This is a genomic window from Niallia sp. (genome assembly GCF_031978665.1).
GTDB lineage: Bacteria > Bacillota > Bacilli > Bacillales > Cytobacillaceae > Niallia.
The window spans coordinates 75,375-132,649 of record NZ_DALZDK010000006.1 but is presented as its reverse complement, the minus strand read 5'-3'; the positions used below and the strand labels follow the sequence as shown (position 1 = coordinate 132,649).

Genomic DNA, 57,275 nt, shown 5'->3' with positions numbered 1-57,275 from the left:
TGTGTTATACCATTTAATATGAATGTATTTCGATTTTATCGATTTTCTTAGTTCTGCTACAACCGGAATATTTGGTAACCCACTTTTTTTATTGCCAAAGGAATTTTGATTGGGGTCTAATATTAAATAAACATGTACCTTTCTTCTTGTAGCTGCTTTGATTTCATCGATTACATTTCGATCTGCTAAGTAGAGGATTCCAATCCAAATTGCATCCTCTCTACCTGTATTTCTGATTTCCTCTAACACATGCCTGCCTATTTTTCCTTCTGTCAACAATTGAATTTTTAGATCCGTTTTCGATTCAGCTTGTTTTTTTACCCTAGGGAACGTAATCTGTTCATTTAATTTAGCTGCACTTTCTTCACTCTCAAGCAGGTCGTTAAGTATATTCCCATGAACCTTAAAAGCTACGTTAGAATGAAAACCACTGGCATTATGAATATTTCCACTAGATATAATAGCTGTCTTTTCTGTAATTAATAGTTTCCGATGATTTGCTTTTACGTTTAATAATTCTAAATAAGATAAAGTAGTAACTTTATCCCCGCTCTTTGCAAGGAGATTAGGTAGATGACCATTTCCACTCGTTTTTACCCACTGTCCAAACATGCGCCAAAAAGCAGAATAGAGTGGATTGGAATCTCGTAAATCTTTGGTATTTGTTTCGATAACTTTCACACCATATTGCTTTAATTTATTTAATTCTTCTGATGAATAGGAATGATAAACTGTATTTATTTTATCTGTTAGAAAAATAATCATAATAGAAGGGTTTTCTTCTTTTTTCTTTAATAATGCTTTAGTAAACTTTTCTACTATAGGTGGATACAATTGGTCTTGATTCGTGTCTTTATTAAATAAAAACATATCGACTACAATAAATTCCTCTGCGTCTTGAATTTCCGATAGCATCGATGCGACTATTTTATGTTGAACCATCTGATTGTTTTGCTTCGTTTTAAAGGTTATATCTGTTAGTAGCTCCACTTCCTCAACCTGATGAACAGGTCCTTCCACTGATATCCCTTTTGGTAGCGGTTTTGTTACATGATAATAAATAGTGCTACTATAAATAATGATAAAAACAATAAATAATGCGATTAGTATCCGTTTCATCAATATGCCCCGCATTTCCCTTATGTCTTAGAATTCTGCTTTCTATTTACTACATCTATTTAGTCTTAGCAATAGAAGTAAGGATAACCCCAAGATTGATAGAATATTTTTTGAAAAAATGATGAGTTTTAGCAAATACATGGTACAATATAAAAGCAAAAAGTATTACATAGGTGAAGGAGATTACGAAAATTGATTATTGGACTTTTAATTATACTCGCTTATTTAATTGGATCTATTCCTTCTGGGCTAATAATAGGCAAAACCTTTTACAATATAGATATACGAGAGCATGGTAGCGGCAATTTAGGCGGAACGAATTCATTCCGAGTCCTTGGCAAGAAAGCAGGTTTTGCTGTAACCATTTCCGATATCCTTAAAGGGACTATCGCAACCTTATTGCCTCTAGTCGTTGCACTTATATGGAACGTGGATGTAGAGATAAATCCTCTGATTTTTGGAATATTTGCAGTAGTTGGTCATATGTATCCGCTTTTCGCTGGCTTTAAGGGCGGGAAAGCAGTTGCTACATCAGCGGGAATTCTTCTCGGTCATGAGCCGCTTTTATTCATTATCATTTTAGCTGTCTTTTTTCTTACACTCTATATCTCAAAATATGTCTCTCTATCTTCCATGGTTGCGGGGCTTGCTGGACTAGTTTATTCTCTCATCCTATGGGATGATAAATTATTAATTTTCATCCTTTTAGTACTGACAATCTTTGTTGTTTATAGACATCGAGCGAATATTAAACGAATTATCAATAAAACCGAGCCAAAAGTAAGCTGGTTATAACAAGCAAAAAAAGACCGATTTCGGTCTTTTTTTATTTTTGCAAGCTTAATCGAATGATATATGACATAAAATGATTTTTTTCGTCATACCTTTAACTATAATTGTTAAAGGGAGCGTATGATAATGACCACTCAAACGGTAAATAATAGGTCTGCTGAAGCAGCAGCAGAATACTTTGCAAATAAATTGAAATTAGTAGAGACGAAACTTCAAGAGCAATCAGCAAATATGGAACAATTGATGGACTGTTTACGATCATTGTCTCTTTCTACGACCTATAGTGAAAACATAGCAAAAATGGCTAGCAGCATTACGCATGAGGTACGTAATCCCCTTACGTCTGTAAGCGGGTTTTTACAGCTAATTAAACAAACAAATAATCTCGACACGATTCATCAGTACACAGATTTAGCTTTTGGTGAATTAACAAGGGCAAATGAACTAATTACTGATTTTTTAAACCTTTCCAAAGCACAATCGAATGAAATAACTCCATTATCCATTAATGAAATCCTTATGAATTTATATCCTGTATTTAAGAGTGAGGCAAATTTAAAAGACATAGACCTAAATATAAACTTATCAAAAGCTGAACCATTTTGCATTGCCAACAAGCAACATCTAACGCAAGTAATCGTTAATGTTGTTAAAAATGCGTTTGAAGCAATAGAAGAAGATAACAAACTCACTTTTAAAAAAGTAATAATTACAACAGAAGTTTCCATGAACCAACTATTGGTTATAGTAAAAGATAGTGGATGTGGCATATCGGAAGACCAATTTAATCATATATTTAGCCCACTAAAAACGACGAAAAAAAAAGGAACAGGCATGGGGCTCTATGTATGCAAGCAGCTAATCGAAAAGTATGGTGGGGAAATAAATATAGAAAGCACTGCAGCAAACGGCACCACTATATTCATTTCCCTACCAAGCTACATTTCATCCAGTAAATAAATAATTTTATTAACTTCAATTGTATAAAAAAGATTCCAATAACAATTTTCATGTAAAATTCCCCTTGGATACACACAAACTAACAGTTATTTGTTATGCTATATATTGTAAAGCGATTCAAAAAAACTGATTTATCCTATTTAAAGAGGCTACCTATGAAGAAAACATTAGTAAAATATTTTGGGCTCTTGCTTATTTTTGCTGGAATAGCAGGTTCCATACTCGTATATCTAATTAATCTAGACTTCTCCTCTTCTCTTGTTCGACCGATTTCTGGAAGGGAAATCCGTGATTTATCAAAAGAAGTAAATACAAAAATCACAATAGCTGCGATTGGTGACATTTTAATTCATGATCGTGTTTATAATGATGCCCGCCAAGGAGATTATTATAATTTTGATAATATGCTAAACAGTATATCTACTGAATTAAAGAAGCCCGATCTTTTGCTAGCAAATCAAGAAACGATTGTCGCTGGAGAATCGTTTGGGTTATCCGGCTATCCTACTTTTAATAGCCCACACGAAATTGCAGATAGTGTAAAAAAGGCAGGAGTCGACATTGTCACTACTGCAAATAATCACGCCTTAGATCGTGGCTTACAAGCACAAAAGCTTTCTATTAATTATTTAAATCAAATAGATCTCCCTCATGTTGGTACGTATTTAACAAAAGAAGATCAGAATCAGTTAGCTATAATAGAAAAAAAGGGTATCAAAGTTGCTTATTTAGCCTATACATATGGGTTAAATGGGATCTCTATCCCAACAGGAAGCGAGTATATCGTAAATGTAATCGATAAAAATAGGATAAGCAAGGAAATTCAACGCGCAAAAAAAGAAGCAGATGTTATTGTAATGGCGATCCATTGGGGGAATGAATATGAGCGTTTTCCATCTAATGAACAGAAAGAATTGGCACAGTTTTTGATCGACGAAGGTGTCCATATTATTTTCGGAAGTCACCCACATGTTCTTCAGCCAATCGAATGGCTACAAGGAAAAAATGGTCAACAAGGTTTAGTTGTTTATTCTTTAGGGAACTTTCTATCTGGGCAGGATGAAGAATATCGTGATATCGGTGGAATGGTAACTGTTACAGTTATTAAAGAACAAAGAGGAAAAAATTCTACTATTACGATGGAAAATCCTTCTTTCTATCCTACCTTCGTTTCAAGTAATGAGGAAAGTGATTATAAGATGCATCCATTATTGGATTCCCAAGAAGCAGTCAATAAATATGGACCTTCTATATATACAGAAATAATGGATCATATGCTAAAAGATGGACAAGCAGAATGAATGCTAAATTCAAATGTTCGATAATTGTAAAACAATCCATTATAATGGAAATATATTAATAGAAATAGAGTGCTTCCTTCCAGTAAAAGAAGCAAAATTCATAAGAGGTGTGAAAAAATGAAAATTGTGATTAGCGATCAAGCTGCCGAATGGTATAAGGATGAAATGTTGTTAAAAGATGGAGACTATATACGTTTCTTCGCAAGATACGGCGGATGCAGTACAGTTCAGCAAGGATTTTCATTAGGAATTTCGAATGAACAGCCTGTAAATATTGGCATAGAGACAGTAAAAGACGGAATTCACTACTATATCGAAGAGAAGGATTTATGGTATTTCGACGATAAAGATCTATTTGCAGATTTTAATGAAGTTGCAAATGAACCAGAATACCGCCACGCACAATAATTTATTGGAGTTTATATAAAATTTCTCTTCTAAACAAAAAAACAGCGAGACCGGAGCAACATTATCTTCCGGTCCGCTGTTTTTTAGTATTTTGGTAAAGCTAATTCCATCATAACATAAAAGGAAAGCTTTATTGTAATGGCTGGGTAATCCCCTCTGCTTTTAAAATCTTCATTTGTGTGTCACCCAATAAGTCAAAATGGGAATAGCCATCCTCCCGATAATGAATCCATTCTTCTTTTAACCCATACTTCTTCCCCCAGCTTTTCAACTTTTCCAGATCCGAACATCCTACTTTTGTGACAGTCTTACAGTCTGGGAAGCGATCATCCAACCAGTAATGAGTTAAAAAGGCAATCTCTCCATCATCAATTTGTCTTTTCCATTCCGCCAATTCTTTTTTCTTTAATCCAAATGCCATGAAAGCATTCTCCTTTTGTCACTTTACTTGTCCGTCTGTTGCTTTTTAATTTCCTCATATTTATTAAACCATTCAGGAAAAATTTTCTTAAAAGGCTTAGGTCTAAACGTTTCTTTCGATACAATGATATGAGTGGTCGTCCCTTCCACACAGATTTCTTCCTGTTGGTTAATAATCTGGTATCCGTAAACCGTTTTTATTCCATCATTTGTTTCCACCCAGGTTTTGACCTTCGCTTGATCTCCATAACGCAAAGGCTTTTTATATACAGCATAGACATCATAGACAGGCGCAAAATACCCTTCATTTTCCATCTCTAAATAACTATAGCCAAGGTCCTCTATTAGTCCGGTTCTTCCTCGTTCAAAGAATTTAAGATAATTCGCATGATACACAACACCCATCATATCCGTATCTGCATAGTATAATTCAATGTCTCTTGTTGAAATATAGAAATTATCCATCTGTTTCGTACACCGTCCTATTCTTCGATTTTTCGTTTGTATCGTTGTAAAACATTTTCCAGATCCTCTGCTGATAATGTAGAAACATCGACTTCTCTTCCCTGTTCTAACTGTTCGGACAGTCGTAATGCCTGTAATTGAACAGCTTCATCGATAATATTTGTCGCAAATCTACCATTTCCATCTGTTGAAACAGTAGGAAGTTGATCTTGGAGCATTGTAATGGCTTGTTCCGATAACGAATAATCGTATTTAGAAGCATACATTTTCATTATTTCAATCAATTCCACAGCCTCATAATCATCAAAATGGATGAATTTTTTAAATCTAGAAGTTAAACCTGGATTACTTTGTAAAAGAGCAGTCGTTTCCTTTGGATAGCCTGCAAGGATAACAACTAGGTTTTCATTATGTTTTGTCATTTCCATTACTAAAGTATCAATTACTTCTTTGCCAAAATCTTGGCCGCCAGAACCTAATAAGGAATAGGCTTCATCAATGAATAACACTCCACCTAATGCTTCTCTTATTTTTTTTCTTGTTTTGATTGCGGATTGTCCTACATATCCAGCTACAAAATCGGCTCTACTAGTTACAACCAAGTGACCTCTTTTCAAGATACCGCAATCTTTTAGAAATTGTGCATATAATTTGGCAACGGTTGTTTTACCTGTTCCTGGATTACCAGTAAATACAGCATGCAACTGGATTGGCAAATTCTTTTTTGCTTTTGTTTGTCTTAGTTGCTGAACTTTTACGAAAGCAATAATTTTCTTTATTTCCTCTTTCACTTTCGATAATCCAATTAATTCATTCAATTCTTTAGCAGGATCGATTGTTTTCTCTTCCTCTACACAAACAAAATCAGCTTCTTGCAGCAACGTATACTTTAATATTTCTTGTTCATTTGCTTTACGGGATCCCTTGTTAAATACCGCATCTAGAACAATATTACGGACAGCTCGGGCATTCCCAAAGCTTTCATCCACTTGTTCCCTCTCGAGACGATTTAACAACGCCCTATTCCCGTCTTCTGTAATAACATAGTCGTTGGCAGTTGCAATTCTTTTGCCAATTTCTAATAATTCATTAGGGGAATAATCAGGTAAATGAATCAAATTAGATGCAGGAAAGCGACTTCTTAACCCATGATTCCCATCTAAAAACTGGCGCATTTCTTCTGGATAACCTGCTAAAATAACAGCGAATTTCCCGCCAAATTCTGAACCAGTCATTAAGGAAACAAGCGTATCGATTGCTGTTTGCCCATAATCATTGCCAGATTGGCCCTCTCGCTTTAAACTATATGCTTCATCAATAAATAACACGCCGCCAACAGCTTGTTTTACTACAGAACGGACATTTTCTTCTGTTTGCCCCATGTAGCCGCCTATTAATTGGGACCGATCGGTTTCGACCACTTCAGCACTTGGCAATACGCCAAGCTCATGATAAATCTTTGCCATTAATCGTGCTAAAGTTGTCTTACCAGTACCGGGATTTCCTGTAAAGATCATATTTAAGCTTAATTCATCTTGAATCATATAGCCTAATTTCTTTCTAGCCTTTTGATAGCTTAAAAATTGATATAAATCCTGCACTCTTTTTTTGACCGTTTCTAAGCCGATCATTTGCTCCAATTCCTCTAATGAGGAAAGAGTCGCCGTTTCTTCTTGTTTTTCTTCGATAAAAAGGGTTGTCCAGTCCTTTTTTAGTTCTTGTAGCTCTTCAATTAACTTTTTTACACTTTCATAATAGATGGAAGTATGAAACACACCACTAATGGATTCTGCATATTCTTCTGAAGACTTCAGTAACTCAGATGCTTTTTCGATAACTTTCTTTAGCGTTTGTTCAATTGCTTCATATTTGGCAACTGCCTCTTTATTCTCATACAAGGCAGCATTTTTTTTCTGATTTTGTATATGAGCTACTTCCTCTTCCATTTGTTCTAAAAAAACTCGACAATTATTTATATATTGTTCCGCAATTTTACGTTTGGCTGTTCGGTTATCCGTTTCGCGGATGTTTGGAAAAACTAGCTGCTCTAACAAATTGCTGAAATTTTTCCAGTCATACTGTGAAAGATATTTAAGTGCCATTGTGTTGTCTGAATTTAATTCAATTGCTTTATTTAACCAAGCAACAGCGATAGTATCCTTTTGATCCTTGTGCATTCTAGAAAGGGCGGCAATCGTTAATAGCTGGGAAATTTCTTCACTATCCTGCACTTCGTTGAGCTTTTGAATTGTATCTAATATTCTCTTTTCATCCTCAACAAATCCATTTTCTTCAAATTCTTTTTCTAGCAGTAAGATTTCTTGATGTTTTATATTTGGTTTTATTTGTTCATTATTCATATGTTCACTTCTCTTAATAAATTTAGGACATTCCTTTTTAATACTATCATATTCCTTTATTTTCGTTAATGATTATGTACCTTTCTAATAGGAATAATCTTAATAAAGGCACCATAACACACTAGAAAACAGCCAAAGGACAAAAAATAGACAGAAACAGCTTACCTTCTAAAGATAAGCTATTACTGTCTATTGTTATTTAAAACTATTATTCGCCTTTTGTTTGAATTACTTGGGCATGCTGTCCTGATTTATCTTGCATCTGCTTTCCTTTGTTGCCACCAAAACTTCTGGATTTTGTCCCGATATGACTAGGTACAAAGTGTTTGCTGTCTTTTTTAGGATTACTCATCTAATCAACTCCTTCTTTTATAGTTTGTACAAAAGAACAAGCAGAATAGATGGTAATTTCTAGATTTCACTATTAACGAGCTTTTTTCAAATGCTTTCTTTCTATCCGTTCTTCAATTTTTTCAATTGCTTCTCTATCCTTTAATAATTGCATTTTATTTTCTAAAACTAATTCTTGAAATGAACGTTTGCGAGGTTTTCTCATGGCACATTCTCCTTTAAAAAAAATTTGTACTATCATATTTCCCAAAAAGTTAGATAATTATTACAATTAAAAGAAATAATCTTTTAATCTATTTGAAAAGTTTTTGTTTTCTGATAATTTAAGAAAGGTGTGCACTCCTTATCACTACATTTGTAATTATAGTATATTCGGAGTTTGTTGTAAAGCGCTTACATAAGAATTTTTGCTATTTTTTATTTTTTTGCCAATTCTTTCATTTCTTCAAGTGTTAACATTGTAAAAGCTTTATTAATGATGACACCCTCTTTATTAAGAAAATAAGTTGTTGGTATACTAAGGATGTGATATTGATTTGCAACCATATCTTTTTCGTCCATTAAGACGGGAAAAGTCAATTTTCTCTCCTGGACAAATTGTCTAACCCCTAGCTCATTTCCACCATCAACATTCACGGCAAGAACAACCCAATGCTCTTTTTGTTCCTTTGAAAATGTTTCTATATCAAGCATTTCTTTTTTACAAGGCGGGCACCAAGTTGTCCAAAAATTAATCATAACCGATTTGCCTTTAAAATCAGATAGCTGGACTTTGTTTCCATTAAGATCCTTTAACGTAAAATTCGGAGCTTTATCTCCTATGTTTAAACCATTGTTCGCTAGTATGACATCATTTTGTATAGTGAAAACTAGCATTACTATGAGAAAAAATACGAAAAACACTTTTTTGGGTAACATGGCAGCCTCCTTTTTTCTTATGCATGGGAAATATTAGTTTATCGATTACTTTATTTATTCCAACAATGCTTTTTTATAGATTATCCAATTTATTTTTTTTTATCATTTTGGTTGCGTAAAATTATTTAAAGCAACAAAAACAGCCCATATTTTAAATGGACTGTTTCATTCACCCACGATTAAAGTGCATTAAATGCTTCTGTTAAAACTGGAACGATTTGTTTTTTACGTGATACTACGCCTTTTAATAAGGCTGTATTATTTTCTAATGTTACATTGAAAGCTTTTTCAACAGCTTCTGCTTTATTACCTAAAGCAACACCAACAGAATCGTTATTCAAAATATCTGTTACAACAAGAAGGAATAAATCTAAACCTTTTTTTTCGATAATTGCTTGAATAGACGTTTCTAATTCTGCTTGCTTAGAGATGACATCATTTGTATCAACTGCATTTACTTGTGCAATTTCAACTTTGTATGTACCCATTGAAAATTCTTTCGCATCGATGCTTAGTAATTGTTCAACTGTTTTATCACTTAGATCTGCACCAGCTTTAAGCATTTCTAAACCGTACTCTTCTGCATTCACACCAGCAATTTCAGCTAATTCTTTCGCAGCTTGTACATCTTGTTCTGTGCAAGTAGGTGATTTAAATAATAAAGAATCAGAAATGATTGCAGAAAGCATTAATCCAGCAATATCTTTCTTAATTTCCACATTATTTTCTTTATACATTTTATTTAAAATAGTAGCTGTACAACCTACTGGTTCTGCGCGATAGTACAATGGATCACTTGTTTCGAAATTTGCAATACGATGGTGATCGATTACTTCTAAGATTGTTACTTCTTTAATGTCTTCCACACTTTGTTGGAACTCATTATGGTCAACTAAAATAACTGACTTGGATTCAGTACCTGCTTTTTCAATGAACCGAGGTGCATCTGTTTTGAAATAATCTAAAGCAAATTTCGTTTCTCCACTAACATCACCTAGACGAACAGGTTCTGCTTCCACTCCAAGTGCTTTTTTTAATTCTGCATACGCAATAGCAGAACAAATAGTATCCGTATCCGGATTTTTATGACCAAATATCAATACTTTTTCCATTTAGCAATTCTCCTTATAACGATAATCTGATGATGTATGGTTAAATTGATACATCTTCTTTTATTTTATCATAACTTACCAGAATTTAAAGAAAAGAACAGAAAAAAGAGTGTTTTACTACGATTTAAGTAAATATTCTCCATTATACTAGTATAAGTAATAGTCATGAAATCAATGCAAATGTCTTTTTAATAAAGCTAACACCTTACTTACATAACAAAAAACCGCAAACAAACTCCCGTTTCAGGTGTTTATTTGCAGTTTCATTGGAGTTTAAAAGAACTCCCATTCTATCTATCTAGTACATTAGAATTTAAATTGATAGTTTTCGATTTCCCAAGCATGAATTGTAGTACGATAGTTATCCCACTCTTCTTTTTTAGCAGCTACATATTCAGTAAATACATGCTCTCCAAGTGTTTTAAGACCAATTTCACCAGCTTCAAGCTCTGCAATTGCAGCATCTAATCCACCAGGTAAACTATCAATGCCTAGTTCTTCACGACGATCTTCTGTCATATGGAAGATATCTTCGTTAATTGGTGCTGGAGCTTTCAAGCCTTTTTCTACTCCATCTAATCCTGCTGAAGCAATAACAGCAAATGTTAGATATGGATTTGAAGATGGATCTGGACAACGAAGTTCAACACGAGTAGCCATTCCGCGTTTTGCAGGAATACGGATTAATGCTGAACGGTTAGATGCAGACCAAGCTAGGTAACAAGGTGCTTCATAACCAGGAACTAAACGCTTATAAGAGTTTACTAGTGGATTCGTTACAGCTACGAAACTCTTAACATTTTCTAATACCCCAGCAATGAATGAATATGCTGCTTCCGATAATTCTAAATCGTCGTTTGCATCGTAGAAACAGTTTTCTCCATCTTTAAAGAATGACATATTAACATGCATTCCAGAACCGTTAATTCCGAACACTGGTTTTGGCATAAATGTTGCAAATAAGCCATATTGAGCAGCGATTGTTTTAACAACCCATTTATATGTTGTAGCTAAGTCAGCAGCTGTTAAAGCATCAGCATACTTGAAATTAATTTCATGTTGCCCTTCTGCTACTTCATGATGAAGTGCTTCAATTGTGAAGCCCATTGCTCTTAGTGTTTTGAAAATTTCAATACGTACTTTTTCCCCTAAATCTTTTGGTGATGGTTCAAAGTAACCACCTCTATCACTCAATTCAGTTGTTGGATAGCCTTTCTCATCTGTAGCAAACAAGAAAAATTCTAACTCAGGTCCAACTGAAATGCTATATCCTTTTTCAGCTGCACGTTCAACTGTTTTCTTTAGAACGTTACGAGTATCACCTTCGAACAAAGAGCCATCTGGGTTTGTTACAGAGCAAAGGAAACGAGCTTCTGAATAACCTTCTGTTTCTGTCCAAGGTAATACTGCAAATGTGTTTAAATCTGGTAATAAATATGAATCTGATTTGTTAATTGGAGAAAATCCTTTAATGGATGAACCATCAATCATGATTTTTCCTTCTACAGCATCATCTAATTGTTGTGCAGTAATAGTAATATTTTTTAAAATCCCCTCAATGTCCACAAATTGTAGATGTAATAATTCTACACTTTTTTCCTTAACAATACTTTCAATTTTCTCTAATGTAATTTCAGCCATGTTAACTTACCTCACAATTCATGTTCTATTATCTAACTTGATTTCATTATAAGGAATAATTTCTCGTAAAACAATGTTTTTTTATAATTTTTTAAAAATTTTATTAGGTAGCGTTTTCATTTTTTTCTCCCATATTAATCCTTTTATTGACATTATTCGCTAGGTAAATGAAGAGGGAATTTGTCGAAATTATAGATTTGTAAGATTCAAGGTAAGACAAAACTTTGAATGTATTAATCTTTTAGCACCTTAATTATTTTATAAATTAATAAAATTCCGAATTTTCACGATTTAAAGCTGTTTTTACCTTTTAATCTCCTGTTTTCTTTTATTTTTAAAGGATTTTAATATTTCCCATTACGAAATAAATAGCTTATATTAATTTAAATAACATTTTAATAAAAGGAGTGGCATCCATCTTTAATCAGTAAATCAGCTTATTACGACAGCATTTCTTTCCTATCAATAAAAAATAATACACGGACGGTGGTAAACATGTATATATTAAAGCCATTTTCATTTAGTAAAAGATTCCCTGAGACAGAAGTTATCGGATCCGCTTTTGCAGGAAATCAAGATCAGGTTATTCCTTTATCCTTTGGTTTTCCTGCACCAGAATCGCTTCCTGCTGATAAAATGACAGCAGCAACAGAAGCAGCGATGCTTTCGCAAGGAAGACAAGCTTTAGCTTATAGTGGTGGTACTGGACCAAAACACATCATCAACTGGATAAAAGAAAGATCTAGGCTTCGTGAAATTGAAGCAACTGAAAATGAAATCATCGTTACTTCAGGTAGTTCCCAAGCAATTGACTTAATCACAAGAACACTTACAGATCCTGGTGATGAAATATGGGTAGAAGCTCCAACATTTTTTGGAGCACTTAAAACATTTCGCTTAGCAGAAACAACTTTATTTTCTTTTCCAATAGATGAAAATGGCTTGAGAGTTGATTTAGTCGAACAGGAATTAAACGAAAGAGTCAAAAATAACCTTCCCTTACCTAAGTTGATGTATGTCATTCCAAATTATCAAAATCCAGGCGGAGTTAATTTATCTGTAGATAGAAGAAAACGACTTGCGGAATTAGCATATAAATATAATTTCTTTATTATTGAGGATGATGCCTATGTTGAACTTTCCTTTGACGAAACATATTTGCCTGCAATTTATTCATTCGGACCAGAAAGAGTTGTATACTTAAGTACTTTTTCAAAAATAATCGCACCAGGATTGCGGCTCGGATGGGCTATTGGTTTATCTGCAATCATCGAAAAAATGCGTATTTTAAAAATTGATGGTTTAACGAGTGTATACGTTCAAGAAGTAACGAAAAATTTGCTGGAGCAAATGGATATGGATGAACAAATCAGCTATTTGAACACGATTTATCTTTCTCGTAAAAATGCCATGGTTTCTGCTATAAAGCAATATTTTGGTGACGAAGTTTCCTTTCATGAACCAAATGGAGGTTTCTTTCTTTGGCTAACTTTCCCTCCTCAAATTGATACGAGTGAATTTCTGGATACTGCAATGTTAGCTGGTGTTTCTTATATTGCTGGAAAACATTTCTTTTTACAAAACGAAGGTTACAATCACATGCGTTTAAGCTTTACTTTCTGTAAAGAGGATATTATTCATGAGGCAATTAAGCGCCTTGCGAATACCTATTACGAGTATGTAAATAGTAAACAAATGATTGAGGAAGTAAATTAATGACTAAAGTAACAACTATTCCTAAAATATATATCCGAAGAACTATACCAGAAAAGTATTTAGATAAAATGATCGCATTGGGAGCAGAACTTATTATCGATCCTTGGCAATACGGGGATCCTGAGCCTCCAATAAGTGAGGATATAAGCAACTGTAATATTGTGTTAACTTTAGGGTTAACCGATTCCTTATCCATATTGCAAGATGCTCCAAATATACAATGGGTGCAATCTTTAAGTGTTGGGTTGGATGCCCTCTTACATGAGGAAGTGAAAAACAGTGAAATCATCATCACTAATACAAAGGGTTGCACATCTGTTCCAATCGCCGAACATACGATTGCAATGATAGCTGGCTTGGCTAGAGGAATACCTTTTATGATTCGAAATCAGCTTCATAATAGATGGGCACCAACCCCTATTACGGACCTGGCAGGCTCAACCCTAGGTATTATTGGTTATGGGGAAATCGGGAAACAAATCGCCAAACGGGCAAAATCCTTGGATATGTTTGTAATTGGTTGTAAGAAAAGACCATCCTTTCTATCTGATAATGCCCCTGCCGATTTGATTGTCGGTCTGGATCAAATAGATGATGTAATTACAAAATCTGATTTTCTGATTCTTGCATTACCTTCAACGCCTGATACATATCAGCTGATTAACCAAGAAAAATTGGCAAAGATGAAAGAAAATAGTTTTCTTATTAATATCGGCAGAGGAAATACAATAGTGGAAGAAGAACTTATCCATCTATTAAAGGAGAAAAAAATCGCTGGTGCTGCTTTGGATGTATTTGAGGTAGAGCCTTTACCGAAAGAACATCCCTTATGGGAATTAGAAAATATCATTATTTCCCCACATAATGCTTTTTTTTCGCCAAATACTATAGATCGTTACATGGAAGTATTTCTAGAAAATATTCAGCGTTTTAAAGACGGGAAAGAACTGATTAATGTAGTGGATAAGCAATTAGGCTATTAACGAAGAAAAGAAAAAAACTGCCGAGATTAATCACTTCGGCAGTTTTTATGAGCTTGTCTACTTAAACCGTTTCAAAGCCCTCTTTTTTCCACGCAGTAGTTCCACCTTCAATAAATGATACATCTGCAAAGCCCATTTGTTTTAATAAGTATGCACCAAGGGATGCTTGTCCGCCAAGACCACATGTAACAAGAACAGGGCGATTTCGATCTGCTAATTCAGGATCTCTTAGCTCTTCCGGTAATTCTAAATCAGCCCGAATTGGAAGCATTCCTAATGAGATATTAACAGAGCTTGGAATTAAGCCACATGCACCAGCATCAGTTGCATCTTGTACATCAATTATGTAAGTATTTGGATTTTCCTCGATTTTCTTTTTTGCTTCCACAGATGAAATTCCCGGTACATTCTGTCTTGCTTCTTCTACTAATTGACCAAAAGTTAATGCCATTTTCATCACTCCTTTATTTATCTAACATAATCATAGTAACAAAGTTCGGCCTGATTTACTAATAAATCGCTTCCCTTTTTTTACTCGAGTAAAAATCGAGACATTATAATTGTAGAATAGTATTCTCCATCATCGAGTCGTTTATCTTTTTTTAATATACCTTCTATTTCAAATCCAAATCGTTTATATAATTTAATCGCTTTTTCATTTGTTTTGATTACAGATAACGTCATTTTTGTAAGTTTATTTCCAGTTGCCCAGTTAATAGATGCTTCTAATAGATGTGGGCCAATTTTATAGCCCCAATATTCTTTTGTCACACCAACACCAAATTCTACTTTATGCTTAAGCCGATTCAGGTTCGAGCCTTCACATCGTGAAAAAGCAATGATTTGGCCTGCTTCTGTTTCAGCTAGTAAAAACAGCCGATTCTCCACTTCTAAGTCTGTACGAATCAATTTTTTAAAATCGAATGGAGAGAGCAGCCCCTCTCCAGGTTGCCGGTCTAAGAAATGCGTTTCTCCATCTATTTGCTGCCTTAGTCTTGACAGTTGCTCAGCATCTTTTTCTTCTGCACATCTTACCGTATAGCTTTGACCGTTTACATGATAATGATTGGGGATTACTTTCATAAAATAGTATTCTCCTTTGATATAAATGTATAAGAAGATTTATTTGATTGATAATTTCTTTATTAGGTCATGCTATTCACTAAATGTTTATCACTTATGCAAATAGCTAAAAAGGTTACACTTCTGAATTGATTGGAACGAAAGACAATTGACTCCTTCGGAAATGAAGAAAGCATTGCCTGGAGCGAAAACACTGGGATTCATATCAATCAAATATTTTGAAAGAAATTTCCTCAAAAAAACTCCCTCCATAAAGAGACATTTTTTCTAGCTTCTGCAGTATCCTCTACCCAAAAGCTAGAAAAAGATTGTCAACTTTATAGAAAGAGCTTCTCTTAATCTATTAGTTCTTTAATTTACCACGTAATACCATTGGCAGAATACCACCGTGACGATAGTAATCAATTTCTACTTCAGAGTCAAAGCGTACTAACACTTCAAAGGTAATTTTCTCCCCATCTTCAGTAGTTGCTGTTACTTCAAGGAAATCACGCGGTTTAACTGTTTCGTCTACATAAACATTAAACGTTTCTTTTCCTGTTAAACCTAAGCTTTCTGCATTTTCGCCTTCTTTAAACTGTAATGGAAGCACACCCATTAACACTAAATTAGAGCGGTGAATTCTTTCAAAGCTTTCTGCAATTACTGTCTTAATACCTAATAGGTTTGTTCCTTTTGCCGCCCAGTCACGAGATGAACCCATTCCGTAATCTTTTCCGGCAATAACCATTAAGCCAGTACCCTCATCTTTGTACTTCATACATGCATCATAAATAGATGTTACTTCACCAGTTGGCCAGTAAGTTGTAAACCCACCTTCTGTACCTGGAGCAATTTGGTTACGAATACGAATATTCGCAAATGTACCTCTCATCATTACTTCATGGTTACCACGACGAGAACCATATGAGTTGAAGTCACGCGGCTCTACACCATTATCTTTTAAGTATTTACCCGCTGGAGTATTTATGCCAATAGCACCTGCTGGAGAAATATGGTCAGTCGTTACTGAATCGCCAAACTTACCTACAATTCGCAAGCCTTTTAATGGTAATACTTGTTCTGGATCAGGTTTTAATCCTTCAAAGAATGGCGGATTTTGAATATAAGTAGATGTATCATCAAAGCTATATAAGGAATCGCTGTTTGTTTGAATCTCATTCCAACGTTCATTATCATCAAATACTCTATCATATTCTTTATTAAATAGCTCAGGTGTAACTGTACGGTGAACTAGTTCATTTACTTCTTCAGTAGATGGCCAAATATCCTTAAAGAATACATCGTTACCATCTTTATCTTTTCCGATTGGTTCTTTTTGTAGATCGATATCCACTGTTCCAGCAAGTGCATAAGCAACAACTAATGGTGGTGAAGCTAAATAGTTTGCTTTTACTAGCGGATGAATGCGGCCTTCAAAGTTACGGTTACCAGATAACACACTTGTTACAAGTAAATCGGAATCTGAAATAGCTTTCTCGATTTCTTCTTTAAGTGGACCAGAGTTACCGATACATGTCGTACATCCATATCCTACAAGATTGAAACCAATTTGCTCTAAATATGGCAGAAGACCAGAATCTCTTAAATATCCAGTAACAACCTTAGAACCTGGCGCTAAAGAAGTTTTCACAAATTTAGGTACTTCCATTCCTTTTTCTACTGCTTTTTTAGCAACTAAGCCTGCACCAACTAATACATATGGATTGGATGTATTTGTACAGCTTGTTATTGCCGCAATTGCAACAGAACCAGTCTTCATTGTAGTAGAATCTCCATTTGCAAAATCGACTACTACTTCTTTGTCAAACTCGCTTGCTTTTAATCCGAATCCTTGGTTACCTTCTGGAGCAGTGACAGATTCATTGAATACTTCTTTTAATTTAGATAGTGGAATTAAATCTTGTGGTCTTTTCGGACCAGAAAGATTTGGTTCAATTTCAGCAAGGTTAATTTCCACTACGTCTGTATAAACAGGTTCCAAGTTCGGATCGAAGAATAATCCATTTTCCTTGCAATATGCTTCTACCACATTAATTTGCTCTTCAGAACGACCAGTTAGTCGCATATAGGATAAAGATTCCTTATCAACAGGGAAGAATCCACATGTTGCTCCATATTCTGGCGCCATATTCGCAATAGTAGCGCGATCTGCAAGTGGCAATTGTGGTACACCAGGTCCGTAGAATTCAACAAACTTTCCTACTACTCCTTTTGCACGAAGCACTTGTGTTACTTTTAACGCAAGGTCAGTTGCTGTTGATCCATTTGGCATTTCGCCAACAAGCTTTACCCCAACAACCTCTGGTACTGGAAAATAAGAAGGTTGTCCTAACATACCTGCTTCTGCTTCAATACCACCAACACCCCAACCAAGAACACCGATTCCATTAATCATTGTCGTATGTGAATCTGTTCCGACAAGTGTATCTGGGAATGTTTCGTATTCGCCTTCAGGTGTTTCATTTACATGTACTACATTTGCTAAATATTCTAAATTCACTTGGTGTACGATTCCTGTTGCTGGCGGAACGGCACGATAGTTATCAAATGCTTTTTGCGCCCAGCTTAGGAATTGGTATCTCTCAGCATTTCTTTCAAATTCTAATTCCATATTTGCTTTTAATGCATCCGGAGTTCCGTATTTATCAACCTGAACACTGTGGTCAATAACTAAATCAACTGGTTTCTCTGGATTAATTTTACTAGGATCTCCGCCTAAGTCAGCCATTGCTTTTCGTAAAGAAGCAAGGTCAACTACAGCAGGAACTCCCGTAAAGTCTTGGAGGATTACCCTCGAAGGTTTAAATGGAACATCAATTTCCTGCACCTCGTCCGTTCCCCACTTTGCGAGGTTTTCTACATGCTCCTGTTTAATAACAAAATCATCCATTTGTCGTAAAACAGATTCTAGTAACACTTTGATAGAATACGGCAATTTCGATACTTTACCGATTCCCTTCTTTTCTAAAGCTTCTAATTGATAGTAGTGATAACGCTTTCCACCCACTTCAAACGATTGGCGGGCATTATAAAAATCTTTTGCCATATGTATTACCCCCTCATTGTAATCATATACCAAAAATAGAAAAATAGTCGAATAATTTGAACTCTCTATTATCTATTTACCATCTATAATTTTAATACAAGGATGATGATAAGTAAATAATAAGAAAGTTATCAAATACGATAAGTTTTTCTTATCAAGTAAACTCTACTTGCAAAAAATAGAGGATGGGACAAAACTAAATAGCCAATCTGTAAAGACGAACAATCTTTAATTTAGCTCTTAAATAAAGGTTCCTTTCCTATACTGGATATCTATGTTTTTAAATATAGTCAAGTGTAAAAACTAATTCGTTCCATTGCACTACAGACACACGATGCATCGGGGTCCTCAGCTTCGCCTGTGGGGTCTAGAGATTGCTCTACTTCCCGCAGGAGTCGAGTGTTTTCCGCTCCATTTCACTCCGTTTTTAAAAGCTATTTCCTAAAAGCTTATTATTTTTCCAAGAAAAAATAAATTAGTAAGAAAAATGAGCAGCCTGAATACACGTAGACGCCACAGGGAGTTGCGAGAAAGTCCGAGACCTGCAGGAGTGAAACGGCTCGGCGCTCGCCCCATGGAAAGCAAAGTGTATTCAGGCTGCGGATATTAACACTAACTGTACTGAAACTGCTTTTTAGAAAAACTAATAAAAATTCCGAACAATCATATGGATTCTTTTATGATTGTTCGGAATTAGGTATGGCTGGAATACTTATGTCCCAGTCTCTTCTATTTTAAATTTCATTCACTTCATCAACGATACTTTTTAAATCTTTTTGAAAGCTTTCTAATTGTTCCCTTTGATGCTCGGATGCTACTTCTAAGGCATTTTCAATTTGTTGATAGGTTTCATTTATTTCTTGCTTTAAATGCTTTAGCTGATGTCCATAGTTCGCTGAATCTTTTACAATATCTTGATAAAGATTTTGCGTTTCATACATATTTCGTTGTGCATCTTGAAACGCTTCCTGTTTATTACTATGATAAGGCATATTTTTATCCTCCTGCTTTATAAATTCATGTTGCTTACCAATAAGTTGTGCAGAGAATCCTAAAAATATGCGGTATAAATAAGTGCTTAAAAAACCATTCTATAAAGGAAAGTTAATGCATTACCTCTTCATGAAAAAAACAAAGGAGAGAAAAATTATGAATAAAAATGATAGTAAAGATATGCGAAGAAATGCACCAAAGGGCAATCAATCTGAGCAACCCGAGCCTTTAAGTGGCAGCAAAAAGGTGAAAAATCGCAACCATTCGAGACAAAAGCATAACAGTCATCATGACATGTAAAAAATGCTAAATTACTTTTCCCAATGATATTGGTTTAACATGCTTTTTTTATAAAAATATGTAATTATGGATGTATGTGGTCAAATGTGTGGTCAAATATCACCACTCATTTGGCCCTTTTTCTTTACAAAAAAACACTCTTTATACCAAAAGCCCTTCTCCATTGAATGGATTGGGCTAATTTTTACCTTTCTCGTAATACGTTATAAAAAATTTCGTCAATCCATAGGCAATCATGGTAATAATAATATCGATCAAAAATATATGAAAGTTGTTAAGTCCCTTTAACATAACAAGAAATCCTATTTGTTTCTCAATAGGAACAAAGATGAACGCCATTATAGCAGATAGTACAGCTGTCCATAATAGAAAGTTCTTCTCATGTTTTATGCAATATTGATATACAAACATGAAAGAAACAGGAAGAAAGGAAGATGTTAATCCGATAGCTTGTGGTAGAAATGGTAAGAGAAAGTAATGATGATCCATATACCCCATTCTGATAAGGACCGTTTCTGTATATGTCCAAAGCATATGTACTGTGTATCCAAAGAAAAGAATTCGAAGCGTCTTCTCTTTATCAACTTTTATTAAAAGGATTATTAGTGGGAGAATTAAAAGAGATAAAATAATCCAAAACTGCCAGTTATTCCAATCAGAATGCTCATGCCAATAGGAATTCATTAATGATGACACTTTCTCGCTTTCCTTGTTAATTTTACTCCAATAATCTTTAACTGACATTATATTTCCTCCCATCATTCGTATTTACTTCTAACACTCTGTAGATTTAACCTAGGAACGTATTTTTATACTTTTGAAAATAAAAATTGGCTTCTCTCTTAGGGGGGGTTCATTGAAAAGATGCTATTTAATGATACTTCAGAGTTATTTGTTTTTGGGTTTTCTGGTAACTCTTCAGTACCCTTTATGCAAATTCAATAAAATCTTCAGAATAAATTAAGGATTCTATAATAGAATGAAACATTATTTAATAGGAAGGGAAAATTAACGATGATTAATTCTATTTCGAGCACAACAGCAGGATCCATTAGCCTAAGCAACCGTTCCTCTGATGTAACCAATCAGATTAAAACTTTAGAAAGCCAAAAACAGCAATTACAATCTCAACAAACACAAATCGAACAAAATGAAAATATTCAAGAGGAGGAAAGAGAAAAGCAGATTGAACAACTAAAAAAGCAAATCTCTGAAATAGAAGAACAAATTCAAGCACTGCAAAATCAAAAATCAGAGACAAGTAGTGTAAGTTCTGTCTCCCAAATACAGCAAGATAATATTAGCATTAGTAATGAAGCGTATTCTTTATTCAAGAGTTCAAACACTGATACAAAAGCCGATACAACAGCAAAATAAATTTTATTTTCTCAAATAAATGATTAGTAAAATATATTAACACCTAGTATTCTATCCCTTTTTTTACAATAAACTGAAAGCCCTCCTCTTTTGAGTTGGGCTTTTATTAATTGTGAAATTTTCCTCAAGTTGTATAACATCAGTATTTCAAGGGAAATTTATAGTCATTCTAATCAATTTTAAAAAGAAAGAAGCGGTGGAATAGAAATGTGGTATCCATATACTCTCATCATCATTTTTCTGCTCATTGTCCTACTTATGCCAAAGAGACTTACATGGAGAGAAATGTATTTTAGTTTAGGTATTATTGGGTTTAGCACATGGCTTGGAGATATACTAGTAGGAGATGTTTTTAAAGCCTTTCAACTTGGACCCTCTTCCAAAACCTATATAATTGACTATCTATTTGTAACTATCATACCACCTTCAATCGGCTTGATTTATCTGAATTTTTTGATTCATAATAAATCTATCCTCTATAAATTGTTGTGGGTTGCTCTTTCTTTTCTATTAGAATGGGGTGCTGTATTGTCTGGTTACATGACAGATAAAGGTTGGAAGACATGGTATTCAATCCCTGTTTTTCTATTAGTATTCACCGTATTTTTACCCGTACATTTAAAAATTTTACGACATGAAAATTAAAATCAATCCCTTTAGTAAATTCGTTTCTATTCACTTTCAAGATGGTTACTCAACTCGATACAAAGGTAAAAGAAAAGAGACCGAACGAAACGGTCTCTTACAACTTGAATTATTTAGTAACAACAATACTAGTTTCATTTTTAAAATTCGGTATCCATTCTCCATGTGCCTCTATTAATTCATCACATAAGGAAACAATGTCATCCATGGATAACTCAGCAGCTGTATGTGGGTCAAGCAAAGCAGCCTGATAAATATATTCCTTCTTCAACGTGATTGCAGCTTCAATAGTCAGTAACTGTGTGTTAATATTCGTACGGTTCAATGCAGCAAGCTGCTCTGGAAGGTCTCCTACATACGTAGGGGTAATTCCGCTACGGTCTGCGATACAAGGAACCTCAACGCACGCTTTCTCTGGGAGATTGCTGATCAATCTTCCGGTATTCAAGACATTACCGCCAAATTTAAACGGAATATCCGTTTCAATCGCCTCTATAATCCGTGATCCATACTCACGAGAACGAACGTGATTCAACGATTGATTGTTAACCAAATCCTCTCTCATTGCTATCCAATCATTAATTTGCTTTTCACAGCGGCGCGGATATTCATCTAATGGAATATTAAAGCGCTCTATTAGTTCAGGGTAGCGAGATTTGATAAAGTATGGGTGATATTCCGCGTTGTGCTCAGAGGACTCTGTCACATAATAACCAAACTTATCCATCAACTCAAATCGAACCATATCATTATGCTTTGTTTTTTGCAGCTCGCGAGCTCTTCTCTTAATCTCAGGATACAAATCAATACCATCCTTACTTACCTCAAGTAGCCATGCCATATGATTAATTCCGGCGATTTTCTCTTTTACACCAGTGCGATCCATACCCAATGCTTTAAAAAGGTCTTTTGTACATACTTGCACACTGTGACATAAGCCAATCGTTTTGATCGTTGTAAAACGATTCATGACCCCAGTCAAGACTGCCATAGGGTTTGTGTAATTTAAGAATAAGGCATCTGGACAAACTTCTTCCATATCCTTCGCAAAATCAAGCATAACCGGGATCGTCCTTAAGTTTCGGAAGATGCCTCCGATTCCGACCGTATCCGCAATCGTTTGTCTTAAGCCATACTTTTTCGGAATCTCAAAATCAATCATTGTACTTGGCTTATAGCCCCCTACCTGAATCGCATTGATTACATATTTCGCTCCTCTCAATGCCTCTTTCCGATCCTTATAGGCGTTAATTCGAATATTTGTCCCCAGACTTTCCTTCAAATTAATCAGCATCTGTTCCGAATCCTGCAAGCGCTGTTCATCAATATCAAATAATGCAAATTCAAATCCAGCTAAGGCGTCAACAAACATACAATCTCCTAAAACGTTTTTGGCAAATACTGTACTTCCTGCACCAAGAAATGTAATTTTAGACATATTTATTCCTCCCGATTTTCTTCTATTTATCCTTTAATTGATCCAGATGCTAATCCTTTAACAAAGTGCTTTTGCAATAGCAGGAACAACACAACCATTGGCAGAACAGCCATAATCGCTGCTGCAGCTACAAGATTCATTCGGTTAGCATTTTCCCCAAAGAATCCTGCCAAAGCAACTGTAATTGTCTTCACTTCCTCTGCTTGAAGGAAGAAGATAGCAAATTGGTAATCGTTCCAAATGAACACACAGGCAATGATTAAAATAGATGCAGTAACAGGCTTTAACAGCGGGAATACGATTCGGAAAAAAATACCTAGGGTACTTGCTCCATCGATTTTTGCTGCTTCTTCCAATTCTTTCGGAATAGTCGAGCGAATAAAGCCTGAATACAAGAAAATAGTTAATGGCAGGAATGAGGCAACATTATTCAAGATGGCAATTTCAAGGGTATTCATCATTCCTATATCAACCACAAGTTTATAAAGTGGAACTAAAGCAGTTAAAGGTGGAATAACCATTACCGCGATAAAGAACATGAAAACAATTTTATTCAGCTTCGTTTGCCTTCTGGCTAATGGATATGCTGCCAAGGAGCCAAATATTATCAATAATATTGCACTCACAAAGGTAATAATCGTAGTATTCCAAAGAGCATTGCCAAGACTCGCCATTTCCCAAGCCTCTGAAAAGTTCGCAAAATTCAATTCCTTTGGAAAAACCCATTTTGAACTAAAATCTCCCCTCGCCTTTAGCGCTGTTGTTATCAAAATATAGAAAGGGATTAAGTGAAAGGCAGCAATCAAAAGAGCTATTAAAGAAAGAAGCCATTTTTTCTTTTTATTCATATAGTCCATTACGCCTCAATCTCCTTTCGTTTGAAGTATACAAGCGCTGCCAAACTAAGAATCAAAATGATGATTGCCATAAATACCCCTTGTGTTGCAGCATACCCTGCATCCTGACGATTAAAATAAAGGTCATACATGAACGTGGACATCGATTGAGAAGCATACCCCGGTCCGCCGCCTGTTAACGAAATAATCACATCGAACAATTTCAGCCCGCCAATGATGTTAATAACCATATTAATCGTGATAGAAGGCATTAACATTGGCAAAGTGATATTTTTAAATTGCTGAAAACTAGACGCTCCGTCTATTTGAACTGCTTCGTAATAGTCTTTTGATATACTTTGTAATCCAGCCAGGTAAATAATCATCGCAATTCCTACAAATTGAAAGGTATTAACAAAAACAATCAACCAAATATTAATTTTCGGATCAGCTAGGGCATTAATTTTATCCAATCCGATAAATACAAGGAAATCATTAAGTGCCCCGCCTTGAAAGGCAAAGAAGAAGTAAAAGATATATCCCATGATCAGCGGGCTGATAATGACTGGCAGATACACAACTGTCCTAGTAAAATTCTTCAAGCGAATGCTTTGATTTAATAAAAGGGCATACCCCAAACCAATTACATTCTGTAATACAGTACTGCCGATACCATATAGAAGGGTGTTTTTTACAACCAGCCATGTATCCGGATCCTTTAGCATTCTCGAATACTGGCTGAACCCAACGTAATCATAGTTTTGTGAAAACCCGTTCCAGTTTGTAAAAGAAATTTTTATACCGTTTAAAAAAGGATAAAAAATGAAAAAGCAGATGGCAGCTAGTGCTGGGAGATACATCCACCAAAGCGAAGATTCCTTCCGCTTTTTACGGCTTCTTTTCATTTCTACTGAAGAACTGGTATTCGGCTGCCTATTTGTCTCTACTTTTATCAAAGTAACCATCTCCTAGAATTTTAGATTGAGAGGCGAGACTAATGTAACTTGTTCCCTCCTACGGTTCGTTAGTCTATTACTTTTGCTCTAACAATCTCTTATATTCTTCCGCCATCTTTTTCGAAACTTCTTCCGGCGTCATAGTGCCAGATAGTAATTCTTGTCCTGTAGCTCCCATTGGATCCCACATGCCGCTTGGTAAATAGACGCGGTCGAAATATGGCTCCACTTTAATGTCCTTGTACGTTTCGTAAGAATCAGAGTAATAGTTTTTTGATTCCGTATTCGTCAAGCCTGCTGGGAGGGAAGTACCCTCTGCAATCTCTTTTACAATTTCCGGCTGAGAGATAAATTCTAGGAATTTCTTCGCCTCTTCTTTCACTTTAGAGTCCTTCCAGACAGCTAATGTATGACGCTCGCCACCAATCCAGCTTGGCTCGTCACCTTCCTCAATTACAGGCATTGGAATGATACCAAGCTTAACATCTGGATTTAATTCTTCCACAGAAGGTCCAAGCATACCTCCACCGACAATAAACGCAATTTTATTTTGAGCCATTAAGTCTACCATTTGATGATTTTGAGCAGTTAACACATCCTCATTAAGAAGTCCCTTATCTTGCATTTCTTTTAGTTTTTCTGGTAAATAGGTATAATGGGACCAATCAAACGTACCATCTAATAGTTCTTTCTGGAAGTTTTTCTCACCTGTGATTAATAATGGTGTAGAAAATTGATCAAAATACTGCCCGAATGCGGATTTATCAGAGCCAGCAAACCAAAGTGGAGTCACTTCTCCCTTTCCTTTATCTTTGATCGTTTCAAGTGCTGACATAAATTCATCAAATGTAGATGGAGGAGTGATTCCATACTCTTCTAAAAGAGTGGCATTATATGTAAGTCCATCCTTTGCCTGATTAAGAGGATATGCATACACTTTGCCAGTTCCATCAATTAAAATTTGATTAAGCGCTGGATCAAGATCTTTAACCCAGTCCATATCCTTCAAATCTTCTACATATTCCCCGTAACGGTGGAGCGCCCATCCGTGCGTATCAAATAGGTCTGGCATATCATTAGCAGCCATCTTAACACGGAGCATGCCCTCATAACCATCAGCAGGATAATTTTCTTTAATATCAATATCTGGATTTTCTTTTTCAAATTTTTCAACAACATTTTGTAGAGTAGTTTTATCGGCTTCATTTGTCACTGTCGAATACAATGTAACAACAGTCTTATCCCCATTTTCTCCATTTGAAGCTTTATTACATCCGGTTGCAATAGTGGTTAAAACAACCGCAATGACCATCGTTTTTAAAAGCTTTTTCATGAATAACGCCCCCTAAAAAATTCATTTTCGAAAAAACTGGGTACATTCGCCTAAATTTCGAGTTTGTTCTCTTGCTGGTTTCTAGGAGCATCTATATAATAGAATTAAGCTCCCTTTCGTTGGTGGAGTTTACTGTTTTTGCCCATTACAAGCGACTGCCATCACTTGTAAACCTGGCATCAAGCCTTTGGTGCCAGGAGGGCTATTAATCATACAAAATACGCTTCATACCTAATTCACATCACCTCCTAAAAAGAATTCTTCTTATTTCCCACCACAGCTTTCCCTGATTACTAATTCTGTAGGGAGAGTAATAGTCAACGGAAGTTCCCTGCCATTTAAACGGTCTAGTAAAAGTTTTACCCCAGTTCTTCCCATCTCCCTTGTATGCACTCTGATTGTCGTCAATGGCGTACTTGCAAATTTTGCTGCTTCAATATCATCAAAGCTAATAATGGCTACATCACTAGGGACGTTAAGATTTGCTTCTTGTAAAGCTCGTAAAGCTCCTATCGCCATTGGATCACTGCCAATAAAAAAAGCTTCAGGTAGCTTGGATACTTGAATGGCCTTTTGCATCAATTTATATCCCTGTGCCATTGTATACTCCCCAATAAAGACGGCATCTTCGTCAAATAAGTTTTGTTTCTTCATAAATCGTTCAAAGGTGGTAAGGCGCTTATCTTCAGAAATAAGCTTCTGGTTTTTCAGATGCTCCATTTCCTTTCCCCCAATATAGCCAATCCGTTTGTAACCAGAAGTTAATAAGTGCTTTAACGCCTTTTCTGTTGCTCGTTCAAAATTGATGCCTACCGAATCATATAGGTCTTCATTTGGGGAATGGTTTATGTAAACGACATTTTCCACTTGACTAATAGCTTTCAGCGCTGTCTCTTTTACTCTCCCGACAACAATTAGCCCATCTAGCCCTTCTATCATCTGGTTGCCTTCTGTTTCATGCAGTCGAAAAGTAACTGTGTTGATGCCATTGCTTGCAAGTTCCATCTCAATCCCTTGGCGAATAGAAAGAAAATAAGGATCACTGATTTCTTCGTCCAATGATTGAGTAAGGATAATCCCTACATGTTTCGAACTAAGTTGCCTTTGCTTTAACCTTCTTTCTAAGATCGTTTCATATCCAAGCTCTTTGGCAACCCGAAGTATGCGTTCCCTTGTTTCTGCTTGAACGGTAAGTGTATGATCATTATTTAAAACCCTTGAAACGGTTGATGCTGATACATTCGACTTATCCGCAATTTCCTTAATCGTTGCCATTTTTTAAAACCCTCTTCTTTTTCTTTTACATGTAGTAAAGTTTTTCTTAAAATCACAAATATAATTACCGGATATATACGAATAATAACACCTTATGAAAAGGCTTTCAAGTAAAAAGATTAATTTTTCTCATAATTTTTTATCTTCTTTTCTTTTTTAATATCGCGATACAAGGATTCGTTCATTTTCAACAGAATTTCCCCTAGTAAATATTTTAGTAAATCATTTTTTAATAAAAGAAAAAAGCTTTTTCCCTTTCATCATTCCCACCCTAACCTCTCTCGGTTGTTGGACATTACGTTCAATCTTCTCCTATACTCAAAAAGGAACTGTTTCATCAAAACAAGTTCCTTTTTATGTTCCTAATATAGGTAACTTTAAAACTAAGTTCCATTACAAATAAAAATCCAATCCAACAATCTTAATGATAATTCCTGTCACCATTTTATGAATCGAGAATATGCTAAATATACTAAGGAGGACTATATATGAAGGATGATAACTGGATTCATTTAATGGATGAATGGTTTAAAAATCATTTTCTTGATCCACTGACTTCCGTATTGGATGAAACAGAATTTCGAATTGATGTGTACGAAACAGAGAAGGAGTATATTGTCGAAGCATTGTTACCCAATTGTCAGCCTAGCGATATCCACCTTTCCGTTGAAAAGAATCTCCTTACCATTAAAGCAATCCTTCAAGATACTATTTCTCATGAGGAAAAAAGGAGAACAATTGATTTTCCAATTCCGATTACCCAAAATCCAATTCATGCTGTGTACACTAATCAGATTCTCGAAATTTTCATTAAGAAAGAAAAGCGGCAAAATAAATTACAATCTACTAGTATTCCGATTCAATTTTTATAAGAAAGATTCTCTTTCATACGTTTTTTTTAGCACATAATATTGGATGCCTTTTGTATGCTTTAAAGCACTTTTAGCATGCTCTTTCGCCATTTTGTCGTCCCCTTCTCGTGACGCAATTTCCGCTAATAGTGCTTCTTTCATCCATTTTTTCTTGATAGCTTTCATCGTGTTCTTGGCTTCTTCCAGTTTATTTTCGTGGATTAATACCAATGTTTGATAATATGTCTTCCTTTCTGGTTGGTTTATTTTCTCTACTTCTTCTCGAAGACCTAATGTTTTACCAAAATAAAGTGAAAACATAATTGTGAAAAGAGCATATTGTGGTTGATATTTTTTCTGTTTGATAAGCTTCCGATAACTTGTAATCATTCGTTTATCGTCTTTATTGCTGATCGCATAGATAAAACTGTAATAGGCATGCTTGTCATTCTTTTTAAATAGCTTTTCCAAGTTATTCATATTTTTCGTTGCGTTTATTCGAACCAATGTTGTTATGTACATAATCACAAACACTAGCATAAAACAAATAAATACTTCTAAAGCTACGGGATAGGAAAAATAGTTATTCAATACAAAAAAAGTAGCATATGCAACTAATATCCCTATAAAAAACGTCATCACCGACACCAAAACTATTCCTCCCTTAATTAAACCAAGCAATTGCTAAGCGTTGAATTCCCTCTTCTATTTCTTTTTCTTCCAATCCCCCAAAGCCAAGCAACAGTGGATAACAATCTTTTTTCTCAGCATAATAAGATTTCGTTGCGTATATTTTTATTCCTATCTTTTCTGCCTTTGCTAGAAACCGCTCTTCTTTATTTAAAGGAACACGAATGAGTATATGCAAACCAGCTTTTTCACTGATTACTTCTACAGCATCTCCCATATACTGTTTTATAGATTGGATTAAAATGGTATATTTTCTTTCATAAACCTTGCGCATGCGCTTAATATGGCGTTCAAAGTCACCGGTTTGAATAAATCTTGCTAATGCCTGCTGTAAGAGCGGCGAGCTCGATTGAGAGTCTGTAATTCTTTGTTCCTTCCATTTTTCAAGTAAAGCATTGGGCAAAATCATATAGCTTATTCTTAAAGAAGGCAAAAATGCTTTTGAAAATGTCCCCATATAAATGACTCGATCATGCTGATCAATTGCTTTCATGCTCGGTATGGGAGACCCTTGAAAACGAAATTCGCTGTCATAATCATCTTCTAAAATAAACCCGTTCGTTCTTTCTGCCCACTTTAACAGCTCAATCCGTTTCGATATAGGCATTATTCTTCCTATAGGAAATTGATGTGAAGGAGTAAGATAAGTCAGATTACAAGAGCTGTTTAGTAATTCGGACAAGTCATGCCCAATCTCTTCTACTACAGGGATAGAAGAGATTGGAAGCCCCATCTCCTTAAATACGTTTCGTACTCCATCATATCCTGGCTCTTCCATTCCAATACATAATGACTTTTTGTCCATTATGGATAGAACGAGACGAATTAAATGTTCTGTACCTGCCGTTATAACAAGATGATCGGCAGTCGTCTGAATTCCGCGAGATCTATATAAATATCCAACCAATGCTTCTCTTAATATTAATTCACCTTGCTTATTTCCGTACATCATCCAATTATACTGATTGTCCTCCATTACGGCTTTTATCGTCTTCTTCCAAGCGTTAATAGGAAAAGTAGTCTCGTCAATATCACCATAATGAAAGTCTAATGAATAGTTTATGTCCTTCTCAGACCGTTCTTTATGTACCATTTTCTTCTGAGTAGCTGTATATTCATAGCTAGGTAATCTCACAACAGTATATCCACTTTTCTCTTTGCTCTCTACATACCCTTCTGTCCATAATTGTTGGTATGCATCAATCACCGTATTTTTACTAATATGCAAAACACTAGCTAAGTAACGAATCGATGGTAGCTTTGTTCCTGCTTCTATCTTTCCTGCCAAGATTTCTGTCTTAAAATAGTGATACAATTGCATATATACTGGTTCATTACTATCTTTATGCAAATGAATGGCAATATTCACTGTCTTCCCTCCTAATCAATTTTTTCGATCTGTACCTATTAAATCATCTTAAACTGTTCCTATTGAAATGACTATTTTTATTTTAAAATGAAGGAACAATAAATGGAAGGGAAGGTTGAAAATATGAATGAAATGCGACAATTGACAAGGGAAGTGACGGATAAAGAAAAAATCAATGAATTTTTACATAATACAAATATTGGCCATCTCGGATTAGTAGATGAGCATCTCCCCTATGTGATCCCACTAAATTATGTATGGTTCCATGATTGCCTATACTTTCACGGTGCCAGTGAAGGAAGAAAAACGACGATTATCCGTAAAAACAATCATGCTTGCTTTACTGTCAGTGAAGCAAGCGGCGTTATGAGCAACCCGATTCCAGCTAAAGTAGATACCGCCTATATAAGTGTAATCATATTTGGGAAAGTTGAACTACTAGAAGATCTCAACGAAAGCCGAGATGTCATGCAAGCTAAGCTAAATAAATATGTACCTGGATACTATGAAAAACCACTGGCTAAATCCCATTTAGAAAAATACACTCCTACACTAGGGAGTAAAACAGCTATTTATAAAATTTCTCCAAGTAGCATTACGGCAAAAGAAAACATATTGAATGAGACTGTAAAATTTACTCCTGGACGAACAATTAATATGGACTTGTAACATAGGTATGCTTAAATACGACAGAAAATATATTATTAACGATTTAATATATGATTAATTGTAAAAAACACTTAATGAGGTGAGAGTAAGATGAGAATATATCAAGCTACAATCGAAGATTTAGAAGGAGTGGCAAATTTATTTAATATGTATCGGCAGTTTTATAAACAAGGATCCGATATAGAGAGTGCCATAACTTTTATAAAAGAACGTATGGAAAGGAATCAATCCGTAATAATAGTCGTTCAGGACAAAGATAACTATGTCGGATTTACGCAACTCTATCCTTCCTATTCATCATTATCTATGAAAAAAACTTGGATATTAAATGATCTATATGTTGAGAAAAAAGCAAGAAAGAAAGGAATTGGCGAAATGCTTTTACAAAGTGCCAAAGAATACGCAATGAAAACAAATGCCAAAAGCTTAAGTCTCAGTACAGCTCCAGATAATTATACTGCTCAAAGATTATATGAAAAGAATGGATATAAACAAGATACACAATTTTATCATTATGAATTAGATTTGACTAAATAATACACTATTAATGGAAGAAAATACTAGCGTCTATATGATGTGTCGACAATCCACTTAGTTATCAGAGTTAAACATCCATTAAAATCCTGGAAAGGTACCGTTTGAGCATTCTGGTCACGAACCAAGACTGAGTAACGAAATCTCGGGATCTTGAAGCTTAGTCTATTAATCATTTTATAAGCAGAATCTGCAATAAAGTTTCTGCCTTTTTGATGGTTGGTTGGTGTTTGGCTGATACTTGCCTCGCTCTGGCTGATATCTTTATTTTTTTGCTATACCTATTGCATTATTGCTCACCTATTAAACTAATATCTATTATCTCTCCTCCACTTCAGTTTAAATAAGTGGGTTTACTTGAAAAATCCCCACTTTTTGTTAACTTAAGTGTGCTTGTTAATTGCATTTTGGTTTTTGCTAAAAGCAGAAACCTTTTTTCATTTTCACTGCCTTTTCGATCTCCAATAATATAATTTCTTATTCACGTATTATTTTCATAAATTGACAAACACTACCAATATATATGTGGAGGAGGTTTGTGTTAATGCGAAAAATTCTTACTTCTCTACTTCTCTTTTGTGGGATATTCCTGCAAGTGGCACCTGTTTTCGCCTCTCCAAGCAATAAGGAAGTAGAGACTTTAGCTAATAAACTCGGCTGGACAACAGATGATTTAGAAGAATATTTAACCTTTAAAGGATTAAAGGTTCATGATTTTGATAATATTCATCTATTGGAAAGGCAGCTTGGGACGCCAATCACGCCTACAAATCTTGATCATCTGCTTGTCCAAAATACAATGACAAGAGAAGAATTGGATATATTATTAGCAGGTTTTCATGAAAGTGTAGAAGATTTTTGGTTTTTAGAAGATTTAGAGGTAGCCATTGATTTTTATAAAAATCATGAAGAGAAAATGCTTCAATTAGAAAAGTTTCTTGAAAATATCGGGTTAGATGACAAAGAAAAACAACAATTTTACGGTCATTTAAATAAACAAAACCCTTCCCTTTTAGCAGCAAAAGTAGCAGAATGGAAAGAACAATTAAATACATTCCAAGCGATGGATCAGGAAAGCGGGATAAGTGACAAAGACAGTCAAGCATTAAATCATTTTTGGCAAGATTTTTTTACGACAACTGCAATGAAGCCAGTCTTAATTAGCATTGATGATAATGGAAAAAGAAAAGAGCTTACATTGAACGACCTGTTTCATCAACATTTGGATACAACCATCGCCATTGAATTATATAATGCTAGAAGCGATACTTTAATTGGAGACGCAGTCGTGACACAAGACATGATTTCCTCTGTTGAAGCAGTGGATAAAATGGTAGCGTTGACCGAAGTAACGGAAGAATTAGGTACTCTCTATGCAGCCCAGCTACCAAATACAGCTTCTCCCCTCCCTGTCATTTTCTGTATTGGGTATATATTATTATTGATTGGTATGTTTTTAACCTTTAGGAAAGCATCATATGAAAAATAACAGTAAGAAGCTTGGGCAACTCTTCATTTTGATAGGATTATTGCTGGTTCTTTATGTTTTTGCTAGCTATAGGGAAACTGATACCATTACAAGGCAGCCTGCCCTCCAACAAAGCAGACAGATGACAGGCAATTTACAAATGGTAAAACCAGGAGAAAAAATTGGAGCTATCATTATTCCAAGTAAAAAGAAGAGTATTCCCGTCTATGAAGGTACAAGTGCAAAGATTTTAGAAAAAGGTGCTGGTCATTATCGGAAGAGCGCTTTACCTGGCGAAAACAATAACGTCGTATTATCAGGACATCGTGATACTTATTTTCGATTTCTAAAGGATTTAGCTAAGAATGATTCAGTAATCCTCAAAACATCGGAAATAGATTATGAATATAAGATCACAAAGTTTTCCATTGTAGCATCGAATGACACTACCATTCTTAGCCCAAAATCTAGACCAATCCTCACGTTAACTACTTGCTATCCATTTTCGTTTATTGGAAACGCACCGAAGAGATATATCGTAACGGCAGAATTAGTAAAAACAAGCGATTTAGTTGGAAAATAAGGCCTGATCTTTATACCGTTCAGGCCACTCTATTATTTCCATGTCTTTAAAAATAACAGCAATCTATTTTTCCAATCAAGCAGCTTTGTCACAGCTTTTGGCTGCTTGCCTTGCTTTTGCATTTCGTAAATACTTGCAATCATAATAAGAATCGATCCTGCAATTAATAAATACACCCACCATGGGAAATTGCCCCAATATGGCCTTGTTTGTAACAATACATTCAGAACTAATACACCAATACCAACAAAGAAATAGGATTTATATCGGAAATAAAATCCTGAAAGAATGGAAATAACGGCAAGGCCGCCCAATATTATAGCGTCGTAAATAGTATGGGAAAGATATCCATCGATTGCTAATATAAGGGCGATGATGCTAACAACTCCCCATTCCAAATAACCTAATGTCTCCTTCTGATTTTTTATTATTTTCTTCGTGCCAATCATAATGACAATCCACGGTAATACAACTAATTCTGTCACAATATATTTCTGAATGGAAATAATCGTGAGGAAGGAATAATACGGCAATAACAATAAAAATAAGCTAGCAAGCTTAGGAATCCATTGGATTTCTTTCCCCACTCTTTTAATCTGGATCAAGATAAGGAAAAATAGAATCAAGCCTGGTATTACGATATCCATTTTGAAGATTGTATCCATTAAATACAAGGATAATGTAGAGATTATACTTCCAAAAAGATAAAAATCAATCCACTTTTCCCCTCTATCCTTCCATTTAAATATCGAAGAATAAATGGTTGTGCTTAAAAACAGAAATAAGACTGCCCAAACGCTAGAAAATAAATAGCGATCAAATGAGATAAAGTTCTTCGCATACATCAGTATTTCATTATTAATAAGCAGCAAAACTACTCCAGCTAGTGAGAAAAGATGTAGCTTTTCTCTATGAATCATAATCAGCACAACCGCAAGATAAATCAAGATAACAAAATAAGTTACCACTGTAAACGGTGTCGCAAACAACCAAAAGATAATCCCTATTATGCTAAATGGTAAGAAAAAGTAGATAAGCTCTGCTTTTTCCTTGACAACGAAATAACCAATAAATAAAACGATCGACAGAATCAGAAATGCGAGACTATAAGAATTTCCCCCGGCAAAATCAATAGAGATAATCGTCGCAAAAAAGAGATAACTGGATAGGTAACTCCCATAGCGAAAAACCATTTTTCCATATTTATTCGCAACCAAATACACACTAATGCTATAGGCAATAAACGAAAAGATAAACGGAAGAAAGGAATCATTTCCTATAAACAAACGATCAATGACAATACTTCCTATTATATACATATGGGAAATCGTCAGGAATGGAAGTCTAAATGGTGTATTTTTCAAGCCAAATGCAATCACAAACAGCCCTATCCACCCATATTTCATTAACGTTTCAAAAAGGAAACTCCCACTACTCCAAATAGAATCGACTAGGGCAAAATAACTAATCAAACTAACAAGACTAATTAACCAAGAAACTAGAATATGCTTGATTTTTCGATACAGGTCATAAAATACAAGTATTGACAATAAAAACAACCCTGTTGTAACCCATTTGTTCATATAAAAGGTTTCAAAAATGAAAAGTAAACCAAACCCATACATGATTTGGCCAAGGAAATAGCCAATTCTCCCCATCTTCTTATCCATTCTTTCATACAGACTCCCTGATAAGATAGTGAGTATACTCGCTACAGCAATCGATAAAGGAAGTCCCTGTTCTTGTAAAATTCGGATGGCCTCTGCTGCCGTAAAATAAACGCCAAATACAGTAATCGGAATGACATAGGAAAGGAATTGCTTATATGTTTTATTCGTTACCAAGTTCTTTCCAGCAAACAGACTTAGCGTTAATCCTCCTATCATAAATGGAATATACCACTTACCAATAAAAATCACGGTTGCTAGAAAAGCAAGAATTGCCATCCAACAAACACTATATAGAGCGGATGGCCTTCTAATAATTTGTAAAAAATGCCCTTTATTATAAATTCCGAGTATAAATAATAAGACTATATTTATCCCATAGCTGACGAGGAAAATACTGTCGACGTCGTTTATTAACTGAAGGAGTGCAGCAATATTCCATAATGCTAAGTTTAAAAAGAAAACTGGCAAATATCGAATTAAGGTATATGCTAGTCTTTTCGATAAAAGCAAAAATTCTACTGCCAATAAGAGATAAGCAAACACTAAATACATACTTCCATCGAGAAAAAGTTCCCCATAAAAAATAATCGTAACTAAAAACGTTAAAAGAGCAATAATAAAGCTTGTAAACTCCCAAACCCTTCCCCATTCCATTTTTCCTTTTAAGATAAAAACAAAAGAAAGAAGGATAATACTAAAACAAGCAAAAGCGATTGGTAATAAATCTTCAAGAAATGGGTAGGTGAAAATTCGATAAAGACCAAAAGAAATGGCAATCGTTATGAGAAAATGATCATGTTTTCTTTTCGTCAACGCTACTGTCATCATAAATAGAGCACTAATGACCAAATAGTAAAAACCATTTACTACACTATTATCAAAAAGAAAGGTCATAAATAAAGCAGTTAAGATTAATTGTACTTGGACAATGGGAGTAAGCTCCTCATGAAAATATTGAATCCATTTCAAATGATGATGCTTTAATAAAACATATACTGTTATAAATTGATAGACTATCAAAAGTAAGAAAAATCCATCTTGGGATAACGGTAAAAAGGCAAGTAAAAAAGCAACCGTCCCAGTTACTGTCCCAATCGTTAGTACTTTATATAAACGAGACTTTAAATAGAAAGCTAATGCAACATAAACGGGGAATAGCACGCATCCCGCGATTACTCCTAGTAAATATCGTCCTTCTCCATACATAGAAAGGTAATCTCCTGCTAGCTGAAAAAAGCTAATCGAAACAAAGCCAATTGGAAGGAATAGACTCCCAAGGAGAAAGAAAGCAAATGCAGTATGATCAATCTTAATGATTTTTTTCGATAATAAAGCGACCCCAAAAAAGAGAATCGACACAAAAAAGATAGATACTGCTTTCATCCACCCAGCCATGGAGTCCCAATTGCTTGTGGCTACGACTAATCCGCCTATTAGCAAGAGCGCTACGCCTAAGTAAAGCATCACCCCTATATTCCGTTCACGCAACTGTTCAGCCGTATACTTTTTCTTTTGTTTTACCGGCTCTTTCTTTTCCATATCTTTTTTTACTGCTTCCTTTTGCTTGGTTTCCCCTGCCTCCCTTACTCTTTTCTCTTCATCCGCTAAATAGCGCTTAAACCCAGCGGTTATGTCTGTATAACTCTCGTCCGATATGTATTGTTTCGAATATAATAATTCTAATATGCGATTAAAAAGAGCAATCGTGTTTTTTTGCATCCCCTGCATCCTTTCCACCTAAACTTTTTAACTATTTTAACTAATAGTGTAAGTTTACATTATCCAATTCGATTTTTCAATATATTTTATTTTCTAAAAAAGAGGATATTCCCCAAACTTGAGCGAATTTATTTTTGATATCGAAATAATTGGAGGAATAAATGAATGAAAATGATTGAAGATTATTTAAAAGAGAATAGAAAAGACCAGTTGGAGGAATTATTCGCCTTTTTATCATTAGAAAGTATCAGTGCCCTTCCTGAGCATAAAGAGGATATTAAAAAAACAGCTGAATGGTTGGTCCAATCCCTTTCTGATGCAGGCTTAGAAAATACTTCCATCTATCAGACTAATGGTAACCCAGTTATTTATGCCGACTGGCTCCATGCAGAAGGAAAACCAACTGTCTTAGTATATGGGCATTATGATGTGCAGCCTGTCGATCCACTTGAATTATGGGATACTCCCCCTTTTTTCCCACAAATACGAGAAGAGAAGCTATATGCAAGAGGGGCAAGTGATGATAAAGGACAAGTTTTCATGCATATTAAAGTAGTTGAAGCGATTCTAAAAACAACAGGCTCTCTACCTGTAAATATCAAATTTTGCATAGAAGGAGAAGAGGAAATTGGTAGCCCTACCTTACCTAAATTTGTAGAAGAAAACAAGGAGCTATTAGGTGCTGACGTTATTGTTATTTCTGATACTGGTATGATCGAACAAGGGAAACCTACAATATGCTATGGTCTTCGTGGTTTATGCGGCATGGAAATTCATGTTAAAGGACCAAAAAGTGATCTTCATTCTGGTTTATTTGGAGGAGCCATTCAAAATCCAATCGCAGCATTAAGCGAATTATTAGCAAGCTTTCATCATCAAAATGGAGTAATTGCAGTAGAAGGATTTTATGATCGTGTGACCCCTTTAACAAAGGAAGAAAAGGAAGCATTTGAAGCATTACAAATTTCAGATGACTCTTTTATCGAGCAAACAGGCTCTCCTACTCTTTTCGGCGAAGAAGGATTTTCCACAATTGAACGACTTTGGGTTCGTCCAACTCTTGAACTCAATGGAATTAAAGGTGGCTTTCAAGGAACAGGAGTTAAGACTGTTATCCCTTCTGAAGCAAGTGCAAAAATTACATGTAGACTTGTTCCAGCACAAGATCCAGAGGAAATTGTTGCATTATTAGAGAAACATATTGAGGCACATAAACCAAAGGGTGTGGAAGTAACGATTCAGTTATTTGATAAAGGTACTCCTTTTGTTACGCCATTTGATCATAAAGCGATTCAAGCAGCTGGAAAAGCGTATGAAAAAGTATACAAAGTACCAACTTCTTATACACGTGGCGGAGGTTCTATTCCAATAGTTGCAGTATTTGACCGAATATTAAACCTGCCTGTTGTATTAATGGGATTTGGACTTCCAGACGAAAATTTCCACGCTCCAAATGAGCATTTCCATCTAGAAAATTACGATAAAGGCCTAGAAACCATTTGCCATTATTGGTTTGAACTTGCAGAAGTTTGGTAAGCAATCAAAAATCATGATAGCGAGCTTTCTAACTAGAATATTCATCAAAGATATGTACTAATTAAAGTCACAGCCTGAATACACATCGCTTTTGTGGGGTCTACGTGTATTCAGGCTGCTCAGTTTTTTTAATTAGATTCAATCACTTCTAACAGCAATTAACTCCTTCTATGAAAAATATTATCTTACTTCAATCAGTTCATAAGTCTCTTTCTTTATCTTCTCAAAATAAGGATTAAGATTACCTTCTTCTGTATACATTGCCAATGCGTGCATCGCTCTAGTACAGGCGGTATAAAACAGTTCTTTTTCTAAATCGCCCTGATAGCTTGAAGCATTATAAAGAATAACCCCATCGAATTCTATCCCCTTGGCAAGATATGCAGGAATAACGGAAATGCCCTTTTCATATGACGTAGTCCCTTTTTGAATAAAACGAACATCTAGTTTCTGGTTAAGCAAATCGTACACTTGGCTGCTTTCTTTAATCGTTTTACAAATAATTGCTATCGTTTTATAGCCGTTATTCTTCCAGTCTACGATTCGTACTAATAAATCGTCTAATTTCTTAGTTGAATCCATAACACTTACTATATTCGGCTTTTCTCCATGGCGATTAAATGGTTCAATCTTGTCTCCATTTACAGCAAGCCCTCTTGTAAATTCAACTATTTCCTTTGTCGATCGATAGCTTTTCATTAATACAATACTTTCTACATCTTCCCTTTCTCCATTACCGACTATCTCATTATGTTGATGGGCATAGATTGCTTGGTTAATATCCCCAAGAAGCGTCATCTTGCTATTCGGAAAAAGTTCTTTTAAGTAATTAATTTGAAAATCAGAATAATCTTGTGCTTCATCAATAAATACCTGACGAATGCCCGACGTAGATTTTTTCCCTTCAATCTTATCCTTTAAATAGGCAAAAGGTGTTCCATCTTCATACGATAATACTCTTTGGTTCAGGATTGAAATCGTTTGCTCTCCAATTTTATGCCATTCATCCTTTGTTAGCTGTTCCGGACAGCTTAATTGAAAAATACGTCTATACATTGCAGAAACATCAATAAAGCGCAATTTTTTAATGGCTGCATAAATAGACTTAAAATATTTATTGACAATAATTTTCCGTAAAAACTTTTCCTCTTGATCAAAATAATCGAATTCTTGTTCTTTACCATTTTTCATTTCTGCTGCATGAAATGCTTCCAAGTACTCCTCTTTATCCAGCAATTCAATTTCATCATCAACCCAGCGCTGTTTTCTTTCCGCTTTTGCGTGCTTTTTCATTTCTTTTTGGGCCCATTCAATTAATAATTGCATTCGGTTTGGAATGGAGATATGGCTTTCCATCTCATAAAATTTCCTCGTCATTTCTTCACTTGATATAAACACTTTTTTGCGAAAAACAATATCCTTAAATAGCATACCATCTTTATGTAATCCTTCTAAATAATTGTCGATCAGCGCTTTGAACTCTACACTACTTTTAAATTGAATACTTTTTAATCTACTTTGCTTTTTATCGGAATCTGTTTCCGTTAATAAATATTCTAATTGGGAAAAGGAATCCTCTACTTGAAAAGATTTTCCGATTCGTGACTGTAAATATTCAAAAAAAGTGGACTGGCGCATATTTTCTTCCCCAAGCTCTGGTAATACCGTAGAAACATAGCTATTAAATAGAGGGTTGGGTGAAAAAAGCATAATATTATCTGATTTCAATGTATCTCGATGCTTATATAACAAATAGGCAACACGTTGTAATGCTGCAGATGTTTTTCCACTCCCTGCTACACCTTGTACCAGTAAATACTTACTCTTTTCATTGCGGATAATTTGATTTTGCTCCTTTTGAATCGTCGCAACAATTGATTTCATCATGGAATTGGCATTATTGCCAAGTACTTCAAGCAGTAGCTCATCTCCAATCGTAACTCCAGTATCAAATAGACTGATTAGTTTCCCATCACGAATGATAAATTGCCTTTTTAACAATAATTCACCGTCTATTTTCCCCCCCGGCGTTTGATAGGACGCTGGTCCTGGCGAATAATCATAATAGACACTGGAAATTGGAGCTCTCCAATCATATATATAAAATGTTTCATTCGTTTTATCCATAAAAGAAGCAATACCGATATAAATTTCTTCCGTTCCTTCTCCGACCTCATCGAAATCAATTCTGCCAAAGTAAGGAGAGTCTTTCAGTTTTTGAAGAACCTTCTGCTGTTGATGAATCTGCCCATACGTTCGCTCACGTTCTCCAAGTAGTTCTGCTTGCTGCTTAATACTCGTAAATGTTTCGATTACATCATCTGGTTCATCGAGGTTAACCGTAACATCTTCCCAGAAGGTAGAACGTAATTGCGTTACATCCCCGCCAATAGAATGGATGTCTTGTTCCATTAATTTCAGCTTATCATCGATTTCTTTTCGTACAAAATTTATTCTCTTTTGTTCTTGGACTTTTTCTTCCGCTTCTTTTTTGCTCATATTGCTTCCACCCCTAATCAATTATCTTGACAAGCAGAATAACTATGTGATATTATTATAATAGATAATTTATAAATATTTTTATTAAAATGATATCACTAAAAGATTCATTTATTTTAACATATCTTCAATCAATTTTCCACTATAATAAGAATAGACATCCCATATCCTTTACGGATATGGGATTTATTATGTGCACTTATATTTTTGCCATTTTCCGTTTAAAGGTAACCCCTTCTTTTCTCTTCAAATATAAATAAAGGAAAAAGAAAAATATCCCACTAAAAGCTCTTAAAAATCCTGAAATATTCATAGCTGTATAAATATTCGTTGTTTCCAAGAGAAAGACGCCAAATTGCGGTGCGATAAAGGCAACAAAAGCAAGTAATATATTATAATTAGAAATACATAAACCGCGGTTATCCGTTGTTGTCACATCCAATAATTGATTAAACAACATTAAGACAGTTCCAGAGACAAATAAACCAGCAAATATATTTGTAATTACGAGAAAAACTAAATTTGTTGAAACAATCGTTATGCAAGGAGCGACCGCCATTCCTATCGATACTAAAATAAGCATCTTTGCATTGGAATGTTTATCTGCCATTCTTGCCCACCATTTAAAACTAATAATTTGACCAATAGAATTAGCAACGGCAAACAAACTGATCCATAATCCTGTCGCACCAGCGTATTTTATTTGATAGATACTAAATAAGGTCCAACACATTTGCCAAGCAAAATTAAAAAACAAGGCACTAATGATAAAATACAAAAAAGATTTATTTTTAAAAACAGAAATACCGAATAATGAAGATTTTTCCTTTGGCAATTCTTGCTTTTTCGGCTCCACATGCTGTTTTAAATAATGCAGCTCCAACAATCCAAATATAAATGCTAAAAAATACAAAACAACATATGGCATAGAATCTGTTTTATCAAAAAACTGAAGAAATATACCAATAAAAAAAGTAGAGATCATACCAATTAACGTCATCATTTTATTTCTCGTACTAAAAAAGCCACTTCGTCTATTTTCTTGAATAATGTCACCAATAAATGCCTGCCAGCTTAAATTAGCGAACGAAAAAGGAAAATTCATAAGTCCGACCAAAACAATAAAGACGATCACTTGATATTTATCAGGTATAAAAACAACTAATGCAATACCAACTAGAAAAAGCCTTGCAGCTAAAAAAGAATATACGGTAAACATCTTCTTCTCCTGAAGTCGATTAATGATCAATGAACCAACCATCATCGCGAACATGCCAATAAATTGCGGTAGTGAACTAATTAACCCAACTTGATAATTGGTTGCCCCTAAAACACTTATAGCAAAGAGAGGAAAATAATTATTAGAGATGTTCAATATTAGCGTTGTGTAAACACCATTCTTAATGCTTAGCCTTTCATTTTCTGAATTCGTCTGTTCTGATTCCATCATTCCTATATCATCCTTTTTCTCATCAAAATTATTTCAATTTCTGAAATATTCATAGTTATCATACTCTCATCCTACTTAACCCGCAAGCCTTTTTTTGAAAGATATTAGTGAAAAATTTTTGAACAATTATAGCGCTTATAAACGCAAAAAAAAATCCCTTTCCATTTGGAAAGAGATTTTTTTTGCGTTTATTCTTCGACTGACCCTTTAGTTTCAGTTGTTGTTGAAGAGCCTTTAATATAATTATAATCTTCACGATTAATCGGTGTGTATCCATTTGGTGTATGGAATCTTAATAAATCCTTCATAACAATGCTGTCAGATGCTTGTAATTCTGCAGCTGCCGCTTCTGCTTGTTCAGTGCCTTGTTCTGCATCAACTAATTCACCATCGGCATTATAATAGTTATCACCAATTTTTGTAAGTGTTGGGGAAACAAAGTCACCATTTCTAAATGGAACTGTTTCACGATGTTCTTCTGAAAGTAAATCTGAACCAACTTGTAAATAATCCTTTGTATCAATACCAAGAAGATGCATTAATGTTGGCATTACATCTACATCGCCACCAAATTTGCTTACTACATTTCCTTCTACGCCTGGTACATGAATAAATAATGGTACCCGTTGTAGTTGTGTGTTCATAAATGGTGTTACTTCATCAACACCAAGTACTTGTGCCATTGCTTTATTATGGTTCTCAGAAATACCATAGTGGTCACCATACATAACGATAACTGTATTATCATATAATCCAGATTCCTTTAAGTCTTCAAAGAATAAACGGATTGATTCATCTAAATAATGAGCAGATTGGAAATAATGGTTTACCGCGCTATCTCCAAAATCACCTGCCGGGAAGTCCGTATCGCCTTCATCCATTTCAAATGGATGGTGGTTAGATAAAGTAATGAACTTTGTATAGAATGGCTGCTTTAATCCTTCTAATAAAGGCATACTCTGTTCAAAGAAAGGTATATCCTTCATTCCATAGTTTTTCGTATTTTCTTCTGACATATCATAATACTCTGCGTCAAAGAAATAATCGTATCCAATTGTTTTATACATTTCATTACGATTCCAGAAAGTCTTATAATTACCATGGAACGCAGCTGAAGTATATCCTTCCCCTTTAAGGATTGCTGGTGCTGCTTGTAAAGTATTTTGTGCTTTGTTTACAAAAACAGCCCCTTGCGACATTCCGTATAAGGAATTCTCCATCATAAACTCAGCATCTGATGTTTTCCCTTGTCCTGTTTGGTGGAAGAAATTATCAAAATAGAACGTATTCTCATCTTCAATTAATGAATTTAAAAATGGTGTTACTTCTTCCCCATTTAATTTGTAATTAATAATAAAGCTTTGCAATGATTCTAATGAAACATAAATTACGTTTTTACCTTCTGCTACCCCAAAATATTTATCATTTGGCTCTGCATAATTGGCACTAATATAGTTTTGCACCTCTGTAATATCACTACTGTCTGCCAATGCTCTTTGGCTTTCAGATCTAGCATTTTGCACGATGTCATATACAGTAAAGTTATAAGCACCTAAATATTTCACTAAATAGTTTCTATCAAATGAACGACTTAATAATTGCGGGCGGTCTGCCTCTGCTAAACCTAGGTTAATAACAAATGTCAAAATCGCTAGCGCAAAAACAGATTTTGCTGCTCTTCTATTTTTTTGTATAGTAGGTTTATACGCTTTTGTTGCTAATAATACGATTAAAATAATAACATCTAGGAAATAAAGAATATCATATGGCTTAAGTAGCGATAAAATACTATCACTTAATTGTCCGCCATTCACTTTCACCTGCATAACAACAGGAACGGTTATAAAGTCTGTAAAGAAGCGATAATACACAATGTTTGCATATAATAGAGCTGACATTAATGCTGTATTAATCGTAATATATACAGGTTGTAATTTTCCCTTAACGAATAAAGCAAGTCCGATAAAGAGCAGTGCGGAGCTTAACGGATTAATAAATAATAGAAATTCCTGCATAGGTCCTTCTACACCTATGCTAAACTCTACCTTATATCCTATATACGTTTTCATCCAAAATAAAAATATGGCGATTAAAAAGAAAGAAGAATGTTTTGCTAAAAATTTACGAAATAATTCTGCTGTACCTTTCAATCCCGTTCACCTCAATTCAAAATTTACAATTTTTTAATGTAATTTGTTTATTTTCCCTTAAATAGAGCTACTCTATTTACATATGATACTACCCTTCTTTTTGTTCATCCTGAAGTAGCAGCTAAATGAAAATGACGTAATCCATTATATCACATCATTTACAAATTAGTTATTTCTTTTACTTCCTTTTAATGTAAATTTACAATGGAGTAGATTTCAAATTAATCACATCTTACATTAAATTAATGAATATTTCCAGCAATATCTATATTTATACGAAAAAAAGGGACAAAAGAACAAGTTTTGTGTTTTTTCGACAAGAATGAATAATAGCAGATTTTTTTCAAAAAGAAAATGGTAAATACTCACAAACACTCTCTTTCTACCCTGTTAGGAAGTTAGCCAAACAGCGAACGAGCTTATTTAATATTCATTTTTTTAATAGTATAATGGAATAGATAGTAAAAGGAGGAATTTCACTTGATACATATTGATCAAACAGAGTATTTAGCTTTATTAGAGCAATTATTGAATGTTACAAGTCCATCAGGCAATACAGAAGCAATTATTCAACGAATGGAGGAATATTTACAAGCTGCCAATATTTCTACGTATAAAAATAATAAGGGTGGCTTGATTGCAACGATCCCTGGTAAAATTACAGACAAGCAGCGCATGCTTACTGCCCATGTCGACACACTTGGAGCAATGGTAAAAGAAATCAAGCCAAATGGTAGACTTCGCTTAGATTTAATTGGCGGTTTTACATACAACAGCATTGAAGGAGAAAATTGTGTAATTGAAACTTCTTCAGGCAAGACATATACAGGAACCATCCTCCTTCACCAAGCATCTGTCCATGTATATAAAGAAGCTAGAACTGCAGAACGTAATCAAAGTAATATGGAAGTTCGAATTGATGAAATCGTGAAAAATCAAGATGATGTGAAAAAACTCGGCATTTCTGTAGGTGACTTTGTTTCTTTTTATCCACGTGTAGAAATTACACCTTCTGGATTCATTAAATCCAGACATTTAGATGATAAAGCAAGTGCTGCAATTCTTTTGTTATTAATGAAACAGATTAAAGAAAATAACATTGAATTACCATATACGACAAACTTCCTTCTTTCCAATAATGAGGAAATTGGATACGGAGGAAACTCAAATATACCTGTAGAAACAGTTGAATATATGGCCGTAGACATGGGAGCAATGGGAGACGGGCAATCAACAGACGAGTACACAGTATCCATCTGCGTAAAAGATGCCAGCGGACCGTACCATTATGCTTTAAGAAAACATCTTGTCCAATTAGCGGATAAGCATGAGGTTCCGTATCAATTAGATATTTATCCATATTATGGCTCAGATGCTTCTGCTGCAATCCGTTCTGGACATGATATCAAACATGCATTAATCGGTCCTGGAATCGATTCCTCTCATGCCTATGAACGTACTCACTTTACTTCTGTTGAGGCAACAGGAGAATTAATTTATCATTATTTACTAAGTGAATTAGTTTAAAAATTTTGTAAGAAAAAGAGGATGACTCCAATTATTATGAGTCATCCTCCTTTTTTTATTCAGGTCTTTTGCCTTTTTGCAAGTCTTCAATCGTTAATCCAAAATCCATTTGAAAATGTGGATAATCCTTAAAGTTAGCCCAGTCTCCTCCCCATTGAAAACCCAAAGCTTTAGCTATCTTCACTACTTCAGACCAATCACTTTTGCCATTTCCATTGCCATCATAATTCATATCCCAGATGACTACCCCATTAATATCCAAAAGAGCGAAATCTATAGCCAATCCATAATTATGATAGGACTCCCCACCCTTTGCATAGGTTACGATTGAACCTTCTGTCGTTCTTCCTTGTTCATATAAACGGTCCTGTTCTTCTACACTTCTAAAGTCTTCTGTAATCACTACACGAATTCCAATATCTCCAGCCTTCTGAACAAGAATGTCTTTCTTTTCGTTTACAACTGGATTCATTTCAGTAGGCATTGGTACATCACTATATTCTGGCTGATTTAATTTCCAATATAATAGAAGAATAAAGATAAAAATTAAAAATATAAAGATGGTTCTCCCACGTTTCTTTCTTTTATTTCGCAAAATAATGCTCCCAGCTTCTGATGATGTTTTAAATGATTTTTTTGATATCTGTAAATGATTTCAAATAATGCGAGAAAGATACCAGGTAACTTCGTTTACCTTTTCTCTTTCCCAACGCTAAATCGGGCACCGCTTTAACCAATTACAACGCCCTTCTGTTTATCGTAAATATTCAAAGCGCGTGGTACTTCCAGTTTGTCCTGCAATTACCTCTAGTCTAACTTCCATTCGATCTTTTAATTCAGGAACATGGGATATTACTCCAACTAATCGACCTGAGCTTTGGATATCCATCAGTGTTTCAATTGCTTGATCTAATGACTCTGGGTCTAATGTTCCAAAGCCTTCATCAATAAACATCGTTTCAAGGGAAATTCCGCCAGCAAAATTTTGCACGACATCACAAAGACCAAGTGCTAATGATAATGCTGCCTTAAAGCTTTCCCCTCCGGACAAGGTTTTAACATGTCTTTCTTGTCCAGTATACTGATCAAATACGAGTAGCTCTAAGCCACTTTGCACATTTCCCTTTGAGCGATCACTTTTTCGGACAAGCTGATACCGGCCACTTGTCATTTTATTAAGTCTGCTATTCGCTTGTAGCAAAATTTCATCTAAGAAGGATGCAAGTACATATCGTTCAAATGTAATTCGCTGTGCGTTTTGCCCTCTTGAAATATCATATAAGTGACCGACAAGCTTAAATTGGTTTTCTAGTTCTTTTACCTTCCGATTTATTTCGACTACTTGATTCTGGATTTCTTTATTTTCTTTTTGTTTTATGAGCATATTCGTATATTCTTGCTGTACTTGATTTGCTTCTTCCATAATAGCTGTTAGTTTGGTCTGCAGCTCCTCCATATTTGGAACAATTATATCTTTAAGAGCTTCTTCTAAATCCTTTAATCGATCAGAAACAGAACGACACTCTTCGCGATATGCTTGTAGCGCTGCCTTGAGCTGCTCGACTTTTTGATCATCCAGTTTGCTTTCTGCATACGAGCGATAGGATGGAAAACCTTGCTTTGCCATTCTTTCTAAGAAAATATCTCTTTCTGTCTGTAAGTTATCAGATAACTGCTTGATTTGTTTTTCGATACTTTCTAAACGAACCGACTCTTTTTGCCATTTTTCTTTCGTGTACTGCACCTTTTCTTGCGCCGTTGCAAATCGAGCTTCCAGTTTTTCTAATTGCAGAGAGCTGTCCTGGCACACTTTTTTATACTTAGATAATTCCCGCAAGTCGGAAGGAATTGTATCTTTCATTTTTTTCAAAGTTGTGTTTTGCTCTGTATATTCAATTGTTGTTCCTTGTAGCACCTCAGCTGTTTTTTCCAGCTGAGCTAGCACTTCCTGGAATTGTCCCTCCATATCTGAGAGCGATTGCTTCATTTTTTCTAACTCCGCTGTTTGTTCCTCTAATTTCTTTTGTTCTAGACTTATTTCCTGGAGCTGATTTTTAATCGAATTTGCTGCAATTGAGCTATCCTTCTCTGTAAACGAAGGATAAATATCGACAACCTTCTTCAGCTTAGTTTGCGCCTCTTCCGCTAACCATTTCCATTGCGAATTTGCTTCAAGCCAAGCCGCTTCCGCTTTCGTTTTTTCCTTGTCTATTATCTCGAAATCTTTTTTTGCACTTTTGCGATCTTCCTCAGAGAATTCTTCATCATGAAGCAGATTTGCCGCAGGGCTTGGGTGATGCATGCTTCCGCATACTGGACAAGCTTCCTCTTCCTTTAAGCTAGCTGCTAAAATAACCGATTGATTGGCAATCCACTTATTCTCTAGCTCTTCTACTAATATCTTTGCATCCTCAAATCTCCTCAAAGTATTCTCTAGGATTTGTTTCTTCGTTTCGGCATCAGCCTTTCGATTCAATCCAGCATGCGCTACTTCTATATAATCATTTATTCGCTCTAATAGAGCTTGCAGATTTCGAATCTTGTCCTTATTATCAAGAAGCAATTCCTTCATTCCGTCTAATTGTCTTATCCGTTCTTTAAACTTTTGAATGGTTGTTTCCTTCTCATTACGTTGTCTTTGGAGTATTTCCTGTTTAGAGACAAGGTTTTCCATGTCTTTTTTTAATATGAGAAGCTTCCCTTCTACTTCTGCATATTGCACAACATCCTTTTCCATGTTTTTCAGGCTAACAAGGTAATTAGCTAATTGCTTCCGCTCCTCTTCCTTTGCTAATTCTTCTTTATATTGTTGGTCCGCTTCCATTAATTGAGCTTGAATAGTTTCTAAAGCGGTCCGAATTTCCTTCTCTTCTGTTTTGCTGTCATCGATTTGTTTTTTTAAATGGTGGCAAATTTCCTCTTGCTGAGCAAGCAGAGCTGCTTTTTGTGCCAAATCGATTTTCGATTCTATTTCAGTATATTCCTTTTTTTGACTTTCCAACTCCTTTAAACGGTTAGAAAGCTCCTCTTTTAGCTTCATTTGTTTTATAATGGCTTCCGCTTCATATAAATGTTGTCTAATTACATCTCGGTCTTTATTTTTTTGCTCCAGCTTCGTCTGTAATTTTCCTACCTCTTCCCCCATTAACTCTATTTCTTGCTCTAAAAGTGGAAGAATAGCAACATCGTTGTCACTGCCTTGTTGTATCAGCTCCATTAATTCTTTATTAAATACAGCAGCTATTTTAGACAATGCATTACTCCGCAATAAAACCTTTTGCTCGACTTCTTTTTTTAACCCCTGCGCTTGCTCCTTTAATCTATCTTCAATACGTTTATACATTTCTGTATGGAATAAGCGCTGCAAAATATTTTCTTTTTCTTTACTGTCTGACGTAAGCAATCTGCGAAACTCGCCTTGCGGAATCATGAGGATTTGGCGAAACTGATTGCTATCAATTTGCATAATTTCCTTCACTTTTTCATCTACATCACGGACGGACGATGCAACGAGTAATTCCTTTCCATCTTCATCAAACGTAAATAGCTCTGCTTTCGCGCCAATTGTCGTAAATCCATCTCCTCTTTCCTTTTTCTTCTCTTGCTGAGGAGATCGACTGATTAAATATCGTTTTTCCTTTAATTTAAATTCAAAACTGACTTCTGTTAACACGGAATCATCAGCAAACTGACTTCTTAACTCTGGACCATTTCGATCTTCCCCACTTGCTTTTCCGTATATTGCATAACTAATCCCATCAAAAATGGTTGTTTTTCCTGATCCTGTTTTTCCTGAGATAACAAACATCGTACGATTGCCTAAAACGGTAAAATCAACGACTTCCTTATGGGCATATGGACCAAATGCCTGCATCGTAAGTTTTAATGGTCTCATTTTTGTCCCTCTTCTCTTAGAACCTGATTAATGACACTCGCCATCCAGTCCTTTTTCTCTTCTGAAAAAGAAGCCGTCGTCATTTCCTCATAAAAGGATGCAAATAATTCAAGTTCATTTTTCTGTACTTCCTTTTGAATCTGCAAGACAGACTTTTCTTTCCGATCCTTATTTTCAATTTTCCTTTCTAAGTGAAGTACATTCGGATACACTTGTCTTAGCTTTTGAATCGGATCTAGTATCGCACCTTCATCAAGCAGCGTAATTTTCAAATAATCATCTACTTTTTGTTGCTGATAAAAATGAACATGTAATAGTTCTTCTAAATGGCCTTCTAACTCCCTCATGTCTTTTTGCGGCGAGAGAGCATGATATTTTTGTGTGAAATTCCCTTTTTCATCCATTTCAATAATCGACACAGTTTTCTTTTGTTTCGCTTCTGAAAAAGAATATTTCATTAAAGAGCCAGAATATTTAACCGTTTCATGATTAATGGCATCAGGGCTATGCAAATGACCTAATGCTGTATAAGAAAATGCTTCAAACAATTCTGCGCCAACACAGCCTGATCCTCCTACAGATAAAATCCGTTCAGAATCAGACGTCTTGCCGCCAAGTACAAAACTATGACCTATCAATACATTTGGTTCATTTGCCTTCAAATTATTTTCGATTTTACCAACAATCGCTTTCATTGCATCATGATGATTTAGAATTGTATCATCCTCTAATAGTTTTCTGACTACAACAGGTTCGCAATAAGGTACTAAGTAGAAATTAACCCCGGCTAACGACACAGGAGCAAAACTATTTTCGATTTTTCCATTTAAATAAAATTGATTTTTCTGATACCAAGAACTTCCAAAAGATAACCGTTCTGCACTATCATGGTTTCCGGAGATAGCAAGAATCGGTGTATTTAACTCCACATTGATAAAATACAAAACTTCATCAAGTAAATTTACGGCATCTGTTGGCGGAATGGAACGATCGTATAAATCCCCTGCTATTATGACTGCATCCGGCTTTTCTTTTTCCACTAACTTCTTGAATTGTTGCAGCATAAAACGTTGATCCTCTGTCATATATAATCCATGCACTAATTTCCCTAAGTGCCAATCTGCTGTATGAATAAATTTCACAATATCACCTCTATGTTCATTAAAAACAAATTCAGTCATTAATTTTTACTATCATTCAATTCAAAAAAAGCGAATCTCCATCCTACTGATGGTTCATTAAACAATTAAAGCTGCCCATTCAAAATTTCTTATCTATATTAATGGGACTCACTTCCTCTTCAAGAGGATAAAAGCTATATTCTATTATTATAGCAAACATTTTCTATTACAAGGAATGGTGTCGCAGGAAACCAATTATTTCTATATAAGTAAATGCTCTGTTTTACACGTATCATTATTCATTCTAAGCCAAAATAGAAAAAGGCCAGACCTTTTTGAGGTCTGACCCTTTTTATATGAGGAATCGCTATTATTATATTTTAGTAACGTTAGCAGCTTGAGGTCCACGTGCACCTTCTACTACTTCAAATGAAACGTCTTGGCCTTCTTCTAAAGATTTAAAGCCTTCCACTTGAATCGCTGAATAGTGAACGAATACATCATTTCCATCTTCCGCTTCAATAAAACCAAATCCTTTTTCTGCGTTAAACCATTTAACTTTACCGTTTTTCATGTGAAAAAATCCTCCTAAAAAAGCTTTGCTAGCTTCATCTTTAAATTACCATTTTCAGCGCATAGCATTGGACTATTAATCTCTCAAACCATAGTAGTCGAGCAATAAATAACATACTAAATACGTTAATAACGGTTAATGTAAATTTAACATTTTTAGCTATTATTGTCAATAGAAAACCCTTTCATTTTTCGAAAAATTATAATTAATAGAGAGAAATAAGAGATTTCTATTTTTTGATTAATTCAGGCAAGCTTTGAATTGATGTGATCATTATATCCAGTTTCGTTTCAATTCGATTCAGCAAATAAAAGCTGATGACAATTGGAAATCCTACCTGGCTTATAAAGGGGATCAACTCTTCCAATATAATCTCCTCCTAATAGAATCTCAGCATTATTACTTGGGGCTACTAGTATCCATACTAATAGCCCTGAAGCAATTATTATTTAGTAGAGCATATCACGTTATTCCTTAAATCTCATAATCTGTCACATTTCTTTCGACGAGGCGTATCCCTTTTACGGCAACTAAATCTCCGTTTGTGCTAGTTAACACGTTAGCCGCAATAATACTTTGCATAACCGTTGTTACCTGTTCGGAATTCACTGGCTCAACAGGACTTTCAAGGGATATCTTTGTTGACTTACCATTACTTGTTTCAAAGGTTAATTCTAATGTTTTCACCATTTAAGATTCTCCTTTCTGACTTTTTTATTATTTCATTCAGTAGAGACTAATAGCCGTTTGAGTCTATTACGACTCAATAATGTCTGTTGTGTCATTTCTTTCAACGGAATACAAAGTATAACTGACCAGTGTTGCTAACCCTGTTGCTACCACTAACATCTGCTCAGGAGTTGCCGTTTGTTTGACATTTTTAAACGTCTTTGTAATGTAATTAGGATCCCCATTTTCCTTCAAACCGTTTTGAAACATTATCTTCATACTGGATTCATTCCAAATTGCTTCTGCCATCTGTATCACCTCCTTTCATTTATTAAATAGAAAGAAGGTAGAAGAAAGGACAGTTCCTTGAAAAAAATAAGATGATTTTTTATCCAATCCTTTAAATGGAATGAATAAAAAAGAATGATTACAAATGGGAGGGATCGTTATGCAAACAATCATTATTCTTTTTTTAGCATATGCTAACAATATAGGAATAAAGGAGGGAAAAATGCTGTGGAATGGTTACAGTCTTTTTTACTTGATCATTATTATATATTAGTACCGGTTCTATGGATCATTGGCTATGCACTTAAACAAACACCCATTATCCCTAATTGGTCCATCATTTGGATTCTTCTCCTCGCTTCTATTGTGTTAGCAACTTTTGCATATGGTTTTAGCTTTGAAGCAGTTACGAATGGAATTATAGCTGCAGGTGTATCTGTATTCGGGCACCAGCTTGTGAAACAAACGGTTCAAAAGGATAAATCAAATTAACTTCCGGTAGATACATGGAAGAAGGATGGTTACATGATTGTTGCTATTCATAAACGAAAAAGAGTCAATCATTTTTTGCTTTACAAAAGAATGATTGACTCTATCCATAATTAGCTAATTATAAGGTGAAATGGGATACCGTTTTCTGAAGTCTGGACGCAATTTCGGACAGCTTTTTAGCTGAATCTGTCATTTCTGTCATGGATGCAAGCTGTTCTTCTGTTGCTGCAGATGTTTCTTGCGTATAGGAAATGCTTTCGGATGAAATTGTATGAACACTTTCCATAATCTTTTTCATTTCCTTGCTATTCGATGATAATTCCACTATTTCCTTTGTTACTTCTTCTACATTTTCTGAAACATCGGAAATGGATTGAAAAATTTCCATAAATGCAACACTCGTTTTTTCCGTTCCTTCTAGTCCTGCACTTACAATTGAGTTTGTCTTATTCATCCCGTCAATCGCAGAGCTTATTTCTTTTTGAATACTATCGGTAACATGTTGTATTAAATGAGCAGAATTACTACTTTCTTCCGCAAGCTTTCTAACCTCATCAGCAACAACAGAAAATCCTTTTCCATGTTCCCCTGCTCTTGCGGCTTCAATTGCCGCATTAAGGGCTAATAGATTTGTTTGTTCTGCAACATTTGTTATTAATGCTGCAATTTGTTTAATTTCTGCTGACTTTGATTCTAACATTTTGATGATAATCGATGAATCCTCAACAGAATGACTAATGTCCTTCATTTTATAAACTACATCGTCAATAGAACGATTTCCATCTTGTGCCTTTTGCATTGCCGTCGCCATTTTTCCCTTCATGCTATAACTGCGCTCTGTAATTTCCTCCATGCTTTTATTCATTAAATCATAATTTTGTACGGCAATTTGAAATTGATTCATTTGACTTTCCACTTGCTCTACTGATTTTTCCGAAATGCTAGAAACCTGTTCCGCAACAACCGCCGTTTGTTTTGCACTTAACTCCATTTCCTCACTACTAGCAGTAACGATATTGGCTGTGTCTCTAACTTCTTGAATGATCACACCTAGTTCATCGTTCATTTTACCCAATGAGCGAACCATTTCTCCAAATTCATCATTTCGCTTTGTTTTTACTTCTTGCTTGGTTAGATTACCTTCACTAACTTTTTTAATAATGGAAGAAGATTCTTTCATTCCTCTAGCTATCGTTCTACTAATCCAAACAGCGAGTATGATTGCCGATAACATAGCAAAAGCGCTTATTCCTATTACCATATAAATATAAAAATTTGTATCACTTGCAACCTTGTCTCTTGTTTCACTCATTCTCGTTTCTTCATATTTAATTAACTGATCCGTTTCATTATTAAATTGTGTCCGAATCTCATTAGATTGATTAATTAATTGAAGATAATTTTCTTCATTTTCTAAAATCTTTTCCTGCACAGCCTTATCTCCTAGTACTAAAAAATCTGACTGAAGCTTTTGTATGCTCTCAATAAGCTCATTACTAGAAGCAATATTATCCATACTATTTAACGTTTCAAAGTTATTAACTAGTCGTTTCGAACTACTATCGTAATTCGTTAGATAGGAAGTTTCCCCTGTAAGTAAATACCCATTTATTCCGTCTGATTGAAGCAGCATATTGATTTTCATGTTTTTCAAGATAATCACTTTATTTACTTGCTGATCAATGACATCCGAATAGTTTTTATCTACTTTTGCAATTTGTGCAATGGAAAGAGAAGCGATAATTAAAATACATATAATAACTAAAAGAAAACCTAACCCCAATTTTTTTGTAATCGTAAATCTCATTTTATTCTCCCCTTCTCAATCAACCAGTTAACACTTATTTAAAATAGGCTGTTTTCCTAAAGTTTGTTTCTATTTCCCGCAGCCGGAATACACTTCGCTTTCCGTGGTGCTCGCGCTGAGCCGCTTCACAGCTCACGCTCCTGCTTTCTTCTCAGACTGTCTCGCTAATCCCCGTGGCGTCTACTTGTATTCTGGCTGCTCCATTTTTCCATCTAATTTTTTTTCTATTGAAAAAACAACAATCTTTTAGAAAACAGCCTTAAAATAAAAGATAATTTCCATTTTTATGATGATTCTACTATTATACTAGAAAATAAGTCTTTTTCACTAGTTAATTTTCAGCGATAGGATTTTTTTTCACTCGTTAAATATTACCAATTAAGAGGTAGCTTCATAGTTGTTAGATCCTAGCTCATAAATAAAGATTGTTTTCTTAAAGCTTGTTGATAGTACCCGGTGCCTGAATAAAAAAAACTAGCTGGAATTCACATATCTCCAGCTAGTCTTAACGTTATTAACTTAATGTACGGTACTTAAATTTTTTGCTAGCTTTTTGTAATTGATATACATCGCAATACGCCAAGGTACAATCATACAGAAAGCTAACATCCAGAACATGCCCCCTAATGGGCCAACATCGATGGAGCTGCTTAAAATAAATTTAGCAATAATTCTAATGGCTAAAAGTCCAAATAATATAAAGATAAATGCTTTCGAATTGATTAAATATATATCTTGATCCTTAATTTCAAATTTCGTTGTTTTAATTAATAGAAATGAAAATACAATTCCGGCAATAGCCGCTTCTAATATTTCCTGTCCTGAAATACGGAAATAAGGGAAGACAAACATCAGAGCTCCTGTACTCATAAAAAAAGGTGGAAGAATAATTTTTTTAGGTGAAACAGGCTTCGTAGCCGCTTTCATTCTCATAATCATAAAAAAGACACCCATAAATACTGCGATACATGTTGAAATTATGACAGAAGTCATAGAAAAACCCCTTTACTTACCTATTATCTATACCATTTTAATATGTTTAATCTTACCATTATCCTTACTCCCCTGTCCATTTTTTATGGACTTTACCCTACACGTAATAACAAAAAAAAACGGATACGAAAAAATCATATCCTTCTACCAACTTCCCTATTCGTTATTTTAAAACGCGATTTATTGCATCTAATACTCGCGTATCATCAAAAGGTTTAACGATAAAATCCTTTGCACCTGCTTCAATTGCCTCTACGACCATTTTTTGTTGTCCCATTGCCGAACACATAATAATTTTTGCCTGCGGGAATTCTTTCTTAATTTCTTTGACAGCATCTAATCCGCTCATCTCAGGCATTGTAATATCCATTGTGACCAAATCCGGATCTAATTCACGATATAATCTTATTGCTTCCTTCCCGTTTTCAGCCTCACCAACTACTTCATGGTTTGATCTAGTTAAAATATTCGAGAGAGTCATTCTCATAAACTTTGCATCATCCACAATCAATATTCGAGCCATCTTGCTTCCTCCTCAACAACCAAAAACACAATATCTTAAAATAAATATATTTTATAACGCTTCTTCCAATATAGCGAATCTTTATGATAATTTCAATCAATTTTGTCACAAAATATGACAAACCATGTCACGTACTTTCTAATCTTTCTACTCCAAAGGTAATTTGCTACCTTACTTCTTATCTATTATTATACATCAAGGCGAGACTATTAAAAACCTTGAAAATCGCCAAAAATTGGTGAAATGACCCGTGTTAACCATTTCATCCCATCCATATATAACAATATTCCCATTGCAATCATACAATAACCACCAAATTTCATCCAATATACACTATACTTCTTAAGCTTGTTCAAATGAATAATAA

General features: G+C 34.9%; 52 protein-coding genes and 1 pseudogene. 17 read left to right on the top strand and 36 right to left on the bottom strand.

All coding sequences use genetic code 11. From position 1 onward, the window contains the following. A partial coding sequence (locus RTL21_RS05160) for a phospholipase D-like domain-containing protein (protein WP_312093994.1) occupies window positions 1-1,119 on the bottom strand: 1,119 nt, incomplete at its 3' end. Between the two features lie 192 nt (window positions 1,120-1,311). Between RTL21_RS05160 and plsY the strand changes: the two genes are divergently transcribed. From plsY to RTL21_RS05140, 4 genes are all read left to right on the top strand, one after another. Then, window positions 1,312-1,914 carry a glycerol-3-phosphate 1-O-acyltransferase PlsY gene (gene plsY / locus RTL21_RS05155; RefSeq protein WP_312093992.1) on the top strand — a complete coding sequence of 201 codons (603 nt, stop codon included), beginning with the start codon at window positions 1,312-1,314 and terminating at the stop codon, window positions 1,912-1,914. Window positions 1,915-2,037: 123 nt separating this feature from the next. Continuing rightward, a complete protein-coding gene (locus RTL21_RS05150; RefSeq protein ID WP_312093990.1) occupies window positions 2,038-2,871 on the top strand; it encodes a two-component system sensor histidine kinase NtrB in 834 nt (277 codons plus the stop codon). Between the two features lie 155 nt (window positions 2,872-3,026). Beyond that, window positions 3,027-4,172 carry a CapA family protein gene (locus tag RTL21_RS05145; RefSeq protein ID WP_312093988.1) on the top strand — a complete coding sequence of 382 codons (1,146 nt, stop codon included), beginning with the start codon at window positions 3,027-3,029 and terminating at the stop codon, window positions 4,170-4,172. A 117-nt stretch (window positions 4,173-4,289) separates the two neighbouring features. Continuing rightward, window positions 4,290-4,580 carry a HesB/YadR/YfhF family protein gene (locus RTL21_RS05140; protein ID WP_312093986.1) on the top strand — a complete coding sequence of 97 codons (291 nt, stop codon included), beginning with the start codon at window positions 4,290-4,292 and terminating at the stop codon, window positions 4,578-4,580. Between the two features lie 130 nt (window positions 4,581-4,710). Here the strand turns inward: RTL21_RS05140 and RTL21_RS05135 are convergent, their stop codons facing one another. The 8 genes from RTL21_RS05135 to glnA form a co-directional block, all read right to left on the bottom strand. Next, on the bottom strand, window positions 4,711-5,001 hold the full coding sequence (locus RTL21_RS05135; protein ID WP_312093984.1) for a hypothetical protein: 291 nt from the start codon (window positions 4,999-5,001) through the stop codon (window positions 4,711-4,713). Between the two features lie 23 nt (window positions 5,002-5,024). Further along, a complete protein-coding gene (locus RTL21_RS05130) occupies window positions 5,025-5,465 on the bottom strand; it encodes an acyl-CoA thioesterase (protein WP_312093982.1) in 441 nt (146 codons plus the stop codon). 17 nt (window positions 5,466-5,482) lie between these two features. Next, window positions 5,483-7,825: an AAA family ATPase gene (locus RTL21_RS05125; RefSeq protein ID WP_312093980.1), complete on the bottom strand. Its 2,343-nt coding sequence runs from the start codon at window positions 7,823-7,825 to the stop codon at window positions 5,483-5,485. Window positions 7,826-8,033: 208 nt separating this feature from the next. Beyond that, window positions 8,034-8,177: an acid-soluble spore protein N gene (locus RTL21_RS05120; protein WP_016205356.1), complete on the bottom strand. Its 144-nt coding sequence runs from the start codon at window positions 8,175-8,177 to the stop codon at window positions 8,034-8,036. Window positions 8,178-8,249: 72 nt separating this feature from the next. After that, window positions 8,250-8,381 carry an FbpB family small basic protein gene (locus RTL21_RS05115; RefSeq protein ID WP_312093976.1) on the bottom strand — a complete coding sequence of 44 codons (132 nt, stop codon included), beginning with the start codon at window positions 8,379-8,381 and terminating at the stop codon, window positions 8,250-8,252. Between the two features lie 212 nt (window positions 8,382-8,593). Continuing rightward, window positions 8,594-9,094, bottom strand: coding sequence for a redoxin domain-containing protein (locus RTL21_RS05110; protein ID WP_312093974.1), 501 nt, complete (start codon window positions 9,092-9,094; stop codon window positions 8,594-8,596). A 179-nt stretch (window positions 9,095-9,273) separates the two neighbouring features. Continuing rightward, a complete protein-coding gene (locus RTL21_RS05105) occupies window positions 9,274-10,206 on the bottom strand; it encodes a manganese-dependent inorganic pyrophosphatase (protein WP_312093972.1) in 933 nt (310 codons plus the stop codon). A 306-nt stretch (window positions 10,207-10,512) separates the two neighbouring features. Continuing rightward, entirely contained in the window at window positions 10,513-11,847 is a 1,335-nt protein-coding gene (glnA, locus tag RTL21_RS05100; RefSeq protein ID WP_312093970.1) for a type I glutamate--ammonia ligase, read from the bottom strand. A gap of 495 nt (window positions 11,848-12,342) precedes the next feature. Here glnA and RTL21_RS05095 point away from each other — a divergent pair, with 495 nt between their 5' ends. Both RTL21_RS05095 and RTL21_RS05090 read left to right on the top strand, forming a co-directional pair. Next, window positions 12,343-13,563: an aminotransferase-like domain-containing protein gene (locus RTL21_RS05095; RefSeq protein WP_312093968.1), complete on the top strand. Its 1,221-nt coding sequence runs from the start codon at window positions 12,343-12,345 to the stop codon at window positions 13,561-13,563. Then, the gene (locus RTL21_RS05090; protein WP_312093966.1) at window positions 13,563-14,546 is read left to right on the top strand and encodes a D-2-hydroxyacid dehydrogenase; all 984 of its coding nucleotides are present in this window, start codon (window positions 13,563-13,565) and stop codon (window positions 14,544-14,546) included. The genes RTL21_RS05095 and RTL21_RS05090 overlap by 1 nt, the downstream gene beginning before the upstream one ends. 61 nt (window positions 14,547-14,607) lie before the next feature. On the opposite strand, the gene RTL21_RS05085 is transcribed toward RTL21_RS05090, so the two are convergent. The 4 genes from RTL21_RS05085 to RTL21_RS05070 form a co-directional block, all read right to left on the bottom strand. Then, window positions 14,608-14,997, bottom strand: a complete 390-nt coding sequence (locus RTL21_RS05085) for a rhodanese-like domain-containing protein (RefSeq protein WP_312093964.1) — start codon at window positions 14,995-14,997, stop codon at window positions 14,608-14,610. 80 nt (window positions 14,998-15,077) lie between these two features. Continuing rightward, the gene (locus tag RTL21_RS05080) at window positions 15,078-15,629 is read right to left on the bottom strand and encodes a GNAT family N-acetyltransferase (protein ID WP_312093962.1); all 552 of its coding nucleotides are present in this window, start codon (window positions 15,627-15,629) and stop codon (window positions 15,078-15,080) included. 343 nt (window positions 15,630-15,972) lie between these two features. After that, a complete protein-coding gene (acnA, locus tag RTL21_RS05075; protein WP_312093960.1) occupies window positions 15,973-18,678 on the bottom strand; it encodes an aconitate hydratase AcnA in 2,706 nt (901 codons plus the stop codon). A gap of 734 nt (window positions 18,679-19,412) precedes the next feature. Further along, window positions 19,413-19,670 (bottom strand): hypothetical protein, encoded by a 258-nt coding sequence (locus RTL21_RS05070; RefSeq protein WP_312093958.1) that lies wholly within the window; start codon window positions 19,668-19,670, stop codon window positions 19,413-19,415. A 154-nt stretch (window positions 19,671-19,824) separates the two neighbouring features. Here RTL21_RS05070 and RTL21_RS05065 point away from each other — a divergent pair, with 154 nt between their 5' ends. Continuing rightward, a complete protein-coding gene (locus RTL21_RS05065) occupies window positions 19,825-19,971 on the top strand; it encodes a small acid-soluble spore protein P (protein WP_312094031.1) in 147 nt (48 codons plus the stop codon). Window positions 19,972-20,148: 177 nt separating this feature from the next. Here RTL21_RS05065 and RTL21_RS05060 read toward each other — a convergent pair whose 3' ends face one another. Continuing rightward, entirely contained in the window at window positions 20,149-20,715 is a 567-nt protein-coding gene (locus RTL21_RS05060; protein WP_312093956.1) for a hypothetical protein, read from the bottom strand. A 270-nt stretch (window positions 20,716-20,985) separates the two neighbouring features. Here RTL21_RS05060 and RTL21_RS05055 point away from each other — a divergent pair, with 270 nt between their 5' ends. Continuing rightward, window positions 20,986-21,348: a hypothetical protein gene (locus tag RTL21_RS05055; protein WP_312093954.1), complete on the top strand. Its 363-nt coding sequence runs from the start codon at window positions 20,986-20,988 to the stop codon at window positions 21,346-21,348. Window positions 21,349-21,555: 207 nt separating this feature from the next. After that, entirely contained in the window at window positions 21,556-21,993 is a 438-nt protein-coding gene (locus tag RTL21_RS05050) for a hypothetical protein (protein WP_312093952.1), read from the top strand. 109 nt (window positions 21,994-22,102) lie between these two features. Here the strand turns inward: RTL21_RS05050 and melA are convergent, their stop codons facing one another. From melA to RTL21_RS05025, 5 genes are all read right to left on the bottom strand, one after another. Next, window positions 22,103-23,431 (bottom strand): alpha-glucosidase/alpha-galactosidase, encoded by a 1,329-nt coding sequence (gene melA, locus RTL21_RS05045; protein ID WP_312093950.1) that lies wholly within the window; start codon window positions 23,429-23,431, stop codon window positions 22,103-22,105. A gap of 26 nt (window positions 23,432-23,457) precedes the next feature. Then, on the bottom strand, window positions 23,458-24,288 hold the full coding sequence (locus tag RTL21_RS05040) for a carbohydrate ABC transporter permease (protein WP_312093948.1): 831 nt from the start codon (window positions 24,286-24,288) through the stop codon (window positions 23,458-23,460). Continuing rightward, a complete protein-coding gene (locus RTL21_RS05035) occupies window positions 24,288-25,172 on the bottom strand; it encodes a carbohydrate ABC transporter permease (RefSeq protein WP_312094029.1) in 885 nt (294 codons plus the stop codon). Before RTL21_RS05035 ends, RTL21_RS05040 begins: the two co-directional genes overlap by 1 nt. Window positions 25,173-25,299: 127 nt before the next feature. Continuing rightward, window positions 25,300-26,556: an ABC transporter substrate-binding protein gene (locus RTL21_RS05030; RefSeq protein ID WP_312093946.1), complete on the bottom strand. Its 1,257-nt coding sequence runs from the start codon at window positions 26,554-26,556 to the stop codon at window positions 25,300-25,302. Between the two features lie 264 nt (window positions 26,557-26,820). After that, window positions 26,821-27,831: a LacI family DNA-binding transcriptional regulator gene (locus RTL21_RS05025; protein WP_312093944.1), complete on the bottom strand. Its 1,011-nt coding sequence runs from the start codon at window positions 27,829-27,831 to the stop codon at window positions 26,821-26,823. A gap of 488 nt (window positions 27,832-28,319) precedes the next feature. Between RTL21_RS05025 and RTL21_RS05020 the strand changes: the two genes are divergently transcribed. Further along, complete coding sequence (locus RTL21_RS05020; RefSeq protein WP_312093942.1) at window positions 28,320-28,703, top strand: Hsp20/alpha crystallin family protein; 384 nt, start codon at window positions 28,320-28,322, stop codon at window positions 28,701-28,703. On the opposite strand, the gene RTL21_RS05015 is transcribed toward RTL21_RS05020, so the two are convergent. Together RTL21_RS05015 and pdxR are read right to left on the bottom strand one after the other, a co-directional pair. Further along, entirely contained in the window at window positions 28,698-29,321 is a 624-nt protein-coding gene (locus RTL21_RS05015) for a hypothetical protein (RefSeq protein ID WP_312093940.1), read from the bottom strand. The genes RTL21_RS05020 and RTL21_RS05015 overlap by 6 nt on opposite strands. Before the next feature lie 25 nt (window positions 29,322-29,346). After that, window positions 29,347-30,741, bottom strand: a complete 1,395-nt coding sequence (gene pdxR / locus RTL21_RS05010; RefSeq protein WP_312093938.1) for a MocR-like pyridoxine biosynthesis transcription factor PdxR — start codon at window positions 30,739-30,741, stop codon at window positions 29,347-29,349. Window positions 30,742-30,864: 123 nt separating this feature from the next. Between pdxR and RTL21_RS05005 the strand changes: the two genes are divergently transcribed. From RTL21_RS05005 to RTL21_RS04990, 4 genes are all read left to right on the top strand, one after another. Continuing rightward, window positions 30,865-31,410 carry a pyridoxamine 5'-phosphate oxidase family protein gene (locus RTL21_RS05005; protein ID WP_312094027.1) on the top strand — a complete coding sequence of 182 codons (546 nt, stop codon included), beginning with the start codon at window positions 30,865-30,867 and terminating at the stop codon, window positions 31,408-31,410. A gap of 90 nt (window positions 31,411-31,500) precedes the next feature. Further along, a complete protein-coding gene (locus RTL21_RS05000; protein ID WP_312093936.1) occupies window positions 31,501-31,947 on the top strand; it encodes a GNAT family N-acetyltransferase in 447 nt (148 codons plus the stop codon). Between the two features lie 541 nt (window positions 31,948-32,488). Further along, window positions 32,489-33,433, top strand: a complete 945-nt coding sequence (locus RTL21_RS04995) for a processed acidic surface protein (RefSeq protein WP_312093934.1) — start codon at window positions 32,489-32,491, stop codon at window positions 33,431-33,433. Next, window positions 33,423-33,995 carry a class D sortase gene (locus tag RTL21_RS04990; protein WP_312093932.1) on the top strand — a complete coding sequence of 191 codons (573 nt, stop codon included), beginning with the start codon at window positions 33,423-33,425 and terminating at the stop codon, window positions 33,993-33,995. Before RTL21_RS04995 ends, RTL21_RS04990 begins: the two co-directional genes overlap by 11 nt. 32 nt (window positions 33,996-34,027) lie before the next feature. On the opposite strand, the gene RTL21_RS04985 is transcribed toward RTL21_RS04990, so the two are convergent. Next, window positions 34,028-37,393 (bottom strand): hypothetical protein, encoded by a 3,366-nt coding sequence (locus tag RTL21_RS04985; RefSeq protein WP_312093930.1) that lies wholly within the window; start codon window positions 37,391-37,393, stop codon window positions 34,028-34,030. Between the two features lie 156 nt (window positions 37,394-37,549). Between RTL21_RS04985 and RTL21_RS04980 the strand changes: the two genes are divergently transcribed. After that, window positions 37,550-38,920 (top strand): dipeptidase, encoded by a 1,371-nt coding sequence (locus RTL21_RS04980; RefSeq protein ID WP_312093928.1) that lies wholly within the window; start codon window positions 37,550-37,552, stop codon window positions 38,918-38,920. A gap of 180 nt (window positions 38,921-39,100) precedes the next feature. Here the strand turns inward: RTL21_RS04980 and helD are convergent, their stop codons facing one another. The 3 genes from helD to ltaS form a co-directional block, all read right to left on the bottom strand. Next, entirely contained in the window at window positions 39,101-41,419 is a 2,319-nt protein-coding gene (gene helD / locus RTL21_RS04975) for an RNA polymerase recycling motor HelD (RefSeq protein ID WP_312093926.1), read from the bottom strand. 199 nt (window positions 41,420-41,618) lie between these two features. Continuing rightward, window positions 41,619-42,869: an MFS transporter gene (locus RTL21_RS04970; protein WP_312093924.1), complete on the bottom strand. Its 1,251-nt coding sequence runs from the start codon at window positions 42,867-42,869 to the stop codon at window positions 41,619-41,621. 188 nt (window positions 42,870-43,057) lie between these two features. Further along, a complete protein-coding gene (ltaS, locus tag RTL21_RS04965; protein ID WP_483870165.1) occupies window positions 43,058-45,019 on the bottom strand; it encodes a lipoteichoic acid synthase in 1,962 nt (653 codons plus the stop codon). A gap of 480 nt (window positions 45,020-45,499) precedes the next feature. On the opposite strand from ltaS, the gene RTL21_RS04960 reads away from it, so the two are divergent. Next, on the top strand, window positions 45,500-46,546 hold the full coding sequence (locus tag RTL21_RS04960; RefSeq protein ID WP_312093922.1) for a M42 family metallopeptidase: 1,047 nt from the start codon (window positions 45,500-45,502) through the stop codon (window positions 46,544-46,546). Window positions 46,547-46,601: 55 nt separating this feature from the next. On the opposite strand, the gene RTL21_RS04955 is transcribed toward RTL21_RS04960, so the two are convergent. From RTL21_RS04955 to RTL21_RS04925, 7 genes are all read right to left on the bottom strand, one after another. Next, entirely contained in the window at window positions 46,602-47,141 is a 540-nt protein-coding gene (locus RTL21_RS04955; protein WP_312093920.1) for a M15 family metallopeptidase, read from the bottom strand. A gap of 159 nt (window positions 47,142-47,300) precedes the next feature. Further along, window positions 47,301-50,441: an SMC family ATPase gene (locus tag RTL21_RS04950; RefSeq protein ID WP_312093918.1), complete on the bottom strand. Its 3,141-nt coding sequence runs from the start codon at window positions 50,439-50,441 to the stop codon at window positions 47,301-47,303. Next, on the bottom strand, window positions 50,438-51,583 hold the full coding sequence (locus RTL21_RS04945; protein ID WP_312094023.1) for an exonuclease SbcCD subunit D: 1,146 nt from the start codon (window positions 51,581-51,583) through the stop codon (window positions 50,438-50,440). The genes RTL21_RS04950 and RTL21_RS04945 overlap by 4 nt, the downstream gene beginning before the upstream one ends. 352 nt (window positions 51,584-51,935) lie before the next feature. Next, window positions 51,936-52,136, bottom strand: a complete 201-nt coding sequence (locus tag RTL21_RS04940; protein WP_031537602.1) for a cold-shock protein — start codon at window positions 52,134-52,136, stop codon at window positions 51,936-51,938. Between the two features lie 229 nt (window positions 52,137-52,365). After that, a complete protein-coding gene (locus RTL21_RS04935; protein ID WP_312093908.1) occupies window positions 52,366-52,503 on the bottom strand; it encodes a YvrJ family protein in 138 nt (45 codons plus the stop codon). A 107-nt stretch (window positions 52,504-52,610) separates the two neighbouring features. Beyond that, complete coding sequence (locus RTL21_RS04930) at window positions 52,611-52,826, bottom strand: DUF2922 domain-containing protein (RefSeq protein WP_312093906.1); 216 nt, start codon at window positions 52,824-52,826, stop codon at window positions 52,611-52,613. A 66-nt stretch (window positions 52,827-52,892) separates the two neighbouring features. Then, window positions 52,893-53,114, bottom strand: coding sequence for a DUF1659 domain-containing protein (locus RTL21_RS04925; protein WP_312093904.1), 222 nt, complete (start codon window positions 53,112-53,114; stop codon window positions 52,893-52,895). A gap of 207 nt (window positions 53,115-53,321) precedes the next feature. On the opposite strand from RTL21_RS04925, the gene RTL21_RS04920 reads away from it, so the two are divergent. Next, the gene (locus RTL21_RS04920; protein WP_312093902.1) at window positions 53,322-53,585 is read left to right on the top strand and encodes a phage holin family protein; all 264 of its coding nucleotides are present in this window, start codon (window positions 53,322-53,324) and stop codon (window positions 53,583-53,585) included. 118 nt (window positions 53,586-53,703) lie between these two features. Here the strand turns inward: RTL21_RS04920 and RTL21_RS04915 are convergent, their stop codons facing one another. The 4 genes and pseudogenes from RTL21_RS04915 to RTL21_RS04900 all read right to left on the bottom strand — a co-directional run. After that, the gene (locus RTL21_RS04915; protein ID WP_312093900.1) at window positions 53,704-55,392 is read right to left on the bottom strand and encodes a methyl-accepting chemotaxis protein; all 1,689 of its coding nucleotides are present in this window, start codon (window positions 55,390-55,392) and stop codon (window positions 53,704-53,706) included. Between the two features lie 519 nt (window positions 55,393-55,911). Then, on the bottom strand, window positions 55,912-56,385 hold the full coding sequence (locus tag RTL21_RS04910; RefSeq protein ID WP_312093898.1) for a CcdC family protein: 474 nt from the start codon (window positions 56,383-56,385) through the stop codon (window positions 55,912-55,914). Window positions 56,386-56,548: 163 nt separating this feature from the next. Continuing rightward, a complete protein-coding gene (locus tag RTL21_RS04905) occupies window positions 56,549-56,908 on the bottom strand; it encodes a response regulator (RefSeq protein ID WP_312093896.1) in 360 nt (119 codons plus the stop codon). A 209-nt stretch (window positions 56,909-57,117) separates the two neighbouring features. Then, window positions 57,118-57,275: pseudogene (locus tag RTL21_RS04900) on the bottom strand (cytochrome c biogenesis protein CcdA); the annotation flags it as partial.

Bases quoted from the DNA above. Each gene is read 5' to 3' on its own strand.
- RTL21_RS04950 (WP_312093918.1), bottom strand. From the start codon at position 50,441: ATGAGACCATTAAAACTTACGATGCAGGCATTTGGTCCATATGCCCAT.
- RTL21_RS04970 (WP_312093924.1), bottom strand. From the start codon at position 42,869: ATGATGGAATCAGAACAGACGAATTCAGAAAATGAAAGGCTAAGCATT.
- RTL21_RS05040 (WP_312093948.1), bottom strand. From the start codon at position 24,288: ATGGACTATATGAATAAAAAGAAAAAATGGCTTCTTTCTTTAATAGCT.
- RTL21_RS05105 (WP_312093972.1), bottom strand. From the start codon at position 10,206: ATGGAAAAAGTATTGATATTTGGTCATAAAAATCCGGATACGGATACT.
- RTL21_RS05115 (WP_312093976.1), bottom strand. From the start codon at position 8,381: ATGAGAAAACCTCGCAAACGTTCATTTCAAGAATTAGTTTTAGAAAAT.
- RTL21_RS05140 (WP_312093986.1), top strand. From the start codon at position 4,290: ATGAAAATTGTGATTAGCGATCAAGCTGCCGAATGGTATAAGGATGAA.
- RTL21_RS05135 (WP_312093984.1), bottom strand. From the start codon at position 5,001: ATGGCATTTGGATTAAAGAAAAAAGAATTGGCGGAATGGAAAAGACAA.
- RTL21_RS05055 (WP_312093954.1), top strand. From the start codon at position 20,986: ATGATTAATTCTATTTCGAGCACAACAGCAGGATCCATTAGCCTAAGC.
- RTL21_RS05070 (WP_312093958.1), bottom strand. From the start codon at position 19,670: ATGCCTTATCATAGTAATAAACAGGAAGCGTTTCAAGATGCACAACGA.
- RTL21_RS05110 (WP_312093974.1), bottom strand. From the start codon at position 9,094: ATGTTACCCAAAAAAGTGTTTTTCGTATTTTTTCTCATAGTAATGCTA.
- glnA (WP_312093970.1), bottom strand. From the start codon at position 11,847: ATGGCTGAAATTACATTAGAGAAAATTGAAAGTATTGTTAAGGAAAAA.
- RTL21_RS04940 (WP_031537602.1), bottom strand. From the start codon at position 52,136: ATGAAAAACGGTAAAGTTAAATGGTTTAACGCAGAAAAAGGATTTGGT.
- RTL21_RS05130 (WP_312093982.1), bottom strand. From the start codon at position 5,465: ATGGATAATTTCTATATTTCAACAAGAGACATTGAATTATACTATGCA.
- RTL21_RS05060 (WP_312093956.1), bottom strand. From the start codon at position 20,715: ATGTCAGTTAAAGATTATTGGAGTAAAATTAACAAGGAAAGCGAGAAA.
- RTL21_RS05025 (WP_312093944.1), bottom strand. From the start codon at position 27,831: ATGGCAACGATTAAGGAAATTGCGGATAAGTCGAATGTATCAGCATCA.
- RTL21_RS05150 (WP_312093990.1), top strand. From the start codon at position 2,038: ATGACCACTCAAACGGTAAATAATAGGTCTGCTGAAGCAGCAGCAGAA.
- RTL21_RS05015 (WP_312093940.1), bottom strand. From the start codon at position 29,321: ATGACGTTTTTTATAGGGATATTAGTTGCATATGCTACTTTTTTTGTA.
- RTL21_RS05095 (WP_312093968.1), top strand. From the start codon at position 12,343: ATGTATATATTAAAGCCATTTTCATTTAGTAAAAGATTCCCTGAGACA.
- acnA (WP_312093960.1), bottom strand. From the start codon at position 18,678: ATGGCAAAAGATTTTTATAATGCCCGCCAATCGTTTGAAGTGGGTGGA.
- RTL21_RS05020 (WP_312093942.1), top strand. From the start codon at position 28,320: ATGAAGGATGATAACTGGATTCATTTAATGGATGAATGGTTTAAAAAT.
- RTL21_RS04985 (WP_312093930.1), bottom strand. From the start codon at position 37,393: ATGCAGGGGATGCAAAAAAACACGATTGCTCTTTTTAATCGCATATTA.
- RTL21_RS05080 (WP_312093962.1), bottom strand. From the start codon at position 15,629: ATGAAAGTAATCCCCAATCATTATCATGTAAACGGTCAAAGCTATACG.
- melA (WP_312093950.1), bottom strand. From the start codon at position 23,431: ATGTCTAAAATTACATTTCTTGGTGCAGGAAGTACAGTATTTGCCAAA.
- RTL21_RS05030 (WP_312093946.1), bottom strand. From the start codon at position 26,556: ATGAAAAAGCTTTTAAAAACGATGGTCATTGCGGTTGTTTTAACCACT.
- RTL21_RS04905 (WP_312093896.1), bottom strand. From the start codon at position 56,908: ATGGCTCGAATATTGATTGTGGATGATGCAAAGTTTATGAGAATGACT.
- RTL21_RS05050 (WP_312093952.1), top strand. From the start codon at position 21,556: ATGTGGTATCCATATACTCTCATCATCATTTTTCTGCTCATTGTCCTA.
- RTL21_RS05000 (WP_312093936.1), top strand. From the start codon at position 31,501: ATGAGAATATATCAAGCTACAATCGAAGATTTAGAAGGAGTGGCAAAT.
- RTL21_RS05125 (WP_312093980.1), bottom strand. From the start codon at position 7,825: ATGAATAATGAACAAATAAAACCAAATATAAAACATCAAGAAATCTTA.
- RTL21_RS05005 (WP_312094027.1), top strand. From the start codon at position 30,865: ATGAATGAAATGCGACAATTGACAAGGGAAGTGACGGATAAAGAAAAA.
- RTL21_RS05090 (WP_312093966.1), top strand. From the start codon at position 13,563: ATGACTAAAGTAACAACTATTCCTAAAATATATATCCGAAGAACTATA.
- RTL21_RS04915 (WP_312093900.1), bottom strand. From the start codon at position 55,392: ATGAGATTTACGATTACAAAAAAATTGGGGTTAGGTTTTCTTTTAGTT.
- helD (WP_312093926.1), bottom strand. From the start codon at position 41,419: ATGAGCAAAAAAGAAGCGGAAGAAAAAGTCCAAGAACAAAAGAGAATA.
- RTL21_RS04980 (WP_312093928.1), top strand. From the start codon at position 37,550: ATGAAAATGATTGAAGATTATTTAAAAGAGAATAGAAAAGACCAGTTG.
- RTL21_RS04930 (WP_312093906.1), bottom strand. From the start codon at position 52,826: ATGGTGAAAACATTAGAATTAACCTTTGAAACAAGTAATGGTAAGTCA.
- RTL21_RS04925 (WP_312093904.1), bottom strand. From the start codon at position 53,114: ATGGCAGAAGCAATTTGGAATGAATCCAGTATGAAGATAATGTTTCAA.
- RTL21_RS05085 (WP_312093964.1), bottom strand. From the start codon at position 14,997: ATGGCATTAACTTTTGGTCAATTAGTAGAAGAAGCAAGACAGAATGTA.
- RTL21_RS05145 (WP_312093988.1), top strand. From the start codon at position 3,027: ATGAAGAAAACATTAGTAAAATATTTTGGGCTCTTGCTTATTTTTGCT.
- RTL21_RS04910 (WP_312093898.1), bottom strand. From the start codon at position 56,385: ATGACTTCTGTCATAATTTCAACATGTATCGCAGTATTTATGGGTGTC.
- RTL21_RS04995 (WP_312093934.1), top strand. From the start codon at position 32,489: ATGCGAAAAATTCTTACTTCTCTACTTCTCTTTTGTGGGATATTCCTG.
- RTL21_RS05120 (WP_016205356.1), bottom strand. From the start codon at position 8,177: ATGAGTAATCCTAAAAAAGACAGCAAACACTTTGTACCTAGTCATATC.
- RTL21_RS05035 (WP_312094029.1), bottom strand. From the start codon at position 25,172: ATGAAAAGAAGCCGTAAAAAGCGGAAGGAATCTTCGCTTTGGTGGATG.
- RTL21_RS04990 (WP_312093932.1), top strand. From the start codon at position 33,423: ATGAAAAATAACAGTAAGAAGCTTGGGCAACTCTTCATTTTGATAGGA.